Origin of the sequence: Nocardia sp. NPDC059195, from assembly GCF_042754695.1 — a bacterium.
In the GTDB taxonomy this organism is placed as follows: Bacteria; Actinomycetota; Actinomycetes; order Mycobacteriales; family Mycobacteriaceae; genus Nocardia.
This window is the reverse complement of sequence record NZ_JBHZBG010000021.1, coordinates 55,233-110,126: the sequence shown is the minus strand read 5'-3', so window position 1 is coordinate 110,126 and position 54,894 is coordinate 55,233. Positions and strand designations below refer to the sequence as shown.

General features: G+C 66.6%; 58 protein-coding genes and 1 tRNA gene (1 of these 59 cut by a window edge). 29 read left to right on the top strand and 30 right to left on the bottom strand.

Annotation, left to right across the window (positions count from 1 at the left end):
* Positions 1-1,247: the 5' portion of an aminodeoxychorismate synthase component I gene (gene pabB / locus ACFXKN_RS24195; protein WP_379433882.1), read on the bottom strand. Its footprint begins 814 nt before the window's first position; 1,247 of the gene's 2,061 nt are visible here — the first part of the coding sequence; it begins with the start codon at positions 1,245-1,247; the stop codon falls past the left edge of the window.
* Positions 1,248-1,326: 79 nt separating this feature from the next.
* Here pabB and ACFXKN_RS24190 point away from each other — a divergent pair, with 79 nt between their 5' ends.
* The 3 genes from ACFXKN_RS24190 (at position 1,327) to ACFXKN_RS24180 (ending at position 4,217) form a co-directional block, all read left to right on the top strand.
* Positions 1,327-2,382, top strand: a complete 1,056-nt coding sequence (locus ACFXKN_RS24190) for a phosphotransferase family protein (RefSeq protein ID WP_379433881.1) — start codon at positions 1,327-1,329, stop codon at positions 2,380-2,382.
* Positions 2,383-2,453: 71 nt separating this feature from the next.
* A complete protein-coding gene (locus ACFXKN_RS24185) occupies positions 2,454-2,978 on the top strand; it encodes a DinB family protein (RefSeq protein WP_379433880.1) in 525 nt (174 codons plus the stop codon).
* Between the two features lie 108 nt (positions 2,979-3,086).
* Positions 3,087-4,217: an NDMA-dependent alcohol dehydrogenase gene (locus ACFXKN_RS24180; protein WP_378952233.1), complete on the top strand. Its 1,131-nt coding sequence runs from the start codon at positions 3,087-3,089 to the stop codon at positions 4,215-4,217.
* Here the strand turns inward: ACFXKN_RS24180 and ACFXKN_RS24175 are convergent, their stop codons facing one another.
* Together ACFXKN_RS24175 and aztA are read right to left on the bottom strand one after the other, a co-directional pair.
* Positions 4,218-4,574 (bottom strand): iron chaperone, encoded by a 357-nt coding sequence (locus ACFXKN_RS24175; RefSeq protein ID WP_378952230.1) that lies wholly within the window; start codon positions 4,572-4,574, stop codon positions 4,218-4,220. It abuts the gene before it with no gap.
* A gap of 9 nt (positions 4,575-4,583) precedes the next feature.
* Positions 4,584-5,261 carry a zinc ABC transporter ATP-binding protein AztA gene (aztA, locus tag ACFXKN_RS24170; RefSeq protein ID WP_378952227.1) on the bottom strand — a complete coding sequence of 226 codons (678 nt, stop codon included), beginning with the start codon at positions 5,259-5,261 and terminating at the stop codon, positions 4,584-4,586.
* A 48-nt stretch (positions 5,262-5,309) separates the two neighbouring features.
* Here aztA and aztB point away from each other — a divergent pair, with 48 nt between their 5' ends.
* From aztB to aztD, 3 genes are all read left to right on the top strand, one after another.
* Complete coding sequence (gene aztB / locus ACFXKN_RS24165; RefSeq protein ID WP_378952224.1) at positions 5,310-7,571, top strand: zinc ABC transporter permease AztB; 2,262 nt, start codon at positions 5,310-5,312, stop codon at positions 7,569-7,571.
* A gap of 197 nt (positions 7,572-7,768) precedes the next feature.
* Positions 7,769-8,689 (top strand): zinc ABC transporter substrate-binding protein AztC, encoded by a 921-nt coding sequence (gene aztC, locus ACFXKN_RS24160; protein ID WP_378952221.1) that lies wholly within the window; start codon positions 7,769-7,771, stop codon positions 8,687-8,689.
* A 26-nt stretch (positions 8,690-8,715) separates the two neighbouring features.
* Positions 8,716-9,876: a zinc metallochaperone AztD gene (gene aztD, locus ACFXKN_RS24155; RefSeq protein WP_378952218.1), complete on the top strand. Its 1,161-nt coding sequence runs from the start codon at positions 8,716-8,718 to the stop codon at positions 9,874-9,876.
* A 146-nt stretch (positions 9,877-10,022) separates the two neighbouring features.
* Here aztD and ACFXKN_RS24150 read toward each other — a convergent pair whose 3' ends face one another.
* The gene (locus ACFXKN_RS24150; protein WP_378952215.1) at positions 10,023-11,222 is read right to left on the bottom strand and encodes a serine hydrolase domain-containing protein; all 1,200 of its coding nucleotides are present in this window, start codon (positions 11,220-11,222) and stop codon (positions 10,023-10,025) included.
* Positions 11,223-11,261: 39 nt separating this feature from the next.
* On the opposite strand from ACFXKN_RS24150, the gene ACFXKN_RS24145 reads away from it, so the two are divergent.
* Both ACFXKN_RS24145 and ACFXKN_RS24140 read left to right on the top strand, forming a co-directional pair.
* Positions 11,262-12,077, top strand: coding sequence for a serine hydrolase domain-containing protein (locus ACFXKN_RS24145; protein WP_378952212.1), 816 nt, complete (start codon positions 11,262-11,264; stop codon positions 12,075-12,077).
* Between the two features lie 103 nt (positions 12,078-12,180).
* Entirely contained in the window at positions 12,181-12,717 is a 537-nt protein-coding gene (locus ACFXKN_RS24140; RefSeq protein ID WP_378952209.1) for a DUF3145 domain-containing protein, read from the top strand.
* Positions 12,718-12,721: 4 nt separating this feature from the next.
* Here the strand turns inward: ACFXKN_RS24140 and ACFXKN_RS24135 are convergent, their stop codons facing one another.
* The 4 genes from ACFXKN_RS24135 to ACFXKN_RS24120 form a co-directional block, all read right to left on the bottom strand.
* Complete coding sequence (locus ACFXKN_RS24135; protein ID WP_379433879.1) at positions 12,722-13,507, bottom strand: ABC transporter permease; 786 nt, start codon at positions 13,505-13,507, stop codon at positions 12,722-12,724.
* Positions 13,504-14,229, bottom strand: a complete 726-nt coding sequence (locus ACFXKN_RS24130; protein WP_378952203.1) for an ABC transporter ATP-binding protein — start codon at positions 14,227-14,229, stop codon at positions 13,504-13,506. The genes ACFXKN_RS24135 and ACFXKN_RS24130 overlap by 4 nt, the downstream gene beginning before the upstream one ends.
* A gap of 13 nt (positions 14,230-14,242) precedes the next feature.
* A complete protein-coding gene (locus ACFXKN_RS24125) occupies positions 14,243-14,707 on the bottom strand; it encodes a hypothetical protein (RefSeq protein WP_379433878.1) in 465 nt (154 codons plus the stop codon).
* 183 nt (positions 14,708-14,890) lie between these two features.
* A complete protein-coding gene (locus ACFXKN_RS24120; protein WP_378952195.1) occupies positions 14,891-15,553 on the bottom strand; it encodes a transcriptional regulator in 663 nt (220 codons plus the stop codon).
* 122 nt (positions 15,554-15,675) lie between these two features.
* Between ACFXKN_RS24120 and ACFXKN_RS24115 the strand changes: the two genes are divergently transcribed.
* Genes ACFXKN_RS24115 through ACFXKN_RS24105 form a run of 3 tightly spaced genes read left to right on the top strand, consistent with a single transcriptional unit; the run spans position 15,676 to position 17,296 of the window.
* Positions 15,676-16,470: a methyltransferase domain-containing protein gene (locus ACFXKN_RS24115; protein WP_378952192.1), complete on the top strand. Its 795-nt coding sequence runs from the start codon at positions 15,676-15,678 to the stop codon at positions 16,468-16,470.
* The gene (locus ACFXKN_RS24110) at positions 16,467-16,817 is read left to right on the top strand and encodes a cupin domain-containing protein (RefSeq protein ID WP_378952189.1); all 351 of its coding nucleotides are present in this window, start codon (positions 16,467-16,469) and stop codon (positions 16,815-16,817) included. The genes ACFXKN_RS24115 and ACFXKN_RS24110 overlap by 4 nt, the downstream gene beginning before the upstream one ends.
* 56 nt (positions 16,818-16,873) lie before the next feature.
* Positions 16,874-17,296 carry a TetR/AcrR family transcriptional regulator C-terminal domain-containing protein gene (locus ACFXKN_RS24105; RefSeq protein ID WP_379433877.1) on the top strand — a complete coding sequence of 141 codons (423 nt, stop codon included), beginning with the start codon at positions 16,874-16,876 and terminating at the stop codon, positions 17,294-17,296.
* An 85-nt stretch (positions 17,297-17,381) separates the two neighbouring features.
* Here ACFXKN_RS24105 and ACFXKN_RS24100 read toward each other — a convergent pair whose 3' ends face one another.
* Positions 17,382-18,272, bottom strand: a complete 891-nt coding sequence (locus tag ACFXKN_RS24100; protein ID WP_379433876.1) for a ribonuclease Z — start codon at positions 18,270-18,272, stop codon at positions 17,382-17,384.
* Positions 18,273-18,424: 152 nt separating this feature from the next.
* On the opposite strand from ACFXKN_RS24100, the gene ACFXKN_RS24095 reads away from it, so the two are divergent.
* A complete protein-coding gene (locus ACFXKN_RS24095; protein WP_379433875.1) occupies positions 18,425-19,186 on the top strand; it encodes a class I SAM-dependent methyltransferase in 762 nt (253 codons plus the stop codon).
* 38 nt (positions 19,187-19,224) lie between these two features.
* Here ACFXKN_RS24095 and ACFXKN_RS24090 read toward each other — a convergent pair whose 3' ends face one another.
* From ACFXKN_RS24090 to ACFXKN_RS24070, 5 genes are all read right to left on the bottom strand, one after another.
* Positions 19,225-20,271, bottom strand: coding sequence for a protein kinase family protein (locus ACFXKN_RS24090; protein ID WP_379433874.1), 1,047 nt, complete (start codon positions 20,269-20,271; stop codon positions 19,225-19,227).
* Positions 20,272-20,345: 74 nt separating this feature from the next.
* Positions 20,346-21,959 carry an ATP-binding cassette domain-containing protein gene (locus ACFXKN_RS24085; RefSeq protein WP_378952936.1) on the bottom strand — a complete coding sequence of 538 codons (1,614 nt, stop codon included), beginning with the start codon at positions 21,957-21,959 and terminating at the stop codon, positions 20,346-20,348.
* A 268-nt stretch (positions 21,960-22,227) separates the two neighbouring features.
* A complete protein-coding gene (locus ACFXKN_RS24080) occupies positions 22,228-22,518 on the bottom strand; it encodes a hypothetical protein (protein WP_379433873.1) in 291 nt (96 codons plus the stop codon).
* Between the two features lie 193 nt (positions 22,519-22,711).
* The gene (locus tag ACFXKN_RS24075; RefSeq protein ID WP_379433872.1) at positions 22,712-23,035 is read right to left on the bottom strand and encodes a hypothetical protein; all 324 of its coding nucleotides are present in this window, start codon (positions 23,033-23,035) and stop codon (positions 22,712-22,714) included.
* The gene (locus ACFXKN_RS24070) at positions 23,032-23,382 is read right to left on the bottom strand and encodes a YncE family protein (protein ID WP_378952168.1); all 351 of its coding nucleotides are present in this window, start codon (positions 23,380-23,382) and stop codon (positions 23,032-23,034) included. Before ACFXKN_RS24070 ends, ACFXKN_RS24075 begins: the two co-directional genes overlap by 4 nt.
* A gap of 220 nt (positions 23,383-23,602) precedes the next feature.
* On the opposite strand from ACFXKN_RS24070, the gene ACFXKN_RS24065 reads away from it, so the two are divergent.
* A complete protein-coding gene (locus tag ACFXKN_RS24065) occupies positions 23,603-24,169 on the top strand; it encodes an RNA polymerase sigma factor (protein WP_378952165.1) in 567 nt (188 codons plus the stop codon).
* A complete protein-coding gene (locus tag ACFXKN_RS24060; protein WP_378952162.1) occupies positions 24,159-24,431 on the top strand; it encodes a hypothetical protein in 273 nt (90 codons plus the stop codon). Before ACFXKN_RS24065 ends, ACFXKN_RS24060 begins: the two co-directional genes overlap by 11 nt.
* Positions 24,432-24,476: 45 nt before the next feature.
* Here ACFXKN_RS24060 and ACFXKN_RS24055 read toward each other — a convergent pair whose 3' ends face one another.
* Positions 24,477-25,121 carry a GNAT family N-acetyltransferase gene (locus ACFXKN_RS24055; RefSeq protein WP_378952159.1) on the bottom strand — a complete coding sequence of 215 codons (645 nt, stop codon included), beginning with the start codon at positions 25,119-25,121 and terminating at the stop codon, positions 24,477-24,479.
* A gap of 278 nt (positions 25,122-25,399) precedes the next feature.
* Between ACFXKN_RS24055 and ACFXKN_RS24050 the strand changes: the two genes are divergently transcribed.
* The gene (locus tag ACFXKN_RS24050) at positions 25,400-26,089 is read left to right on the top strand and encodes an esterase/lipase family protein (RefSeq protein WP_378952156.1); all 690 of its coding nucleotides are present in this window, start codon (positions 25,400-25,402) and stop codon (positions 26,087-26,089) included.
* Between the two features lie 76 nt (positions 26,090-26,165).
* Here ACFXKN_RS24050 and ACFXKN_RS24045 read toward each other — a convergent pair whose 3' ends face one another.
* A complete protein-coding gene (locus ACFXKN_RS24045) occupies positions 26,166-26,540 on the bottom strand; it encodes a winged helix-turn-helix transcriptional regulator (RefSeq protein WP_378952153.1) in 375 nt (124 codons plus the stop codon).
* A gap of 135 nt (positions 26,541-26,675) precedes the next feature.
* On the opposite strand from ACFXKN_RS24045, the gene ACFXKN_RS24040 reads away from it, so the two are divergent.
* Positions 26,676-27,347, top strand: a complete 672-nt coding sequence (locus tag ACFXKN_RS24040; protein ID WP_378952150.1) for an FMN-dependent NADH-azoreductase — start codon at positions 26,676-26,678, stop codon at positions 27,345-27,347.
* A gap of 49 nt (positions 27,348-27,396) precedes the next feature.
* Here the strand turns inward: ACFXKN_RS24040 and ACFXKN_RS24035 are convergent, their stop codons facing one another.
* Both ACFXKN_RS24035 and ACFXKN_RS24030 read right to left on the bottom strand, forming a co-directional pair.
* Positions 27,397-28,599, bottom strand: coding sequence for a lipid-transfer protein (locus tag ACFXKN_RS24035; protein ID WP_378952147.1), 1,203 nt, complete (start codon positions 28,597-28,599; stop codon positions 27,397-27,399).
* Positions 28,592-29,038, bottom strand: coding sequence for a Zn-ribbon domain-containing OB-fold protein (locus ACFXKN_RS24030; protein ID WP_378952144.1), 447 nt, complete (start codon positions 29,036-29,038; stop codon positions 28,592-28,594). Before ACFXKN_RS24030 ends, ACFXKN_RS24035 begins: the two co-directional genes overlap by 8 nt.
* Before the next feature lie 119 nt (positions 29,039-29,157).
* Here ACFXKN_RS24030 and ACFXKN_RS24025 point away from each other — a divergent pair, with 119 nt between their 5' ends.
* Positions 29,158-29,898 carry a GTP-binding protein gene (locus tag ACFXKN_RS24025; RefSeq protein WP_378952141.1) on the top strand — a complete coding sequence of 247 codons (741 nt, stop codon included), beginning with the start codon at positions 29,158-29,160 and terminating at the stop codon, positions 29,896-29,898.
* A 178-nt stretch (positions 29,899-30,076) separates the two neighbouring features.
* The gene (locus tag ACFXKN_RS24020; RefSeq protein WP_378952138.1) at positions 30,077-30,592 is read left to right on the top strand and encodes a hypothetical protein; all 516 of its coding nucleotides are present in this window, start codon (positions 30,077-30,079) and stop codon (positions 30,590-30,592) included.
* Positions 30,593-30,845: 253 nt separating this feature from the next.
* On the opposite strand, the gene tnpB is transcribed toward ACFXKN_RS24020, so the two are convergent.
* From tnpB to ACFXKN_RS23995, 5 genes are all read right to left on the bottom strand, one after another.
* Complete coding sequence (gene tnpB, locus ACFXKN_RS24015) at positions 30,846-32,306, bottom strand: IS607 family element RNA-guided endonuclease TnpB (RefSeq protein WP_379433871.1); 1,461 nt, start codon at positions 32,304-32,306, stop codon at positions 30,846-30,848.
* A 37-nt stretch (positions 32,307-32,343) separates the two neighbouring features.
* A tRNA-Val gene (locus ACFXKN_RS24010) sits at positions 32,344-32,415 on the bottom strand.
* Between the two features lie 32 nt (positions 32,416-32,447).
* Positions 32,448-32,912: a peroxiredoxin gene (locus ACFXKN_RS24005; protein WP_056821170.1), complete on the bottom strand. Its 465-nt coding sequence runs from the start codon at positions 32,910-32,912 to the stop codon at positions 32,448-32,450.
* Between the two features lie 73 nt (positions 32,913-32,985).
* Complete coding sequence (locus ACFXKN_RS24000) at positions 32,986-33,408, bottom strand: DUF3052 domain-containing protein (protein WP_266299004.1); 423 nt, start codon at positions 33,406-33,408, stop codon at positions 32,986-32,988.
* 127 nt (positions 33,409-33,535) lie between these two features.
* The gene (locus ACFXKN_RS23995; protein ID WP_378952130.1) at positions 33,536-34,084 is read right to left on the bottom strand and encodes a hypothetical protein; all 549 of its coding nucleotides are present in this window, start codon (positions 34,082-34,084) and stop codon (positions 33,536-33,538) included.
* Positions 34,085-34,300: 216 nt separating this feature from the next.
* On the opposite strand from ACFXKN_RS23995, the gene aceE reads away from it, so the two are divergent.
* The 6 genes from aceE (at position 34,301) to ACFXKN_RS23965 (ending at position 42,771) form a co-directional block, all read left to right on the top strand.
* Positions 34,301-37,183 (top strand): pyruvate dehydrogenase (acetyl-transferring), homodimeric type, encoded by a 2,883-nt coding sequence (gene aceE / locus ACFXKN_RS23990; RefSeq protein ID WP_379433870.1) that lies wholly within the window; start codon positions 34,301-34,303, stop codon positions 37,181-37,183.
* 44 nt (positions 37,184-37,227) lie between these two features.
* Entirely contained in the window at positions 37,228-38,529 is a 1,302-nt protein-coding gene (locus ACFXKN_RS23985) for a PucR family transcriptional regulator (protein WP_378952933.1), read from the top strand.
* Positions 38,530-38,656: 127 nt separating this feature from the next.
* Positions 38,657-39,571, top strand: coding sequence for an ACP S-malonyltransferase (locus ACFXKN_RS23980; protein ID WP_378952123.1), 915 nt, complete (start codon positions 38,657-38,659; stop codon positions 39,569-39,571).
* 79 nt (positions 39,572-39,650) lie between these two features.
* Complete coding sequence (gene acpM / locus ACFXKN_RS23975; protein WP_062992023.1) at positions 39,651-39,956, top strand: meromycolate extension acyl carrier protein AcpM; 306 nt, start codon at positions 39,651-39,653, stop codon at positions 39,954-39,956.
* 9 nt (positions 39,957-39,965) lie between these two features.
* A complete protein-coding gene (locus ACFXKN_RS23970; protein ID WP_378952119.1) occupies positions 39,966-41,222 on the top strand; it encodes a KasA/KasB family beta-ketoacyl-ACP synthase in 1,257 nt (418 codons plus the stop codon).
* A gap of 118 nt (positions 41,223-41,340) precedes the next feature.
* A complete protein-coding gene (locus ACFXKN_RS23965) occupies positions 41,341-42,771 on the top strand; it encodes an acyl-CoA carboxylase subunit beta (RefSeq protein WP_379433869.1) in 1,431 nt (476 codons plus the stop codon).
* A 79-nt stretch (positions 42,772-42,850) separates the two neighbouring features.
* On the opposite strand, the gene ACFXKN_RS23960 is transcribed toward ACFXKN_RS23965, so the two are convergent.
* The gene (locus ACFXKN_RS23960) at positions 42,851-43,846 is read right to left on the bottom strand and encodes a porin PorA family protein (protein WP_379433868.1); all 996 of its coding nucleotides are present in this window, start codon (positions 43,844-43,846) and stop codon (positions 42,851-42,853) included.
* Between ACFXKN_RS23960 and ACFXKN_RS23955 the strand changes: the two genes are divergently transcribed.
* Entirely contained in the window at positions 43,839-44,591 is a 753-nt protein-coding gene (locus ACFXKN_RS23955; protein WP_379433867.1) for a winged helix-turn-helix transcriptional regulator, read from the top strand. The genes ACFXKN_RS23960 and ACFXKN_RS23955 overlap by 8 nt on opposite strands.
* A gap of 14 nt (positions 44,592-44,605) precedes the next feature.
* Here the strand turns inward: ACFXKN_RS23955 and ACFXKN_RS23950 are convergent, their stop codons facing one another.
* Entirely contained in the window at positions 44,606-45,301 is a 696-nt protein-coding gene (locus tag ACFXKN_RS23950; protein WP_379433866.1) for a nitroreductase, read from the bottom strand.
* Positions 45,302-45,420: 119 nt separating this feature from the next.
* The gene (locus ACFXKN_RS23945) at positions 45,421-47,256 is read right to left on the bottom strand and encodes a VWA domain-containing protein (RefSeq protein WP_379433865.1); all 1,836 of its coding nucleotides are present in this window, start codon (positions 47,254-47,256) and stop codon (positions 45,421-45,423) included.
* 194 nt (positions 47,257-47,450) lie between these two features.
* Between ACFXKN_RS23945 and ACFXKN_RS23940 the strand changes: the two genes are divergently transcribed.
* A complete protein-coding gene (locus tag ACFXKN_RS23940) occupies positions 47,451-49,238 on the top strand; it encodes an Eco57I restriction-modification methylase domain-containing protein (RefSeq protein WP_379433864.1) in 1,788 nt (595 codons plus the stop codon).
* Here ACFXKN_RS23940 and ACFXKN_RS23935 read toward each other — a convergent pair.
* From ACFXKN_RS23935 to ACFXKN_RS23925, 3 genes are all read right to left on the bottom strand, one after another.
* The gene (locus ACFXKN_RS23935; RefSeq protein WP_378952101.1) at positions 49,206-49,817 is read right to left on the bottom strand and encodes a TetR/AcrR family transcriptional regulator; all 612 of its coding nucleotides are present in this window, start codon (positions 49,815-49,817) and stop codon (positions 49,206-49,208) included. The two genes, ACFXKN_RS23940 and ACFXKN_RS23935, sit on opposite strands and share 33 nt — an antisense overlap.
* Before the next feature lie 7 nt (positions 49,818-49,824).
* Positions 49,825-50,013 (bottom strand): hypothetical protein, encoded by a 189-nt coding sequence (locus ACFXKN_RS23930; protein WP_378952098.1) that lies wholly within the window; start codon positions 50,011-50,013, stop codon positions 49,825-49,827.
* A gap of 116 nt (positions 50,014-50,129) precedes the next feature.
* The gene (locus tag ACFXKN_RS23925) at positions 50,130-50,645 is read right to left on the bottom strand and encodes a gamma carbonic anhydrase family protein (RefSeq protein WP_378952095.1); all 516 of its coding nucleotides are present in this window, start codon (positions 50,643-50,645) and stop codon (positions 50,130-50,132) included.
* A gap of 641 nt (positions 50,646-51,286) precedes the next feature.
* Between ACFXKN_RS23925 and ACFXKN_RS23920 the strand changes: the two genes are divergently transcribed.
* Entirely contained in the window at positions 51,287-51,490 is a 204-nt protein-coding gene (locus tag ACFXKN_RS23920) for a hypothetical protein (RefSeq protein WP_379433863.1), read from the top strand.
* A 28-nt stretch (positions 51,491-51,518) separates the two neighbouring features.
* On the top strand, positions 51,519-52,631 hold the full coding sequence (gene ald, locus ACFXKN_RS23915; protein WP_379433862.1) for an alanine dehydrogenase: 1,113 nt from the start codon (positions 51,519-51,521) through the stop codon (positions 52,629-52,631).
* A gap of 154 nt (positions 52,632-52,785) precedes the next feature.
* Here the strand turns inward: ald and sigJ are convergent, their stop codons facing one another.
* On the bottom strand, positions 52,786-53,712 hold the full coding sequence (gene sigJ / locus ACFXKN_RS23910) for an RNA polymerase sigma factor SigJ (RefSeq protein WP_378952086.1): 927 nt from the start codon (positions 53,710-53,712) through the stop codon (positions 52,786-52,788).
* A gap of 117 nt (positions 53,713-53,829) precedes the next feature.
* Here sigJ and ACFXKN_RS23905 point away from each other — a divergent pair, with 117 nt between their 5' ends.
* A complete protein-coding gene (locus ACFXKN_RS23905; RefSeq protein WP_378952083.1) occupies positions 53,830-54,753 on the top strand; it encodes a cobalamin biosynthesis protein in 924 nt (307 codons plus the stop codon).
* Positions 54,754-54,894: the final 141 nt, after the last annotated feature.

The window sequence follows — 54,894 nt, the reverse complement described above, 5'->3', positions numbered from 1 at the left end:
CCCAGATGCGCCTGCACCGCGTCGGGATCGGCGGGCACGGGCAGATCGGGGGGATTGGCCCAGGTCGGAAGATCGTCGAGGGCATCGGAAGTCTCGCGCAGCCACTGCTCGGCGTCGTGCTCGGTAGCGGGTTCGCTCAGTGCGAGCAGGTGGGTTCGTCCTGCCTCGTGGTCGACGACGATCAGGCGGTCGGCGAAAATCCACTGGGCATCGGGAGTGGGGGAGCGGTGAGCGTCGCGCCCACCGCAGTCGGCCTTCACCTCGTAGCCGAGATAGCCGACGTAGCCGCCCGCGAAATCGAAAGGCAGCGGCGGGGTTTCGCAGTGCCGGGCGCGGAGTTCGCGGTCGAGATAGTCCAGGACCGTGCCCGCGACGGTCCGGGTGCCCTCGACGTCCGTCACGGTGACGGAGCCGTCGCCGACCCGGTAACCCACGATTTCGGCATGCGGCCCGCGCGCGTCACCGAGGAAGGAGAACCGGTCGAGGCCTGGTTCGACATGCTCGCTGTCAAGCCAGAACGCGCACGGAGCGTCGGCACAGCGGCGCAGGAAGATCGCCTCGGTGTCGATCGCTCGCTCGATCACCTTGTGCTGCAGGCGAAATGCGCGTTCGGGCGAAGTAGGCACGACGACCGCGGGTCCGCGCACGACTGCCGGTGCGGCAACTCGCACGCGCGCTTTGGTGAGGTCGGCGAAGTTGCGCAGCAGCGCGGCACCGAATTCGCTCGATACCGACTCGGGATGGAACTGCACACCCCACTGCGGCCGCTCGCGATGACGCACCCCCATGATCACCCCGTCGCTGGTCGACGCGGTCACCTCGAGCGTCGCGGGCAGCGGGTCCTTTGCCGCGAGCGAGTGGTAGCGAACGACGGTGAAGCCCTGCGGCAGACCGGCGAACAGGTCCCGATCGTCGTGGGTCACCTGATCGAGAAAGCCGTGCCTGGCCTGCGGCGCGCGCTCCACCGTCCCGCCCGCGCCGAGCACGATCCCCTGATGGCCAAGGCACACACCGAGCAGCGGCAGTTCGGTCTGCGCGATCAGCGCCGTCGACACCCCCATGTCGCGGGCGCGGTCCGGACGGCCGGGGCCGGGCGAGATCACCACATTGTCGAAGTGGTCCAGGTACAGGGAGCCCTCGGCCTCGTCGTTGCGCACGACGGTCGGCTCGCTCCCGTTGACCTCGCTGATCAGCTGATAGAGGTTGTAGGTGAACGAGTCGTAGTTGTCGATCAAGAGCGTGCGCATCGTGGCAGAGACATTACGCCGCGCGTGCGCGTACGCATTCCCGCGCAGTCCCCACCGGTGCCGGGGCAGAATATGTGCCATGGCTGTTTCTCAACCTGTCGATGTTGACCCGGCGATCGCCGATTTCGCGGCGATCGGGCGGTGGATGGACGAACAGGGCTTGCCCGGCGCGGAATTCAGCGCGGTCGCCGCGCTCGGTGGTGGCACGCAGAACGTGATGCTGCGATTCACCCGGGGCGGGCGCGAGTATGTGCTGCGGCGCGGGCCCAAGCATCTGCGCGCCAAGAGCAATGAGGTGATCGGCCGGGAGTCACGGCTGCTCGGCGCGATCGCCGCGACCGAGGTGCGTTCGCCGCGGGTGATCGCCGCCTGCGACGACGAGTCGGTGATCGGCGCGGTGTTCTACCTGATGGAACCCATCCGCGGCTTCAACCCACAGACCGAACTGCCCGCGCTGCACGCCGGTGATCCCGAGATCCGGCGCCAGATGGGCCTGTCCGCGGTCGAGGCCATCGCCCGGCTCGGCGCCCTCGACTACCAGGCACTCGGCCTCGACGACTACGGCCGCCCGGCGGGTTTCCTCGAACGTCAGGTACCGCGCTGGCTGCGCGAGCTCGACTCCTACAACGCCAACGAGGGCTACCCCGGCCCGCAGATCCCCGGTGTCGAGCGGATCGGTGACTGGCTCGAACGTCACCGGCCGACGGACTGGATGCCCGGCATCATGCACGGCGATTGCCACCTGGCGAACATGATGTTCGACTACGACGGCCCCGAGGTGGCGGCGATGGTCGACTGGGAGATGTCGACCATCGGCGACCCACTGCTCGACCTCGGCTGGCAGCTGGCCACCCGGCCCGAGCCCGGCACCGTCGGCGCGGGCCTGATGGGCACGCTCGGCACCGTCGGTGGCCTGCCCAGCGCGGCGGAGATGGTCGAGCACTACGGCAAGTTCTCCGACCGCGACCTGAGCGCGGTCACCTGGTACACCGTGCTGGCCTGCTTCAAGCTGGGCATCGTCCTCGAAGGCACCTATGCGCGGGCGTTCGCGGGCAAGGCCCCCAAACCGGTCGGCGACTTCCTGCACGCGGTGACACTGGAACTGTTCGAACAAGCGAACCAGCTCGCCGAGTGATGCCCGGATCTCGGCGATAGTTGGCTTGATATTGATGGAGCACAATAAGCGGACACCGTAGGCTGACTCCCATGATCGTCCCTGACATCAAGAACTGGACCTGGGTCCTCGAACGTGCCTGCTCCGAGTGTGGATTCGATGCCGAGAACATCGCGTACTCGGCCATCCCGGAGAGTGTCCTCGACAGCGCCACCCGGCTCGGCTCGGCACTCGAACGCGACGACGCGCGGGTGCGTCCGGACGAGCTGACCTGGTCCGTTCTCGAGTACGGCGCGCACGTGCGCGATGTGTGCCGGATCTTCGACACCAGGCTCGCGCTGATGCTGGCCGGTGACGGTGTCGAGGCGCCGCGGTTCGAGAACTGGGATCAGGACGCGACCGCGGTGGCCGACCGGTACGGCGAACAGGACCCCGCTGTCGTCGCGCGGGAATTGACCGTGGCCGCTGATCGGGTGGCCGCCGCGTTCGCCGCGGTGCCCTCGGATCGGCTCGACCTGCGGGGTGCGCGCAGCGACGGATCGCTGTTCACGGTCACCTCGCTGGGTCGGTACTTCCTGCACGACCTCGTGCATCACGTCCACGACGTGCGCGGATAGAAAACAATCGAGATTTTTCTAGAACGTGTTTCAGAAATCGGTGATTTGTCGCTAGGGTGAGTGCAGTCACAATGAGGCACGAGCGAGCTTGGCGAGAGGTCTACCGGCATGAAGACGAAGGGCGCGATCCTGTGGGGCACCGATCAGGAATGGTCGGTCGAGGAGATCGAGGTCGGCGACCCCGTCGCCGGTGAAGTACAGATCCGGATGGAAACGGCGGGCATGTGCCACTCCGACCATCACATCGTCACCGGGGCGACGCCGATGCCGTCCTACCCTGTGATGGGCGGGCACGAGGGCGCGGGTGTCATCACCAAGCTCGGCCCGAACTGTCCGGCCGACCTGGCCGTGGGCGACCACGTCATCCTGTCGTTCATCCCCGCCTGCGGGCGCTGCCCCTCCTGCGTCGCAGGCAACATGGCGCTGTGCGACCTGGGTGCGGGGCTGCTGATGGGACAGGCGATTTCGGACGGCACCTACCGCGTGCAGGCACGTGGCGAGAACGTCATCCCGATGTGTCTGCTCGGTACGTTCACTCCGTACATGACGGTGCATCACACCTCGGTGGTGAAGATCGATCCCACCATCCCGTTCGAGGTGGCTTGCCTCGTGGGCTGCGGCGTGCCGACCGGGTTCGGTTCCGCGACCCATGTGGCGCAGGTGCAGCCGGGCGAGACCGCGGTCATCGCCGGTATCGGCGGCGTCGGCATGAGCGCGCTGCAGGGTGCGGTGCTGGCGGGTGCGGCGAAGGTCGTCGCCATCGACCCGAACCCGTGGAAGCTCGAGCAGGCGCAGAAGTTCGGCGCCACGCACACCTACGAGAGCATGGCCGCCGCGATCGTGCCGCTGATGGAGGCCACCGAGGGCCGGATGGCCGAGAAGGTCATCCTCACCATGGGTGAGATGCACGGCGACTACGTCGAAGAGGGCTTGATCCTCACCGCGAAGGCGGGCACGCTGGTCGTCACCTCCATGGGTCGCCTCGACGAGAGCGACGTGAAGATGAACAGCTTCCTGCTGTCCATGCTGCAGAAGACGGTGAAGGGCTGCATCTTCGGCGGCGGCAATGCCCGTCAGGACGCACCGCGCCTGCTGCAGCTCTACAAGTCGGGTCAGCTCAACCTGGACGACATGGTCACCCGCAGCTACTCGCTGGAGGAGATCAACCAGGGCTACAAGGACATGCTGGACGGCAAGAACATTCGCGGCATCATCCGCTTCACCGAAGCCGACTGGTAGTCAGCTCTTGCGTGCCCGCTCGGCGAGGCGGACCGCGACCTGGGCGATCAGGTCGTACGGAATCGGTTCGCCGAGTGGGAATTTCAAGGTGCCACGACCCGAGTTGTAGGGCTCGATGGCCTGATGGAGCGCCGCGTCCCCGTCGGGGATGGGGTACACGCTCACGTGGGACTTCCAGCCCGCGAAGAAGATGAACACCCGGCCGTCGATGGTGGCGGCCGGGATGGCGTAGCTGATCTTCTCGCCCGTGTCGGGCACCGCGCGGTGGATGGTTTCGCGGATCTGCTGCAGGACAGCGCGTTCGGCCGGCGGCTGGGCCGCCAGATAGGTGTCGACGGAGTCGGGTTTCTCGGTCATGTTTCGACTTTAAGCTCTGACCAGCACTTTCTTCGGGTGCCCCGCGGCCTTCAGTCGACCGTCGCGCAGGAGCAGACAGTGGTCGGCCCTGCTCGCCTCGTCCAGGTCATGGGTGGCCTGCACGACGGTCACACCGGCCGCGCTGATCTGCGCCAGAGCGCGGGAGATCTCGGCCTGCGAGGTCTCGTCCAGACCCGCCGCCGGTTCGTCGAGCAGTAGTAGATCGGACTGCTGCGCCAAAGCCTGCGCGAGCAGAGTGCGCTGGCGTTGACCGCCCGACAGGGTGTCGAGCCGCCGAGTCGCCAAGTCGGTGAGCTCCATTCTTTCCAGGCAGGTGCGTGCGATCTCGCGATCCGCACCGGTCAGTCGCCGCCACGGTCCGCGGTGCGCCCAGCGTCCCATCGCCACCGCTTCCCGCACGGTGATCGGCAGGGTCGGCGGAATCGCTGTGTGCTGCACTACGAAGGCCGGGCGTCCGGTGGTGGTCCGGTGCACTGTGCCTTTTTGCGCCGCCACGGTTCCGGCGAGGACGCCGAGCAAGGTCGATTTTCCCGAGCCGTTGGGTCCGACGATCGCGGTCACCCGCCCGCGCGGGATCGTGGCGGTCACTTCGCGGAACACGGGTCGTCGGGCGTAACCGGCACTCAGGTGCTCGATCCGGATTGCTGCGTCATCTGTGTTCTGCATCTCACCTCAATTGAAACGATAATCATTTTCAGTATATCGTCTCGCGCTATGGATTGGCTGTTCGCCCCGTTCGAGGTGGCTTTCGTGCAACGCGCGCTGTGGGGTGGGCTGCTCGTGTCGTGCGTGTGCGCCCTCGCCGGGACCTGGGTGGTGGTGCGTGGCATGGCATTTCTCGGCGACGCGATGGCGCACGGGATGCTGCCCGGCGTCGCGGTCGCGGCGTTGCTCGGGGGGAACCTGATGATCGGTGCCGCGATCTCTTGCGCCGCCATGGCCGCGGGGGTGTCGGTGCTGAGCCGCGGCAAGCGTTTCGCGCCGGATACCGCGATCGGGCTGCTGTTCGTCGGGATGCTCGCGGCCGGGGTGATCATCGTGTCGCGGTCGCAATCCTTCGCGGTGGATCTGACCGGGTTCCTGTTCGGCGATGTGCTGGCCGTGCGTGCCGTCGACCTGTGGTATCTCGTTGCGGCCCTTGGTATCGCGCTGGTGGTGGCGGTGCTCGGCCATCGTGCGTTCGTGGCGCTGACCTTCGATCCGCGCAAGGCGCACACCCTCGGGCTGCATCCGAAGGTCGCGCACGCGGCGCTGGTGGGGCTGGTGACAGTGGCGATCGTCGCGTCCTTTCATGTGGTGGGGACGCTGCTGGTCTTCGGATTGCTGATCGCGCCGCCCGCCGCCGCGGTGTTCTGGTCGAACCGGGTACCGGTGGTCATGGCGATCGCCGCGCTGATCGGCGGGCTGTCCACCGTTGGGGGACTGGTCATTTCGTGGCACGGGGAGACCGCCGCCGGGGCGACTATCGCGGCGGTCGCTGTCGGCTCGTTCTTCCTGTCCGCGCTCGTCTCCGCGCTGCGGGAACGGGTCGGTCGGGTGGGAGTGCTCGCGCTTGCCGCCGTGCCACTGGTCGGCTGCGGGGCGGGGGAGGTGCCGGTTGTCGAAGAAGCGGTGCCGCACGGGTTCGTCGCCGGTGCGGAGGAGATGAGCGAGGCTCAGACGCGGCTGGTCGTCGCCGATGCGGCCGGAGCTGTTCGGGTGATCGATCTACTGACCGAGACGGTCACTGCGATCGACACCGCCACTCCGGAAAGTGGTCGAACACAGCCACATCCGAGTTTGCCGGGTGGCGCAAGCGGCGATGAGCCGGGTCAGGATTCTTCGCAGTCGCCGAGCGGTGGCGACCAGCGGGCAGCGACTCGTGGAGCGGTTGGTGACGGGCGCTTCGCGTATCTGAGCTCGGGTGCGTCGGTTCGGATCGTGGACAGCGGGGCGTGGACGATCGACCACGGCGACCACCGGCATTACTACCGGGCACCTATCCGGGACGTTGGTGCGGTCGCCGCGCCCGAAGGTGGTGCGGCTGCCGGGCCTGGCGCCGGAAGTGTGTCTACGGGGCCTGGTGGTTCCGGCGGGCCGGAAGGTGCCGGCGGCGCGGATGGTTCCGGGGACCCGGGTGCCGGGCCGAGCGGCGGTTCCGGGGACCCGGGTGTCGGGCCGAGCGGCGGTTCCGGGGACCCGGGTGTCGGGCCGAGCGGCGGTTCCGGGGTTGCTGGTGCGTACAGCGACGCCGCCGTCGCGTCCGTTGTGCTGGATTCCGGGTCGACGCTCTTGTTCGACCGTCCGGCGCTGGACGGCGGTGTCGCCCAGGAACAACGTCGGGTCGAGGGCATCGCGGTGCCGTATGCCGAGCGGATTGTTGTCGCCGACGGCTCGGGTCGCGTCGAGGTGCGCGGGCGTGACGGCGCGGCGGGACAAGTGCAGCCCGCCACGTGTCCGCAGCCGCGGGGGCAGGCCGTCACCAGGCGCGGAGTCGTCTTCGGGTGTGCCGACGGCGCGGTTGTGGTGGCGCAGCGGGATGGCGGGTTCGTCACTGAGAAGATCGCGTACCCGGTGCCGACCGGTACTCGTGCGACGGCATTCACGCATCGGCCCGGCAGCACCACGCTGACTGCCCTCGCGGGTCGTGATGGTGTGTGGACTCTCGATATCAGGAGGAAGACCTGGACGCGGACCGCGATCGTCGATCCGGTCGCGGTGAACACCGCCGGTGAAGGATCGCCGCTGCTGGTGCTCACCCGTGACGGTGTCCTGCGCGGGATCGACCCCGTATCCGGCACGGAGACAGCGCAACTCGCCGTATTGAGCGGGCCTGTCGAAGGGCGCCCGGTGATCCGCGTCGATCCGGATCGCGCCTATGTCAATGACATTCGTGGGCGCAAGGTCCACGAGATCGCCTACAACGACAACCTCCGTGTCGCGCGCACCTTCGAGTTCGACATCGCGCCCGCGCTGATGGTGGAGACAGGCTTGTGAAGCACATTTCCCTCGACGTCGGGCCGTCGACTCGGCGGCAGCGTTCTGACGCAAGCGGCCCAGCCGGGGTTGAACGGGTTCTCGCGGTGGTTGCGAGTTCTTTGTCGTCGACAAACCATGTTGTCCGAATCCTGCTGGCGGCCCGCACTTTCCGTGTCCGCCGCGCACCGGGAGCCGAATCGAGACTCGGCGTGGCGATGAGCCGGACGGCTCGACTGTTCGTCGCGGCTGCCATGCTCGTGCCGTTGATCGCCGCGTGTACAAGCGGGACCGAGCGGTCCGGGATCGTGGTGACCACGAACATTCTCGGCGACCTGACCAGGGCGGTCGTGGGTGACACGGTGCCGGTGACGGTATTGATGCAGGCGGGGGCCGATCCGCATTCGTTCGCTATTTCCGCTCGTCAGGCGGCCGAGATCGAGCGAGCCGCACTGGTGGTGCACAACGGGCTCGGGCTCGAGGAAGGCGTGGCGCGGCATGTGGGGGCCGCGGCGGAAGCCGGCGTTCCCACCCTGGCGGTCGCCGAGCGGGTGGATCCGATCGCCTACACCTCCGATGAGTCGGCGGGGCAACCTGATCCGCACTTCTGGACCGATCCGCGTCGCGTGCGCATGGCCGTCGAGGCGATCAGCGGCGAGGTGCTCGCCGAGATCGACGGCGTCGATGCCGGTGCGGTGCGGGCGAATACGCAGCGCTACCTCGGCGAACTCGACGAGCTGGACCGGTGGATGACCGAGCGGTTCGCCGCTGTCCCGGCCGAGCGCAGGCAGTTGGTCACCGATCATCACGTCTTCGGCTATCTCGCACAGCGATTCGGGTTCCGGGTGATCGGCGCGGTGATTCCCAGCGGCACCACCCTCGCCTCGCCGAGCGCTGCCGATCTCGACGACCTCGCGACCGCGATCAGGACCGCCGGGGTGAGCGCGATATTCGCCGATTCCGCACAGCCCGATCGGCTTTCGCGCGTTCTCGCCGAACACACCGGCCTGCGGGTGCAGGTGATCGCCCTGCACACCGAGTCGCTCACCCCGCCGGGCGGCGGTGCGGGCACCTATCTGGAGATGGCTCGTGTCAATACCGAGGCCATCGCCCGTGGCTTATCCGGGCCGACAACGTAATTCACGCACAAGAGATGGAGCATTACATGAACAGGTCACGGACCACCACGATGGTGGCCATGTCCGGCGTTCTCGCCTCGGTGGTGGCGCTGAGCAGTTGTGGCACAGACGATTCCGGACACGGTCATGAGCACACACCGGGTGCCGAACCGATCGCCCTCACCTACGACGGCGGGATCTACGTCCTCGACGGCGCGTCGCTGACCCAGCGTGCCGATGTGAAGATCGACGGATACAACCGGCTCAATCCGGTCGGCGACGACGACCATCTGATGGTGTCGACCAAGGACGGGTTCCGGGTATTCGACGCCTACGATGCCGCGTTCACCGGAACTCAGTTCCCCGCCGTCAAGCCGGGCCACGTTGTCCGGCACGCGGGCAAGACGGTGCTGTTCGCCGACGGGTCCGGCGAGGTAACCATTCTCGATACCGCGCAGGTCGACGCCGGTAAGTCGACGGAGGTATTCAAGGCGGCCGCGCCGCACCACGGCGTCGCGATCGAGTTGAGCAACGGGAATCTGGTGCTCACCCTCGGCACCGAGGACAAGCGGATCGGTGTCGTCGCACTGGACAAGGGGCGCAAGGAGCTCACCCGCAACGAGGACTGCCCCGGTGTGCACGGCGAAGCGGCTGCCAAGGGCGAAGCGATCGTGATCGGCTGCCAGACCGGCGCTGTCGTGTACCGCGACGGCAAGATCACCAAGGTCACCAGCCCGACCCCCTACGGCCGGATCGGAAACATGGCCGGTAGCGAGGCGTCGCCGATCGTGCTCGGCGACTACAAACAGGACAAGGATGCCGAACTCGAACGCCCCCAGCAGATCTCGCTGGTGAACACCGCCGACGGCACCCTGCGCCTGGTCGACATCGGCACCAGCTACACCTTCCGTTCGCTCGGTCGCGGCCCGCGAGGTGAGGCACTGGTGCTCGGCACCGACGGCAAGATCCATGTGATCGACCCCGTCGCTGGCAAGGAAGTTCGCACCATCCCGGTGATCGGCACCTGGCAGGAGCCGCTCGACTGGCAGGACGCTCGCCCGGCGCTGTTCGTGCGCGACGGTATCGCTTACGTGAGCGACCCGGCATCCAAGCAGGTACACCGCGTCGACCTGGCCGACGGAAAGGTCACAGCCACGGCCACCCTCGCCGCATCGCCGAACGAGATCACCGGCGTCACCGCGCACTGAGACCAGTGCGCGTCCGGCTCGGTGTGAGCTGGACGTGATCGCGGCATCGAGCCGCGGACCGGTCTATTCGTACAATCGGGCCCGTCTCAGTCGAAATACTGACTGGGCGCGGCCCGATTGCGCGAATAGGCCGGTCGATCGGCTCTCTACCGGTCGGCGCACCGCACAACGACCTCGCGCAGGTTGCGGCTGCGCACATCGTCGAGAATCGCCATGCCGAGGCGGTTCATGCTGTAACCGAAGCCCAATCCGGTTGTCGGGTCGGCGAATCCGAACGACCCGCCCAAACCGGTGGTGCCATAGGCGCGTTTGTCCGAGCCGAAGCGGAAAGTGCCGCGCGACTTGCGGAAACCGAGGTGGTAGCGGCTCTTGGTGTGCAAGACCAGGTCATCGGCGGGCACATCGTCGGCGGTGTCGGCGGCGGCGAGCAAGTCGAGAACATCGTCGCTGATCGGCAGCGCGCCGGTGCGGCCCGCCGCGGCGCCGTAGACCTTCGCCAGCGCGCGGGCATTGCCGACACCGTTCATGCCGGGCCATTCGATTTCGAGGAACTCCCGCCGCGCGGCACGTGCGGGCGCGCCAGGGCGCGGGTTGGTCAGTGCCGCATACGAATACCCGCGCTTGGCGTAGACCTCACCGCCGATGCGCAACGGCAGATCGCGACGCTCGTAGCGCCAGATGTCCAAGCCTTTGGTCGCCGACAGCTGGGCGACCCGTTCCATCGGCTCGGTCTCGGGCAGCCCGATGAACAGATCGGCGCCGACCAGGCCCGCGATCTCCTCGGCGAAGAACCGCCCGAGGCTACGACCCGCCGGATCCACCCGCCGCAGCAATTCGCTCTGATACAGCCCCAGCGTCAGCGCGTGATAGCCGTGCCGGGTGCCGGGCTCCCACGCCGGTTTCTGCGCGGCGAGCAGCTCGCCGAGGGCGTCGCGATCGCTCAGTTCCCGCAGTTTCACGATCCGGTCGAGCCCGGACAGCCCGGCCTGATGATCGATCAGCTGACGCACGGTGATCCGCTCCTTGCCGTGCGCGCCGAACTCCGGCCAGTACGTCGCCACCGGCGCCTCGTAGTCGAGCAGCCCCCGCGACACCGCCGTCGCGAGGGTGAAGGCCGACATTCCCTTCGACGAGGAGAACACCGGCACGATCGTGTCGCGCTCCCACGCCACCTCGCGTGTGCGGTCGCGATGGCCTGCCCACAGGTCGACCAGTGGCTGGTCGCCGGAGTAGACGGCAACGGCGGCGCCGATCTCGCCGTGGTCGGTGAAGTTACGGCGGAAGGCGTCGGCGACGGGACCGAAACCGGCCGCCACGTCGCCGTGGATCGATGGTGCGAGACTCATGGTGTTCTCGATCGTAGCCGCGTCTCGTACGCTGCCGATATGCGATCGTTGCAGCAGGTTCAGCACTGGCCGGTCAAGAACGCCGCCGCCGCCGTGGTCACCGCCGACGGTGCGTCGACCATCGGCGATACCGAGCGGGTGTTCCGGCTCGCCTCGGTCACCAAACCGCTCGTCGCCTATGCCACGCTCGTGGCGCTCGAGGAAGGCGCGGTCGAACTCGACCAGCCGGCGGGTCCGCCCGGTTCGACCGTGCGGCATCTGCTCGCCCACACCTCCGGCGTCGCGTTCGCCACTGTCGAAGTTCTCGCCGCACCCGGCACCCGCCGCATCTACTCGAGCGCGGGCTTCGAACTGCTCGCCGATTTCCTCGCCGACCGGACCGGGATCGAATTTCCGCAGTATCTGAGCGAGGCGGTTTTCGAGCCGCTCGGCATGCGCACAGCGGTCCTCGATGGCTCCGCGGGCCATGCGTGCAGCGCCTCCCTCGCCGACCTCACGCTATTCGCCGCCGAGTTGCTGACACCTCAATTGATATCTCGGCAAACCTTGGACGACGCGACCTCGGTGCAATTCCCCGACCGCAACGGAGTCCTCCCCGGATACGGCTCCCAGCGCCCCAACGACTGGGGATTGGGATTCGAAATCCGCGACGGGAAAACCCCGCACTGGACGGGAACAGCCAATTCCGGCCGCACCTACGGGCACTTCGGCCAGTCCGGCACGTTCCTCTGGGTAGACCCGGAAATCGAGGTGGCGACAATCGCGTTGAGCGACGAGAATTTCGGTGACTGGGCCAGAACAGCGTGGCCGAAATTCAGCGATTCCGTTATCGCAGAGACACATAACACGCAGTAAAGTAACACGCGCAACACCGCACACTTCAGTACACTCGTGCCACGCCAGACCACGACGGGCCGTTGGGGAAGACGTTCCTAGTCGAGGCTGGAGGTGTTGGTAAGTGCGCGCATCGAGTCAGTTCGCTGACGCGACGGCGGGTGTGGTTTACATCCACTCATCGCCCGCCGCGTTGTGCCCTCACGTGGAATGGGCGCTGTCCACCGCGCTCTCGTCGCCCGCGAAATTACGCTGGAACACCCAACCCACCGACGGGCAACTCCGCGCCAGCAGCGACTGGATCGGCCCGGTCGGCACCGCGGCCCGGATAGCCCAATCATTGCGCACCTGGCCGGTCCTGCGCTTCGAAGTCACCGAGGACCCGAGCGAAGGCGTCGACGGCGAACGCTACAGCTTCGTCCCCACCCTCGGTCTCTGGCACGGATCCACCGGCGCCAACGGCGACGTGATGCTGGGCGAAATGCGATTACGCGCCTTACTCCAAGCCGCCGAAGAACTCGACGTCCACGGAACCTTCGACCTCGCCACCGAACTCGACCGAGCACTGGGCGCGCCGTGGGACGAGGACCTCGAGGCATACCGGCAGGGGACCGACAGCGTCGGCGCGGAAGTCACCTGGCTGCGGCGAGATGTGGGCTGAGTGCCTACCACCGGCGACGATTCCGCTGCCCCGCCCCTAGAGCGATTACGAAGATCGCCACGGTGACCGCGAGGAAGTAGACGAGGGAACCGTTGCGGCCGAAGCGCGGCAGGAAGGCCAACTCCTGGCCGGTGGCGGCGACCGCGTTGAGAAACGGTGCGTAGCCCTGCAGGGTGTACCCGTTGGGGAGCAGGCTGATCGAGTTCTCGCCCACATACACCCAGAACAGCAGTGCGGCGATCGCCGCGGGCGGGGTGCGGATCACTGATCCGATCGCGATCCCGATGCCGCAGGCGGCGAAGGCGTAGATCGGGACGGTCCACAGGAAACGCAGACCGGCCGGGTCGTCGATCCGCACCTGTCCGTAGACCTGGGGGAAGAACCTCGGCAGCACGGTCATGACCAGGGTGAGCAGCGCGAGGGTCGAGACCGCGGCGATGGCGCCGTAGAAGACCCATCGCGCCAGGGCGGCGATCCACGTCCGGGGGAACAGAAAGGCGTTGAGGTCGCGGATGTTTCCGCGCAGTTGGGTGGCGTGGGCGAAGGCCGCCGTCACCATCATGATGCCGGTCGCGAGCGTGATCACCCAGTAGACGGCGTTGGTGGTGCTGACCGAGGTCACCTGCAACTGCCCGGGGATGGCGGCGAATCGTTCTGCGACAGTGGCGATTCCGAAGGTGATCAGCAGTGGCAGGGCGATCGTCAGCGGAACGGCGACCGTCCACAGGAAGCTGCGTCCGCTGGTCCGGGTCCACTCGGCCGCGATACCGCGGGTGAGCTGGGTGGTCATCGCTGCGTTTCCTTCGCGAGTGCTGCCCCGGTGATGCTCAGATACGCGTCCTCGAGTCGGCCGCCGCCGTGATCGTCTACGAGCTGGGCCAGTGGTGCGTCCGCGAGGACCCGGCCTGCACCGAGAACGACGACACGATCGGCATTACGTTCGGCTTCGTCGAGCAGGTGGGAGGTGACCAGCACGCAAGTTCCGGCGTCGGCGAGCTCGCGCAGCAGCCCGCGCATCCAGTGGATCCCCGCGATATCGAGACCATTGAGTGGTTCGTCGAGCAGGATGGTCCGCGGCGACGACAGCAGGGCGGCAGCGATGCCGACCCGCTGGAGCATGCCGAGTGAATACTGCTCCAGCCTGCGGTCGGCGACCTCGGTCAGATCGGTGGTGTGCAGTACCTCGCCGACTCGGCTCGCGGGCAGACCACGGGCACGGGCGATCCAGCGCAGATGTCTGCGGGCGGTATGGCGGGGGTCGAAGGCCCGGTGATCGAGATGCATGCCGAGCCCCGCTGGGGTGGCACGACCGGATCGCACGGCGGTCCCGTCGACTTCGATGGTGCCGGTGGCGGGGCCGATGATTCCGCATATGCAGCGCAGCAGTGTGGATTTGCCGGTGCCGTTGAGCCCGAGCAGGTAGGTCACCGCCGCGTCGGGCACGGTCAACTCGGCGACCTCGAGCACCGTGACGTTCGCGTAGCGCACGGTGAGACCGCGAATTTCGATCATCGGTCCAGCACCGTCAGAAGTCGCAGGGGATCGGCAGGCCCACGGTCTTCACGCCGGCGCACAGCGAGTTGTTGGCCAATTTCCAGGTGCCGTCGATGCGTTTCCATGTCACCTTCATGGTGATGCTCGGGCGTCCGGCGGAGCTCGAGTGCAGGATCGCGGTGTGCTCGTTGCCGCTGTGGGTTTCGGGTCCGGTCACCTCGTTCCAGCCCAGCGGCGCGCGGAACAGGCCCAGGTTGTAGACGGTGCGCGGCACGACGACGGCGTTGGCGCCGCCTTCCAGGTTCACGGCCTTGGCCTCGTCGGATGCCGCTGTCTCAACCAGGAATCGGACCTGCTCGTTGAGTTCGGCCAGGCTGGGAACCTCGCTGGTGATCCGGAAGCCGCCGGGGTCGGCCGCCGTGGTCGGGGCGGTCACCAGGACCGTTGCGGCGATGGCGGCGAGCGCGCCTCCACTCCTGCGGATCGTGCTGCTCATCATTTATTCACTCCCTCGGGTGACCGGAGTTACACTCCAGATTCCTGGCAAAATCCCAGTTGATGGCAGTAAGTTAGCCTAGCCTTACGGCATCGGTCAAGATTCATTTAAATAAGGTCTGCCGCGGATCAGTGGGATCCGGGTCGAGCATCGGGAAGGGTGGTGAAAGTGGCAGCGCAGGGCTCAGCGCGCGAGCGGCGCCGTCTGTGTCGACCTGGTGCTCAGCCGCAGGGTGACACCGCAATCCCCAGTGGTGTCGGGTCGGACCTCGACCGCGAATTGCGAAGCCAGCGCGGGCGAATGCCGCTCGAGAATCCGCTCGATCATCCCCTGCTGGAGGCCGATCACGATCTCGGGCGCATCGCGCGCGATGCGCCGCAGCGGGCAGTTGCACATCTGGATCTCGTGGGTGCCGAAACTCGACACCGCCGAGGACACCTGGAAGCCGAGCCGGGTCAGCGTCGTGGTCACGACCGTGACCGGATCGGGCAGGTCGGTGGTCGGCTCACCGAGATCGGTCAGGGTGTCCGCCCACATCCGTCCTGCCGCAGTGGCTTTCGCGCGCCGGGCCTCGGTGGTGTCGCCCAGCTGTGCCAGCAGGGCGGCCAGCACCGGTGCGGTGGGATCCGTGCCGACCGCCACATAGCCCTTGCGTGGACGACCCACCGTCTCCGACGGCAGCCACGTGCCCTCCACCTGGCCCGCGTCGATCAATGCGTTCAGATGAAAGCGCGCCGTGGTGATGTGGATGCCGAGCGCCTGGCTGACGACCGGCGCGTCCAAGGGTTCGAGGGAATCACGCACCAGCGCGAACACCCTGTCCCGCTGCCGGGGTGTGCTGACCATCGGCGCTCCTCTCGCGCCATGACCGGCGCCGATCCGGTCCGGCGACGACCACCTGACGACATCACTTCTCGCTTGATTGTAGGACCGCCGCATCCCGCGGCCGAACCGACAGGAAGACGCCTGTGAACACACCACTGCCCTTCGACCACCGCGACTCCGCGCACATTCCCGGACACTGGCTGCTCGCCCGCCTCGGCAAGCGCGTGCTGCGCCCGGGCGGAATCGAGCTGACCGAACGCATGCTCGACGCCGCGCACCTGCCCGGTGCGGATGTGGTCGAACTGGCCCCCGGTCTCGGCAAGACGGCCACCGCCATCCTGGGCCGTGTCCCCGCCAGCTATCGCGGCGTCGAAGCGGACGCCGCCGCCGCTGCCCGCAGCGCCGAGGTGATCGGGACCGCCGGGACCGTCACCACCGGGGATGCCGCGGACACCGGTCTGGAGTCGAGCTCGGCCGACGCGGTCGTCGGCGAGGCGATGCTCACGATGCAAACCGACCCGCACAAGTCCGCGATCATCGCCGAGGCGTTCCGCGTGCTCCGGCCGGGCGGGCGCTACGCCATTCACGAACTGGCGCTGACCCCGGACGATCTCGACGACGGCATCAAGACCGAGATCCGCAAGGCGCTCGCCCGCTCCATCAAGGTCAACGCACGGCCACTCACCCGCGCGGAATGGACCGACCTGCTCACCGCGGGCGGATTCGAGATCGAGACAGTCACTTTCGCGCCGATGGCGCTGCTGCGACCACGCCGGGTGCTCGCTGACGAAGGCCTGCTCGGCACCGCGCGGATCGTCCGCAATGTGCTGCGCGACCGGTCGGCCCGGCAACGCGTGCTCGCCATGCGCGCCACCTTCAACACCCACCGGCGCGCACTCATCGCCATCGCCATCATCGCCAGGAAGCCGAGCGCATGACCACCGAGACCAGCACCCCCATCGCCACCGGCACCACCGCGTGGCAGCCCAAAGACGGCGACCTGCCCAACGCGCAGCGCATCCTGCACGGGCCGGGAATAACCCTGGTACGCATCAGCTTCCGGCAGGGCCAGGTGCTCGATGAGCACCGCGCGCCCGGTCCGATCCTGATCAGCTGTGTGTCCGGGGTGATCGATCTGGATGTCACTTCCGGTGCGACGACGCAGGCGCATCGCCTCGAACCGGGGACCACGATCTACATCACCGGCGGTGATCCACACCGGCTCGTCGCCCGCGAGGACGCGGTTGTGCACGTCACGCTGCAGCGCAACGTGTCGACCGAGTAGTTCGATACTCGGCGCGATCTCAGTCCACGATCCGGTCCATCCGAAGGAACTCGGTGATGCGCAAGAGCTTCGGTGGACGGGCGACGTCCGCGGGATCGTGTGCTGGATGCCGCGATTCGGGTCGCCGACCGTGGGGGAGTCGAAGCCATCACGATGCGGTCCTGGGAGTTCTTCGGGAGGCGGGGTTTTCGCTGCCGATGGCCGCGCATGCTGTCTCGCTGATCGACAGCTACGTCGGCGGGTTCGTCCTGCAAGAAGCGAACCTGCCCGTGTCCGTGCCTGCGGACGTCGAGGATGTCGCGGGCGCGATCCTCGCGAACCTTCCGGCAGGCGAGTTGCCGTATCTCACCGAGATGATCGTCGACCACGCCCTGCGACCCGGTTACGACTACTCGGGCGAGTTCGGTTTCGGTCTGGATCTGATCCTGGATGCACTCGAAGCGCGCCGAGGTCAGCCGACCCCGGCAAGACGGTCGTGACCTCGCTCGACGGCCTCGAGCCCGGCGCCACGATCACCGCACGCGGTGGCCGCGTCAACACAGCCGCAGCGGCATGCGGCCCTCTTCAGCTGTCCGTGCGTCGCGCAGGCAGGGCGACGCGGTCGAGATCGTGGGCGAGGACGGCGCCGGGAAAGGCTGCCTGTTCGGTGAACAGGTGATCCTCGCGCTCGGTGTATCGCTCTGAAAAATGGGTCAGAACAAGGGTTTTCACGCCGCAGGCGCGCGCCACCTCGCCCGCCTGGCGGGCGGTGAGGTGGCCGCGTTCGTGCGCCTGATCTGTCTCGGAGTCGAGGAAGGTGGATTCGATGATCAGCATGTCGACGTCGGCCGCGAGCTCGAAGACGTTGTCGCACAGGCGAGTATCCATGACGAAAGCCACCTTCTGGCCCGGTCGCGGTGCTGAGCATTCCTCGAGCAGTGGCCCCGACAGCTCACGGATCGCGGCGCCGGAGATGCCGTGCTCGCGGAGCTTCTCGGGCAGAAACGTTCGGCTGTCCGGTTCGGCGAGGCGGTAGCCGTAGGTGGGGATGCTGTGGGCCAGGGGAAGCGCGGTGAGGGTGAAACCGTTGCCCTGCAGCGTTTCGCCGGGGCCACTCACCGGGTGCTCGACCAGGCCGGGCGAGCCGTAATAGCTCGTCGCGTACCTCAGTCGTTCCCAGTACTCGGCACCCTCTGCGGGGTAGACGGCGTGCACGTCATGGGGCACCCCGTCGCGACCCAGCCGCTGCACGATGCCGGGCACGCCCAGCGAGTGGTCGCCGTGGAAATGGGTGATACACAGCCAATTCAGTTCGGTCGCGGATGCGCCGGCATGTGCCATCTGGCGCTGGGTGCCCTCGCCGGGATCGAACAGCACGCCCTGCCCGTCCCAGCGCAGGAGGTAGCCGTTGTGGTTGCGGCGGCGGGTGGGCACAGCTCCGGCTGTGCCGAGGACGACGAGTTCTCGTGTCGACATCGACCCATCCTGGCGGGTCGCCGCGTCGGTGTCACGTGGATAGGAACGCGGCCGCGATGGCGGGGTGCGCGAATGCGGGGGATGGTGAGATGGACCGAGTGCGTGCCGCCCCCCGAGGCTCGCACCGAAGACACAGCTTCCGGAGGACGACAATGGATCTGTTCGACTACGACGCCGAACTACGTCTGCACAACGTGCACCTTTTCGAAGCCGCGCGATTCGGTGCTGCTGACCGCGTGCTCGACATCGGTTGTGGCACAGGGCAGACCACTCGGGAGGCGGCCCGTGCGGCCGTCGACGGGAGTGCGGTCGGGGTCGATATCTCGGCGGTGATGCTCGAACAAGCGCGTCGGATCAGCGACGACGAAGGGCCGTCGAATATCGGTTTCGAACTGGCAGACGCACAGGTAAAGCCTTTCTCGCCAGCGTATTTCGACCTGTGCATCAGCAGGTTCGGTGTGATGTTCTTCGCCGATCCGGTCGCGGCGTTCACCAACATCGCGCACGCACTGCGTCCAGGGGGTCGTCTCGCGTGGCTGGTCTGGCAAGGCCATGACCGCAACGAGTGGGCATCGGTGTTCAGCGACGTCCTCGCCGCCGCGATAGCCACGCCCGGTCGCGGGCCGTTCTCGCTCGCCGACCCGACGGCCACCGAATCCATGCTGGTGACAGCGGGTTTCACCGACATCGGCTTCACCGAGATCGACGAGCCCGTGTACTACGGCCCCGACAGTGCGGCCGCCTACGACAACCTGCTGCGCCTGACGGGGTTCACCGCCTTCCTCGCCGACCTCGAGCCCGTCAAAGCCGAGCGAGCCCGTGCGCGGCTGCGCGAGACCCTGGCCGACCATCAGACCGACAGCGGCGTGTACTTCGACTCCCGCGCTTGGCTCATCACCGCTCGTCATCGGTGAGTCGCGCGCAGGCCCGGTTCGCGCGAATGCCCGGTTGATCAGGCTGAGCTGTTGATTCGGAGGATGCGGTCGAGCTCCTCCCGTGGGTACGGGGTTTGCCTGCTCTTCTGTTGGAGTCGATGGAAGAAGTCCGCCATGACCACGGAGAGCGGGGCATCACGAGCGATGATCGATGCGGGTATCTCGGGGATTCCGGTGGGGCGCTCGTCTCGGGCGTACGCGGCTATTCGTTCGGTGCGGTCGTCGCCTCCATACAGGGCGGTGACCAGCCATCGGGTCCGATAGGAGACCGTGTAGCAGTGGTCGTAGGTGCGGTGCCGGTCGTAGAAGTCGATCTCCTGTCGCGACAGGTCGAATCGGGTGGAGATCGCCAGGCCGAAATCGGCGAAATAGAGACGCTGTCCATCGGTGAGGATGTTCTCGAAGTGGGCGTCGAAGTGCAGCAGGCCGCGGCTGTTCATGAACGCGATCCCAGCGTGCAGTTCGCGTTCGACCATGGTGCAGGCGCGGTCGGTGGCATCGGCGCCGGCGTCGATCTGCGCGCCCAGCCATTGATGCAAGTTCTGCGGAATGTATTCCAGGAACAGCGCGATGCTCGCGGAGGACTGCCGGTGAGCGTCGATCCGGCGGCGCACAGCCGATTCACCACCCCAGTACGCCACGACTCGCTCGACATCGGCCAGTTCGTCGGGCAGGGGCGTCGAGTCCGGCAGTATCCGCCAGTGGTGCATCACGGGGAACCCGTCGAACTCCTCCGCCAGCACCCAGCCCGTTGTCATGGCGTGGACGGCGAGTTCTCGCCAGGCGCCGAAGCTGGGCCCGCCGATGCCGTAGTGGCAGATCATCGGCAGCCCGAACAGATTCGCCGTGGACCGGACGTGCTCCGGCCGCCGCTCCCAATCGGTCAGCGGCACCCGCTTGACGAAGACCGGAACCCCGCAGACCTCGAGCAAAGCCGATTTCCCACCGATCCCGGACCCCAGCGGCACTGCGGCATCGACGAGTTCGCTCAGTTCGGCATCACTGTGCAGCGCAAGGGAAGCAGAGACGGCACCGTGAGCCGCCATCCGCGCCCCGCGCGACATCTCAGAACTCTGCTTGCGCAACTGTCGTCCTCCCGAAGGGTGCTGGTATCTCATTGTCGCCGTCGGTGGCGGCTTCAGGTGAGTGGAAGGTGGGGCCAATGGGATAGGTCGGTGAGCATTCGGCGGTCGTGGGTGGCGACGACGATGGCGGCGGGGGTGGTCGAGAAGGCGGTGGTGAGTTCGTCGACCAGGGGTATGGACAGGTGGTTGGTCGGTTCGTCGCAGAGTAGGAGTTGGGGGCGGGCGGCTAGCTGGATGGCCAGGTGGAGGCGGCGTTGCTGGCCCTGCGACAGGCGGGCGACGGGGGTGTGGCGGGATCGTTGTTCGAGCAAGCCGGTGGCGGTGAGCGGAATCGGGTCGATGGTGTTGTGTAGTTGTAAGTTTCGGGTGTGCTGGTCGTAGAGGTCCTGGGCGGTCAGGTCGGGGTCCCAGGCGGGGACTTCTTGGCCGATCAGCGCGATGCGGGCAGACCCGTGGTGGCGGACGGTGCCGGTGGACGGCTCGAGCGCGCCCGCGAGTGCGGCGAGCAGGGTGGACTTGCCCGCGCCGTTGTGGCCGGTGATCAGGAGACGTTCGCCTGCTTCGAGAGACAGCGTCACGGGGGAGCCGAGGCGACCGGTCACCGTGATGTCGTCCGCGCTGAGGATGGGTGTGCCGGGGCGCACGCGCAACTCGGGAAAGCGCAGTCGCAGAGGAGGTTCGGGGACGGTGACGACATGAGCCTCGAGATCGGACTGTCGTCGCTTCAGGGCCTGTACGAGACCGGGTGACCGCGACTGGCGTTGATGCTTACCGTGTCCTTTGTCCGGTCGCCAGCCGGTGCTGAGACGGTCACGGGCACCGGCTACCGCTTCTTGCAGGCGCGCACGCTCGGTCCGTTGCTCCTCGTATTCGTGCTCCCATCGGTCGCGCGCGCGAGCCCGGCCCTCCTGCCAACCCGCGTAACCGCCTGCGAAGAGCTGAGCGCGACCGTCCTGGCTGGGATCGAGGTCGAGGAACTCCTCGGCGACATCACGCAGGAGCGCACGGTCGTGGCTGACGACCACCAGTCCGCCGGAATGGGCCCGCAGGCGAGCGGTCAGGAATTCGAGTCCGTCCCGGTCGAGGTGATTCGTCGGTTCGTCGAGCAGCAAGTTGTCCTGGGTGGACCCGAGCAGGCACGCCAACCGGACTCGGTAGCGTTGCCCGACGGACAGCGTCGCCAACGGGCGATCCCGGTCGGTGCAGGCGTGCAGCGCCGACAGCGCGATGTCGACGCGGCGTTCGGCATCCCAGGCGTCGAGCCGGGTGGCGGCGTCCAGGGCCGCCGCGTAGGCGTCGTCGGCCCCCGGTTGTCCGTCGGTGAGCGATCCGGTGGTGGTATCGAGGTCGCGCAGTGCGCGCAACGCCGGTTCGATCGTCTCGGCGACCAGGTCGCCCACGGTCTCACCCGCGCGAAAAGCTATGGCCTGCTGGGCAACACCCGCGGTGCCGACCCGGGTGACCGAGCCGCCATCCGGGATGAGCAGCCCAGCCAGCACATGCAACAACGTGGTTTTGCCACGCCCGTTCTCCCCGACGATGGCGAGCCGTGAACGGGCCGACACCGTGAGTGAGACGTCGCTGAGCACCGCTCGCGATCCGAGGGTGACCTGGATCGACGTCGCCCTGATGTGGGCGTGCGCGCCGGCCGGAAGATGGGTGGACATGCCGGATCGGCCGATATGAGAGATAGACACAGATTCTCCGCAGCTCGAGGAAGGAGCCGGGACAGCACAAATGACCGCCCGGCATGAATACCCGGGACAGCGGCGTCAGAAAATAGCGGGAATGCGGGTCGCCGCCGTCAGCGGAGCGACCAGGGCTTCATCATCGCGGTGCCTGTGTGCATGATTCGAACGATACCGAGATGCGCGTCGGTTGCCAACGAGATTTCGGGCACGGTGCGGTGGTGGCGAGCCGCGTGCGACATCGTGCCTACTCGAGGAGGAAGATCAAGTCCCGTCCTGATTTGTTCGGTTCGGGCATGTAGTCGATGTGCGCCCGCTGGGCCGACCGTGTCAACGTCACGCACTCCGCGATGATGCCCGCGGTGTCGTCTTCGTGCCGAAGCCCTACTTGGATACCCGTCTCGTTGTTGTAGCGGTCCATCCTCTCGGCCGCGGTCGCGTAACGCCGCTTGTCCGGGTCGATCGACTCGGCGTCGGGATGCTTGTGATCGCGCTCGTGTGCTTCGCCGACACAACGCGCGAAGGTCTCGGTCCCCACGACGTCATCATTGCCAGGAAGATGCAGTGCCTGCGCGCATCTCGTCGGGTTTCGCCCCCGCCACCCGGAAAGTACTTCGTTGATTCCTCCTCCGATATCGTGTCGGCACTTTTGCGTGTGATGGCGTTGAGACAGTCGACCGGAAAGGCTGTGCAACACAACTTTTCGTTCGGGCCCGAATCCCCGGTGAACGTCATCGGCAAATCGCGGAACGATGCACGAATTTCAGCGGCACCAACGGCGGTCCGTACTCGGCATCGAGTTCGGCGTAGGCAATGGAACTCTTGATCGCGCCCTCACCGATCACTTGCCAGTGATCGGCAATTGTCGACATCATGCCGCCTGCACGTATCACGCCATCGGCGCACGCTTGCGCACACGCAGATTGGCTGAGACCTGCGACTACGTTGTCGATCTCGCGATCGTCCGACGTGCTGCCGATGCGAGTGTTCGCGTCGCTGAAGTTGCGGCCGAGTTCCAGGATGGTCTCCGGAGAAGCAATAAATCGGTCGCTCATTCCGGGCTGACCACCGTGACCGTGTCGGCGCCGCTGTTGGCGACATACGCAGTGCCCGAGGCGGGGTCGACCGCGATCGCGATCGGCTTCGCGCCGACATCGAACTGTTTTGTCACCTTGCCTGTGGCAAGGTCGACAACAGATATGCGATTGCCACCTCTCTCGGCCACGTACAGTGTCCGGCTGTCGACGGCGAGAGCGCCGACGAGGTGGTCGACGTCGATGTCGGCGGTCCGGGCATTCGGCGTGGCGTCGACACAGTGCACCCTGGTGTTGTCGTTGGACGATAGGTCGGAATATGTCGAGTAGCACGCGGCCGGTTCCTCGATGCGGACCGCGAGATCCATCGGTGACGTGTCGACAAATCTGGTTGGGTCGGGCGAACGTAGCGTGGGCAGATTTCGGGCGCGGGTGAATCCATCCGCATCGCAGGTGCCTCTTATGTGTGTCGCGACGGACGTCGGGACGGGACACGGAGGTTTGTTGTGGTCATCGGTATCGGTGTTGTCGTCGGCTTGGTGCTGCTCTGCACGTGCATGGTCGTGGTCAAGCGCAAACGAGCTGGGCGTGAGTGAGTCGCGCTGGCCCGATCAGCAGTTGATCGTCGCCGCGCAGGGTGGGGACGTGGATTCGATCGCGGCGTTGGTGGCGGGTTCGCATCCGCATATTCAGCGGTTCGCTCATTCCCTGTGTGCCACACCGGAAGACGCCGAAGATGCGGCGCAGGAGGCGCTGATCATCCTGTATCGCAAGATCGGGATGCTGCGGGCCTCCGGTGCGCTGGCGTCGTGGATGTTCCGGATCGTTCGCAACGAGTGCCTGCGTCGCGCGCGGACGAGTCTGTCGGTCCGAATCCCCGTGCAGGACAATATTTCTGCTGCTTCGGCCGAAGATGAGGTGCTGCAACGACTGGAAGCGAGCAGGGTGGCGGCCGCGGTCGCCGCGTTGCCCGCGGACCAGCGCAGCGTGTTGATCATGCGCGACATTCAGGGCTACAGCGGGCGGATGGTCGCCGATGCGCTCGGGCTCAGCACGGCGGCGATGAAATCGCGGCTGCACCGGGCGCGGGCGGCAGTTCAACACGCTCTACAGGCCGCACCTGGTGACGCTGCTGGAGGAAACGATGAGCGATGATTTCGCGAGTAAGTCCATGTTCGAGCACCTGGTGCGCGGCGGGGTGGGGTTCGCCGCGCTGGTCGGGTCGGTGGCGCTCATCCCGGTCGTCGGCCCGATCGGTCTGTTGTTGCTGCCCGTCGGTGTGGTCGCACTGCGCGGGTGTCCGACGTGCTGGGCGATCGGGCTGATGCAGACCTTGTCGAGGGGCCGACTCCAGCGCTCCTGCGAAGACGGCCAGTGCACAGTGACCGTCGGCGACACCCATCGAGTCGCTTCCTAGGTGCCTTCGAGCGGCCGATAATCCAGCCGGCCGCTCGAAGGCAGATCACGCGGAGCCGAGCAGGGGCAGACAGGGGATGAGTCCGTCGATCCTGACGGTTGTTCGCTGTCGGCTCTCCCATTTCGTGCGCGGGAGACGCACTCGGCGCATGACGGTGACCTTCTCCCGCACAGTGAGGCGCTGGATCCCGTCGGGTTCGTAGCCGAGCTTCTCGGAGACTCGGAACGAGGACGGGTTGTCAGCGAAGGCACCCGAGACCGCGTCGGTGGCCTGCAATCCTGCGAATGCGAGATGCAGGACCGCTGCACGCATTTCGGTGCCGATGCCTCGGCCTTGGTGTCGAAGGCCGATCCAGGAGCCGGTGTCGACCTCACGCAGGGTCGCGTAGTCGCGGGCGGCGATCGTCTGCTGGCCGACGATTCGGCCGTGCTCGAATACCGCGAGGTTCAGTGCCCAGTTGTCGGGCGCCCAGGTGCCGAGTTGGAGCCAGTGGTGCTGTACCACCGAGCGTGCTCGTTCGGGGGGAGCGAGATCTGTCCACGGGACGGAGAAGGGCATGCGTTCGGGGTCGTGGACGCCTTCTGCCGCGAGATCGGCCAGCGCGGCGAGCTCGTCACCGGAGGGCAGACGGAGTTCCAGACGGGGCGTGGTGAGCCGCAGTCCGTACAGGGGCCAGTGGTCGATGAGCATGAGTCATTCTGCGGCGCGGCCCGCACTCCGCTCACCCCATTTTTCACGGTGAGGTGGCGCGGGTGGTCGCGTGCGGCGGCGACGCTGTGGCCGATCAGGACCGCAAGCACTGTGCGGGTGGCGAGCGATACCCCCGCGCCTCACCACGGCCCATTCGTTGAGGTTTGTTAATCGAAAGGTGAATAACGAATACTTCAAATTTGAGGTGATCGGGATTCGCGCGTTGTTACGGTCGCTCTGCTCGTCCGGCGAGGACGGGCCGAACAAGGAGACCGGGCATGAACATCAGCTCGATGATGCGCCGAATCGGCATCACCGCAATCACTTTCGTCGCAATAGCGGCGGCCACCCTTACCTTCGCGCCGCATCGAGCGGCCGCCGCGCCGGAGCGAAATCCGATCCTGTTGGTGCACGGATGGCAAGGGGCGGACTGGAACTGGGACCTCATGGTTTCCCGTTTCGAAGATGCCGGCTACAGCGCCGCCCACTTGCGCACCTTCAGTTACGACACCGCTCAATCGAACAAGGTGATCGCCCAGGAAGTGAAAGCCGAGGCCGATGCGCTGCGGGTCGCCACCGGCGCCACCAAGATCGACATCATCAGCCACTCGATGGGCGGCGTCAACAGTCGCTGGTATCTGAAGTTCCTCGACGGCGCCCGTTATGTCGACGACTGGGTCTCCATCGGCGGACCTAACCACGGTACGGAAATCGCCTATGGCTGCTGGGACTATTCCTGCGAGGACATGCGACCCGGTTCGAGCTTGTTGGCGCAATTGAACAGCGGCGACGAAACCCCCGGCAGCGTGAAATACGGAACCTGGTGGTCGCCCTGTGACGAGATCATCAACCCGGATGACAGCGTCATCCTCAACGGTGCGGCCAACACCAAGACCGGCTGTATCGGCCACCTTTCCCTACTCGCCGCGAGCACGGTCTTCGCCCAGGTCCGAGACTTCGTCGCCTAGCGGCGTCGGCGAATGAGTACGGTCTCGATCCGCAGCGGTTGCCGCGGATCGAGACCGCTCGAACGTTCGCGCGTTGTTACGCAGTTCCCGACGGCGCCGCTAGGCCGACAACATCCGGCTGACGCAGCTGCTCCCGGTATTGCTCACCCCAGGTCTCCATCAGCGCGATGATCGGGACGAGACCGCGACCGAAGTCGGTCAGCTCGTACTCGACTCGGGGCGGAACCTCCGGATACACGGCGCGGGTGAGCACGCCGTCGCGCTCGAGTTCACGCAGCTGCGCTGTGAGCATTCGCTGGGTCACGTGCGGCATGGCGCGGCGCATCTCGTTGAACCGCGCCGTTCCCTCGCTCAGATGGAAGACGATCATGCCCTTCCACTTGCCGCCGATCACATCGAGGGTGACCTCGACCGGGCAGTCGAAATCGAGATCCTGCTTACGTGTCGCCATGCCACATCCTCGTCTCACCGGCAAAGGTATAAAAAAGGGTACCGAGTAACAGAAATGTGCGTTCTTCCGCGAATATTCCCTGTCGGGCAGGCTCGGTACCGCAAGGCAACCCAGCCCAGACAGGAGTACCTCCACATGGCCCAGCTACTTCAGCTCGATGCCAGCCCGCGCCGGTCGCGCTCACACACCCGCACGCTGGTCCGGGATTTCGTCGACCGTTGGAGCGAGGGTCGGCCCGGTGACACGGTGATCCGCCGCGACCTCGGCCACGAACCGCCGCCACACCTCACCGAGGACTGGATCGCCGCCGCCTTCACCACACCGGGGCAGCGCACCCCGCAGATGCGCGAGGTCCTGGCCTACAGCGACAATCTGGTGGACGAGCTGTTCGCCTCCGATGTGCTGGTGCTCGGCGTCCCCATGTACAACTTCGGGGTGCCGGCGATGCTGAAGGCCTACATCGACCAAATCGTCCGGGTCGGCCGCACCTTCGCCTTCGACCCCGAGGCCGCGGCACCGTACACACCACTCACCTCCGGCAAGCGTGCCTTCGTCATCGTCGGCACCGGCGACGCCGGCTACGAGGTCGGCGGTCCGCTGGCGAGCGCGAATCACGTCGAGCCGTACCTGCGCACGGCTCTGGGTTTCATCGGCATCGATGAGGTCGAGTTCGTCTACACAGGCAACGACGAATTCGGCGGCGAGCGGCTGCGGCGGTCACTCGAGGTCGCCCGGAATCGGGTGGCTGACCTGACGGCCGAGCGCGAAGCCACCGAAGTGCCGGAACCGTTGGTCAGTGTGCGGTGACTCCGAAACCCCGGACAGAGCCCGGGGTTTCGGTCAGCCGACCCTGGGTTCAGCGAGTGGCGATGATGGCCGATCCATGACCGAACAGGCCCTGATTCACCGCGATGCCCGCGCGGGCGTTGTCCACCTGGCGGCCGTCGGCCTGGCCGCGCAACTGCCAGGTGAGCTCGCAGATCTGCGAGATCGCCTGTGCGGGAATGGCTTCACCGAAGCAGGCAAGGCCGCCGCTGGGGTTCACCGGTACCCGTCCGCCCAATGTCGTTGCGCCACTGCGCAGCAGAGCCTCCGCCTCGCCCGTCTCACAGAGCCCGATGTCCTCGTACCAGTCCAGTTCCAGGGCGGTGGACAGGTCATAGACTTCGGCGAAGGACAGGTCGGCGGGACCGAGACCGGCCTCTTCGTAGGCGGCGTGCGCGATGGCCGACCGGAAGGTACGTGACGGGGGCTCGACGGCCACAGCGGAGTCCGTCGAGAAGTCCGGCAGATCGAGCACGGTTTTCGGGAACGTCGGCGTCACCGTCGACAGCGCCGAGATGCGAACCGGATCCGCGATGCCGTGGCGACGCGCGTAGTCCATCGACGTCAGCACCAGCGCCGCCCCGCCGTCGCTGGTCGCGCAGATGTCGAGCAGCCGCAACGGGTCCGACACGACCGCCGAGGCGGAGATCTCCTCGACCGAGACTTCCTTGCGGTAGCGGGCATTCGGGTTGTTCAGGCCGTGCCTGGAGTTCTTCACCTTGACCGCGGCGAAGTCGTCGAGGGTGGCGCCGTGCAATGCCATGCGGCGGCGGGCATAGAGCGCGAAATAGATGGGGTTGGTGGCACCGAGCAGATGGAAGCGCAACCAGTCCGGGTCGTCGCGGCGCTCGCCACCGACCGGCTGGAAGAAGCCCTTCGGGGTGGTATCCGCGCCGACCACCAGCGCCACCTCGCACAGCCCGGCCAGGATCTGGGCGCGCGCGTTGGCGATGGCCTGTGCGCCGGAGGCGCAGGCGGCGTAGCTGCTCGAGATCTGCGCACCCGACCAGCCGAGCGCCTGCGCGAAAGTCGCGCCGGAGACGAACCCGGGGTAGCCGTTGCGGATGGTGTCCGCGCCGGCGATGTAGCCGACATCGCGGTGGTCCAACCCGGCATCGGCCAGCGCCGCACGCGCGGCTACCAGGCCGTATTCGACGAAATTGCGCCCCCACTTGCCCCACGGGTGCATGCCGGCACCGAGGACGGCGATATCGCGATCATTGGTATCAGTCATTGACCGGCCTCCACATCCACACCGTGTGCTCTGCGTCCTCGTCTTCGTACAGCGTGCCGATGGTCAATTCGACCGGCATGCCAACGGCCAGGTCGTACACCGTGAGACCGCGCACGACCTGTCCGAGAATCACCATCTGCTCGACCTCGAGCTCCACCGCCGCGACGACATAGGGCACGAAGGGATCGGCCGAGACATAGGGCGCGGGCGGCTTGTATCGAGCGTCCGCGTACGACCAGATCCGGCCACGCGTGGAGAACAGGTACTCGACGAGCTCGGAGCCGTCATGGGTACCTGTGCATTGCGGATTGCGACAGGCGAGCGTGTTCTTCGGGAAGTACGGCGTGCCGCAATCGTTGCAGCGAGTTCCCTTGAGGCGTACCTGGCCGTCGTCCGCAGTGAACCAGTCAGCCACGGCGGGGCGTTGTTCTTTCTGCACGAGGCCGACGGTATAGGAACACGTTCTACTTTGGGGCGGAATTCCGTTCCGGCGCTGCTCGGGCGCAGGTACGGTGAGCGGATCGAGTAGGTCCTCGACGTCGACCTGGAGTACCCGCGATGGACACCAAAGCTATTGACCCGCAGTCGATCCGCAATGTCACGATCATCGGCGAACCCGAGGCGACGGCGCGAGTGGTCCACCGCCTGCGCCGATGTGTCGGCGACACGGAGAACACGGTCCGCTGGTCGACGGACGGTATCGAGCACACGATTCGCGTCGCCGAGCTATCGAGCGACGCACGCATCGCCGACCTGGAACGATCCATCCGGGTAGCCGACGGAGTAGTCGTGGTCGTGAACGCCGCCACGCACAGCACCCCGCGGCTCGAAACCATGCTGCGAGTCGCCGACGACCACCAGGTCGCCCGCCTGTGCCTGGTCAACGGGCTCGATCACCCCAGCGCCGACTTCGACCGCTGTGTTCGCACGATCGCCGAGACGCGCGGGGCAGCGCCGTTGGTATTACAGATCCCCGTAGGCACCGGCGCCGGCTTCGACGACGTCATCGACCTGGCCCCGATGGTGCTGCTCGAATCCATCGGAAGCCATGGGGAACCCGCCGAACGGTGGTACCGCGAACTCGTCGAGACCCTGACCGACCAAGACCCCGCGGATTCCCTCACCCTCCGAGACCTGCACAACCGCATCCGTCGCCACACTCGCAACGGTGACATCGTGCCCATCCTGTGCGGCACACCCCTCGCGAGCGACGACATCACGCCACTCCTGGACGCCATCGTCCGATACCTGCCATCCCCCTTGTACGTCTGCCAGCCAGAACACGCCCTCGACTACTGACTGCTGTGTTCGGGACATGAGCTGACGGACGTGACTCGGCCGGCGCGGCGGAGGTGTGGCTGACCGCCGCATCTGTCAAGACCCGTGACGCCCGAGCCGGCGAGAAGCGGCGGGTCGACCAAGCTATCCGTCACCAGATATTCATGCTGGTCAGCGCACAGTCGGGCAGGATGACCACGTGGCGCTGACGCAACAGTTCGCTCGGATTTCCGTCGAGCACCTGGCTCTCTGCCGGTCTTCGGCCGAAGAGGTCGACCGATTGTGCTCTTTCGACGGTGCACCTGCATCGGACTACCGAGACTTGGACTGGGCGGGGTCTCCATTGCTGCGCGTGCTTGAACTGGCAGGAGTCGACGCCGACTACCTGGATACGGTGCGGAACGCGCTCGCCGGGCGCGAAGAGCTCAATCCCAACTACCGCCGGCACCCGGACACGATACTGGCGCACCCGATCACCGTGACAGAGCTCTCCGAAGTTGCCCAGATATCGAAGACCCTGCTGGAGGTGGACTTTCAGAGAGCATTGGCAGCGCTTCCCGCCGACGCCGACCAGGCGCGTCAGGCGTTCGACGACCAGACATCAAGCCTGCTGTGCCATCCGGCTGAGTACCTGGCCCCGCACCTCTACACCCTACGAAGCTTCTACATCGAGGCTGCCCAACGTCGTATGGCAGTCGTGACTTGGTGGGATTGAACCCTGCGAAACTGGGATGCGGACCCACCAAAGTCCGCCCCGAACGGGCACCGACTCGGGGCGGGCCGGTCGCTCGTCAGCGTGATGCCCTGCCTCCGGATCGGCGGACATCACCGAACGCACACCTGCCTCGCCTGCTCCACGACCTTCTACTGGCCGCCGATTCATACCGATTGCGAGCACTAGCTCACCTGGTGGTGACGGATTCTGCCGAATCGCGACGGCGCGCAGAGGGGATCGAACCGTTGTCTCATCAGACAGCCGCCGCATTGCTACGTGGCGTTGACCTCGGGGGCCTACCCGTGGCAGTACCCATTGCCGACATGACGCCGGACTTACGCGGGTTTCCATCAGGCTTGTTTAGCGTCCCGACGCAACTCGCCGCGGACGTCCTGTCCTGCCGATGGACCAGCGAGGCCAGGTTTCTGGCCGCGTTGATATCGCGGTCCAGCTCAGCATGGCAATCTCCACATCGAAAGACGCGGTCGGACAGGCGCAGTTTGGTTTTCACTGCGCCGCATCCGCTGCATGTCTTCGAGCTGGGGTAGAACCGGTCGGCGACCATCAGCGAGGTTCCTCGCCAGCCCGCCTTGTAGGTGAGTTGGCGGCGTAGCTCTCCCCACACCGCACGCTGAATGCTGCGGCTAAGCCTTCGGTTTCGAATCATTCCTGCCACGTGTAGATCCTCGATGACTATGGATTCGCAGGCAGCGGTCAGCCGGGTAGTCAGCTGGTGAAGCTTGTCTTTCCGGGCATTCGTCAGCTGTTTGTGCACCCGCGCCATCTCTGCTCGGGTCTTCTCCCAACGTCGAGACGGTGTGCGGCTGATCCGCCTATCGGGACCGCACCGACGTGAGGCGCGACGTTGTAGCCGCCGAAGCTTTTTCGTGGCGCGCTCGACATCCGGTGGTGCGGCGACGAATCCGTTCTCATCGGTGATTCCCGGGATCGGCACCGACAGGATCGCCAAGTGCTTGATCCCGAGGTCGACACCTACAACGGGAATCCGTCGGCCGCGAGGCGCGGGCGGGAGTCCGGACAGCTCGACCGAGAACGAAACCTGCCAACGCTCGTTCCGGAAGCTGACGGTGGCAGAACGGATTCGTGCCACCCCCGCTCGGATGCGCCGTTCCAACGCCCGGGTCGACTCCCAAGTCCTGACCACACCGATCCTGGGGAGTTTGACATGTCGTCGGTCGGCGGCCACCAGACCGAACGCCCCGGTCGAGAATCGGCAAGACTGCCGACTCCGCTTGGATTTGAACTTGGGAAATCGACGAACCCGGTTCATGCCGGAATCCCGCCCGCCTGCCCAACGGCTCAACGCAGTGGCCAAGTTGGCCAGCCCGCTCGCGTAAGCCTCCTTCGAGTTCTCCGACCACCACGGAGCCGCTGCCGGTTTGGCTTCGTTCCATCGTTTGCGGAGTGCGTAGGCCGACCAGTTCACGTGCGGAGTCAGATCTGGCTCCGCGACACCGTACGAGCGCTCGGCGTCACGTTGCGCGAGGACGGCCCGAACCATCGCCAGACCCCAGTTGTAGGCGAACCGCTGTGCACCGCAATGTGACTGGAGCATGTCCTGCTGGGTGGGTGTGGGATCCAGCGCAAAAACATATGCGTGCACCACAGAGTCGGTCGACGCCGAGTGACTCGGAGTCTCAGGATTTGCATCGAGCGAGAGCATGATCCCCCGTCTTGCAGCTGCGGCGGTCACACCGAGAGACCCGATGGTGGACCTGTTCAAAAACCTGTGGGCGCAGTAGGGATCGAACCTACGACCGCTGGTGTGTAAAACCAGTGCTCTACCGCTGAGCTATACGCCCTGGCACCGCCGGGGAGTACCGGCGGTGTCGGGTTATGAATCTAGCGCGGCGAGGGCTTTCTCCCAAGCCGCCTGGTCACGGGCTTGTCCGGGGCCGTTCATCTCCGCGAAAGTGATGTAGCCGGACTTGTCGACGACGAAGGTTCCGCGGTTGGGGTAGCCGGATTTCTCGTTGAAGACGTCGTAGGACTGGGTGACGGCGCCGTGCGGCCAGAAGTCTGACAGCAGGGGGAACAGGTAGCCCTGTTCCGCGGCCCAGATCTTGTGGGTGGGTGGCGGGCCGACGGAGATCGCGATGATCTCGGCGTCGTCGTTCTGGAACTTGGGCAGCTCGTCGCGGACCTTGCACAGCTCGCCCTGGCAGATGCCGGTGAAGGCGAGCGGATAGAACACCAGCAGCACGTTCTTCTTGCCGCGATAATCCGACAGGGTGACGGGCTGGTTGTTCTGGTCCTTGAGCGTGAAATCCGGCGCGAGAGTGCCAACCTCTAGCGGCATACTATGAATCCTCCGTCGTGTCGGGTCCCAGCCGGGCTCGCGAGCCCAACTGAGACCCTAGCGAACGGCGGATTCAGCGCTGTTTCGATGGTGCCTTCGGCTGAACGAGCCGTGAGGCCGTCCAACTGCCGAGGCTGATGGTCGATGTCTGGGTCAGGCCGGCCGTGGGTGCGGCTTCGGCGATCTCGCTCGGATCGACATGGCCTGATTGGCCGGTTTTGGGGGTGAGGACCCAGATGAAGCCTTCATCGGCCAGCGGGCTGATGGCATCCATCAGCTCGTCGGCCAGATCGCCGTCACCTTCTCGCCACCAGAGCAGGACGGCGTCGACGACCTCATCGGAGTCTTCGTCGACCATTTCGCCGCCGCTGACCTCCTCGATCTCGGCGCGCAATGCGTCGTCGGTGTCCTCGTCCCAGCCCAATTCCTGAACAACCAAGCCGTGAGAAATGCCAAGCTTCTGAGCGTAGTTCTGCGCGTCCGCCGCGGCGACCACGGTGGTGTCCTCCCTAAACTTCCGACAGTAAGATAGGTGCAAGCGAACATGGTTATCGGCCGCAGCGCAAGCTGATCGGATGAATTGGGACCGTATGCCGCGTGTCGGCAGGGCAAAATCGACCGTCTCAACAGGCGTCGTGGACTGCGGTGCGTGCCTGGTTGATGGCCTTGCTGGCTTCGTTGAGCTTGCCGACAGGTGAGTTGTAGGTCATCTTTCTGGTCTGCGCGGATAGCTCGCGCGCCGCGACGACATAGGCGGTGAACTTGTCGGCCAGTTCGGTCGGCAAGGCGCCCGCCGCGGCGACGACGCCCGCCTCGACTTTGGTCGCCGCGTTGTCGAGGGTGGTAGCCGCGGACTCGCGCTTGGCGGCGTAGTCGGGGGCGTTCGTGTCGTGCGCGGAGACGAAGTCGTTGTAGGCGGTGACACCGGCGCCGGTGGTGGTGGCGAACTGCCCGCAGTTGTCGGTGATCGCCCGCTCTCGCGCGGCCGCGGCGCGCGAGGACGCGGCCGCCGAGGACGACGCGGCGGCCGCCGTCTTGTAGGCGGCCACTTCGGCCGCGTCGGTCGTCGGCGTGCCGGGGATCTGCTCGGCGCACCCCGCTACCACCGAACCCGCGGTCACGGCGACAAAGGCGCAGATCAGCCCCAGCCGGCGCGCGTGCAGCACCCTCATCGTTCGGCGTTCCCTCTCACTCACGTGCGCGACTCGTATTTCCCCGCAGAACCTACCCAATGGTATTCGCGTCGAGGTGATGACCTGGGCAGTCCTTTCGGTAAGGATGGGGGGTGCACCCGAACCTTTCGTCACGGGTGGTCCGCACACCAAGCGGGCAGGCCCGGGGATAGCGACGCCGACCAAGCAGTTCAGCCCCCATCACGAGGAGCAGATTTGACCGACCTGATCCACTCTGCAGCTTCTAACGATCCAGTAGCCAGCTCCACTGCGGGTGGTGAATCCACCACCAAACCCACCGGTGAACGGGTGCGGGTCATCCGTGAGGGAGTCGCGTCGTATCTACCCGATATCGACCCTGAAGAGACCAGCGAGTGGCTGGAATCCTTCGACGACATGCTCGACCGGGAGGGTCCGGGCCGTGCCCGGTATCTGATGTTGCGCTTGCTCGAGCGCGCAGGCGAACGCCGTGTCTCGATTCCGGCGCTCACCTCGACCGATTACGTCAACACGATTCCCACCGAGAACGAGCCGTGGTTCCCCGGTGACGAGGAAGTCGAGCGCCGCTTCCGCGCCTGGATCCGGTGGAACGCCGCGATCATGGTGCATCGCGCGCAGCGCCCCGAAATCGGTGTCGGCGGCCATATTTCGACGTACGCGTCCTCGGCGGCGTTGTACGAGGTGGGTTTCAACCACTTCTTCCGTGGCAAGGACCATCCCGGCGGCGGCGACCACATCTACATCCAGGGCCACGCCTCGCCCGGCATCTACGCGCGCGGTTTCCTCGAGGGCCGCCTCAGCACGGACCGGCTCGACGGATTCCGTCAGGAATACAGCCACGGCGGCCTCGGCAAGGGACTGCCGTCCTACCCGCACCCGCGGCTGATGCCGGACTTCTGGGAATTCCCGACGGTGTCGATGGGCCTGGGCCCGATGAACGCGATCTATCAGGCCAGGTTCAACCACTACCTCACCGATCGCGGCATCAAGGACACCTCCGACCAGCACGTCTGGGCCTTCCTCGGCGACGGCGAGATGGACGAACCCGAGTCGCGCGGCCTGATCCAGGTGGCCGCCAACGAGGCACTCGACAACCTCACGTTCGTGATCAACTGCAACCTGCAGCGGCTCGACGGCCCGGTGCGCGGCAACGGCAAGATCATCCAGGAACTGGAGTCGTTCTTCCGCGGCGCGGGCTGGAACGTGATCAAGGTGGTCTGGGGTCGCGAGTGGGACGCGCTGCTCGGCGCCGACCGCGACGGCGCGCTGGTGAACCTGATGAACTCCACCCCTGACGGTGACTACCAGACCTACAAGGCCAACGACGGCGCGTACGTGCGCGACCACTTCTTCGGCCGCGATCCGCGCACAAAAGCGCTGGTGCAGAACATGTCCGACAGCGAGATCTGGAATCTCAAGCGCGGCGGCCACGACTATCGCAAGGTCTACGCGGCGTATTCGGCGGCGATGGCGCACAAGGGTCAGCCGACGGTGATCCTGGCCAAGACGATCAAGGGCTACACCCTCGGCAAGCACTTCGAGGGCCGCAACGCCACCCATCAGATGAAGAAGCTGGCGCTGCAGGACCTCAAGGACTTCCGCGATCTGCAGCGCATCCCGATCAGTGATGCCGAGCTGGAGAAGGACCCGTACCTGCCGCCGTACTACCACCCCGGCATGGACGATCCGTCGATCCAGTACATGCTGGCCCGGCGCAAGTCGCTCGGCGGTTTCGTGCCCGAGCGTCGCTCGTCCGCCGAGCCGCTGAAGCTACCGGGCGATGAGGCCTACCGTTCGGTGCGCAAGGGTTCGGGCAAGCAGAAGGTCGCCACCACCATGGCGCTGGTGCGTCTGGTCAAGGAGCTGTTGCGCGACAAGGAGATCGGCAAGCGCATCGTGCCGATCATCCCCGACGAGGCCCGCACCTTCGGCATGGATTCGTGGTTCCCCACGCTGAAGATCTACAACCGCAACGGCCAGCTCTACACCTCGGTCGACGCGGAACTGATGCTCGCCTACAAGGAGAGCACCGTCGGCCAGATCCTGCACGAGGGCATCAATGAGGCGGGTTCCACCGCGTCGTTCACCGCGGTGGCCACCTCCTACGCCACCCACGGCGAGCCGATGATCCCGCTCTACATCTTCTATTCGATGTTCGGGTTCCAGCGCACCGGCGACAGCTTCTGGGCCGCGGCCGACCAGCTGGCACGCGGATTCGTGCTCGGCGCCACCGCGGGCCGCACCACCCTCACCGGTGAAGGTCTGCAGCACAACGACGGGCAGTCGCTGCTGCTGGCGTCCACCAATCCGGCCGTGGTGACCTACGATCCGGCGTTCTCGTTCGAGATCGCGCACATCATCCGCGATGGTCTGCACCGGATGTACGGCGGCGGCGAGGCACCGGCCAGTCAGCTGCCCGGCACCGATGTGCCCGCGGTCGGCACGTTCGGCGGGGAGAACATCTTCTACTACATCACCCTGTACAACGAGCCCTACCAGCAGCCGGCCGAGCCCGACGACCTCGACGTGGCGGGTCTGCTCAAGGGTCTGTACCTGTATCAGCGCGGTGCTGAGGGCGATGTTCGCGCCCAGATCCTCGTTTCCGGCGTGACCGTGCCCGACGGGCTGCGCGCGCAGGAGATGCTGGCGCAGGAGTGGGGAGTGGCCGCGGATGTGTGGTCGGTGACCTCGTTCGGCGAGCTGCGCCGGGAGGCGCTCGACAAGGAGATCATGGCGCTCAAGCACCCTGATTCCGATCCGGGTTCGCCTTATGTCACCCAGGCGCTCTCGGCCGCGCGTGGACCGGTGGTCGCCGCGACGGACTGGATGCGCGCGGTGCCCGATCAGATCCGGCAGTGGGTGCCCGGCGACTACATCACCCTCGGGACCGACGGGTTCGGCTTCTCCGATACCCGGACGGCCGCTCGCCGGGTGTTCAACGTCGACGCGCAGTCGATGGTGGTCGCGGTGCTGGAGGGCCTCGTCCGGGACGGCACGTTCGACAAGGCGAAGGCGGTGGAAGCGGCCGCGAAATACGGCATCGACAGCGTGGCCGCCGCGCCGAAGCCGAGTGCGGACGCGGCAGAGGAACTCGCGTAGCGGACTATTGGACTGTGGAGCGCAAACCGCCGCGGCCCCGTCGGATCACCGAGGGCACCAGCGAACACGAGGTCTATCTGCCGACGGGGGCGCTGTCCCCGAACCGGCAGACCCGTGATCCGCTGCCCGACACGCTGCTCAAGCGGGTCAAGCAGTTCTCGGGCCGGCTGTCCACCGAGGCGGTGGGGTCGATGCAGGATCGGCTGCCGTTCTTCGCCGATCTGGACGCCGCGCAGCGCGCGGGCGTGCAGATGCTGGTGCAGACGGCGGTCGTGAACTTCCTGGAGTGGTTGCAGGATCCCGACTCCGATATCCGCTTCAGCCTGGACGCGTTCCAGGTGATTCCGCAGGATCTGGCGCGGCGGCTCACGCTGCGCCAGACCGTGGACATGGTGCGGGTGGCCATGGACTTCTTCGAACAGTGGCTGCCCGCGCTGGCGCGCAACGATCGTCAGCTGGTGGCGCTTACCGAGGCGGTGCTGCGATACGGGCGTGAGCTCGGCTTCGCGGCCGCCTCGGTGTACGCCAGCGCCGCCGAGTCGCGTGGCGCGTGGGATACCCGCCTGGAGGCCCTGGTGGTCGACGCGGTGGTCCGGGGCGACACGGGCCCGGACATGCTCTCCCGGGCCGCCACGTTGAACTGGGACGCCACAGCGCCCGCCACGGTGCTGGTCGGCACGCCCCCGGCGGACCAGGGTGTGTCCACGGTCGGCGCGGTACACACCATCGCGACCAAACACGGCAGGGCCGCGCTGGCGGTGGTGCAGGGCGCGCGGCTGGTGATGGTGGTCAGCGGGCACCTGGGGGAGTCGGGCATCGGTTCGCCGTTCCTCACCGATCTACTGGCCGAGGTGTTCTCCGGCGGTCCGGTGGTGATCGGGCCGACGATGCGCACCCTCGGCGCCGCGCACGCGTCGGCGATCGAGGCGTTGGCGGGGATGGAAGCCGTTGTCGGCTGGCGCGGGGCGCCAAGGCCCGTTCACGCCACGGAGTTGTTGCCGGAACGCGCGTTGCTGGGCGATAGAGCTGCGATAGAGGCGTTGAACGAGTATCTTGTGCTCCCGTTGGCTGCTGCCGGATCTTCGTTATCCGACACACTCGACGCGTACCTGGATTGTGGCGGAGCAGTAGAAACTTGCGCTCGGCAGCTGTACGTCCATCCAAATACCGTTCGGTACCGACTCAAACGAATCGGCGAAGTCACCGGCCGTGATCCGATGAATCCGCGGGACGCATATGTGCTCCGAATTGCAGCAACAGTGGGCCGTTTGACACGAACGCATAACGAATCGTCTCCTCCCGTCACAGAAGCCCCGCCCATCCCAATGGCTCACGACCCCCTGTAACGGGATTGGTGAATCGGTCGATCCCGACACCCCACCTCGGATTTTGTGGAACCCCTACAAAAGCGATCGGAAAGCTTCATTCGCGCCGACATCTCGTGCGGCGGGGGTCACAGTGTTGTCTTAGGGAGTGATCGCGTTGCTTACCCCTGGACAGGGGTCCCAGACACCCGGCATGCTCACGCCGTGGCTCGCACTGCCCGGTGCGACTGATCGCCTCGAGCTGTGGTCGAAGGCCGCGGGCCTCGATCTGGTCCGTCTCGGTACCACCGCGACGGCCGAGGAGATCGTCGACACCGCGGTGACGCAGCCGCTCGTGGTCGCCGCCGCACTGCTCGCGTTTGCCGAAATCGCCCCTGGGTCGATTCCGGCCGATACAGTCGTCGCCGGACACTCGGTCGGCGAATTCGCCGCAGCCGCTGTCGCCGGTGTCATCACCGCCGACGAGGCAGTCGCCCTCGCCGCTATCCGCGGCCGGGAGATGGCCAAGGCCTGTGCGCTGGAGCCGACCGGCATGTCCGCGGTGCTCGGTGGCGACGAAGCCACCGTGCTCGCACGGCTCGCCGAACTCGATCTCGTCCCGGCCAACCGCAACGCGGTCGGCCAGATCGTCGCAGCGGGCCGCCTGGAAGCTCTGGCGGAGCTCGCCGCGAACCCGCCGGAGAAGGCACGGGTCCGCGCGTTGCCCGTCGCCGGTGCGTTCCACACCGTCTTCATGGCCCCGGCACAGGAAGCTGTCGCCGATGCCATCGCCCAGATCTCGCCGAGCGACCCGATCCGGACCCTGCTGTCGAACTTCGATGGCAAGCCGGTCACCTCGGGCGCCGACGCGATCGAGAAACTCGCGGCTCAGGTCACTCGCCCCGTGCGCTGGGACCTGTGCAACGAGACCATTCGCGCCGCGGCCGTCTCGGCCGTGGTCGAGCTGCCGCCCGCGGGCACGCTGGTCGGCATCGCCAAGCGGGAACTGAAGGGCACGCCCAATCTGGCCCTCAAGACCCCCGAAGACCTCCCCGCGTTGGCCGAACTGACCACCTCGGGCTAGCTTTCCCCCGGCGGCCATGCACAGCGAAGTGCGGGCCGTTCACGACCCTACAAATAGAAACAAGAAGGGAGCCACCAAAGTGGCCGCTCTGACCCAGGAACAGATCGTCGAAGAACTCGGCAAGATCATCGAAGAGGTTACGGGTATCGAACCCTCCGAGGTGACCCTCGAGAAGTCCTTCGTCGACGACCTGGACATCGACTCGCTGTCCATGGTCGAGATCGCTGTGCAGATGGAAGACAAGTACGGCGTCAAGATCCCGGATGAGGATCTGGCCAGCCTGAAGACTGTTGGTGACTCCGTCGCTTACGTCCAGAAGCTCGAGGCCGAGAACTCCGACGTTGCCGCCGAGCTCAAGGCCAAGTTCGACAGCGCCGGCGAGTAGGGCCGAACTTTGACCACTCCTGCTCCCAGTACTTTGAACGGGAACTTCCCCAACGTCGTCGTCACGTCGATGGCGGCGACCACGTCGATCGCTGGTGATGTCGATGCGACGTGGAAGGGACTCCTCAACGGTGAGAGCGGAATCGACGTTCTCGAGGATCCCTTCATCGAGGAATACGACCTGCCGGTGCGAATCGGCGGTCACCTGAAGGTCAGCCCCGACACCCTGTTGAGCCGGGTCGAGATCCGCCGCATGGCGTATGTCGAGCGCCTGGCGACCGTCCTCGGTCGTGAGGTGTGGAAGAACGCGGGCAGCCCTGAGGTCGACAACGACCGTCTCGGCGTCGCGATCGGCACCGGACTCGGCGGCGGCGACGCCCTGATCGACTCGGTCGACAAGCTGAAGAACGGTGGCTATCGCAAGATCTCGCCGCTGGCTGTTCAGATGGTCATGCCGAACGGTCCGTCGGCGGTCGTCGGTCTCGAGCTGAAGGCCAGGGCGGGAGTGGTCACTCCGGTCTCGGCGTGCTCGTCGGGTTCGGAGGCCATCGCCAACGCGTGGCGGATGATCGTGATGGGTGACGCCGACATCGTCGTCACCGGTGGTGTCGAGGGCTTCATCTCCGATGTGCCGATCGCGGCGTTTTCGATGATGCGAGCCACGAGCACCCGCAACGATGATCCGAAGGGCGCGTCTCGGCCGTTCGACAAGGACCGCGATGGTTTTGTCTTCGGCGAAGCGGGCGCACTCATGGTCATCGAGACCGAGGAGCACGCCAAGGCACGCGGTGCGACCATCCACGCCCGCCTGCTGGGCGCGGGCATCACCTCCGACGGGTACCACCTGGTGGCACCTGATCCGGAGGGGACCGGTGCAGGACGCGCCATGCAGCGCGCGATGCGAACCGCCGGAATTACCCCGCGTGACATCGCGCACGTGAATGCCCATGCGACCGCGACCCCGATCGGCGACCTCGCCGAGAAGAACGCGATCCATTACGCCGGGGTGCAGCACGCTTCGGTGTACGCGCCCAAGTCGGCACTGGGCCACTCGATCGGTGCCGTCGGCGCCCTCGAGTCGATCCTCACGGTGCTCTCGATCCGCGACGGCATTGTTCCGCCGACGCTGAACCTGGACAACCAGGATCCGGCGATCGATCTCGATGTGGTGCACGGGGAAGCCCGTCGCCAGGAAATCGAGTACGCGATCAACAATTCCTTCGGTTTCGGTGGGCACAACGTCGCGCTCGCCTTCGGTCGGGCATAAGCCGCCGACTGCATTCCGATCCCCGGTGGGGGTCGTGCCAACTGAATGGTTCGACTCCCACCGGCGGTTCGCCACAGCAGCCGCCGCAGCGGCATCTCTTTTCGAAGGAGTGAGCGCGATGACCATCATTGCTCCCGCGTTTCAAGACACCACCACAGATCCGCGCGACCCACTGGGTCGGCTCCAACGTTTCTTCGACCCCGGCACCGTCCTGCCGCTGCATCCGCGTGACCGCTCCGGCGTGCTCGCCGCGATCGGCGAGGTCGACGGTGTCCGCACCGTGGCCTACTGCTCCGACGCCACCGTCATGGGTGGCGCGATGGGCGTCGAGGGCTGCAAGCACATCGTCGACGCGATCGATACCGCGATCGAATCCGGCATTCCCGTCGTCGGGCTGTGGCACTCCGGTGGCGCACGCCTGGCCGAAGGTGTCGAGGCGCTGCACGCGGTCGGCCTGGTCTTCGAGGCCATGGTTCGCGCGTCCGGCCTCGTCCCCCAGATTTCGGTGGTGCTCGGTTTCGCCGCCGGTGGCGCCGCCTACGGTCCCGCGCTGACCGATGTGGTCATCATGGCGCCCGAGGGCCGCGTGTTCGTCACCGGACCCGACGTGGTGCGCTCGGTGACCGGTGAGAACGTCGACATGGCGACCCTGGGCGGTCCCACCACACACTTCAAGAAGTCCGGTGTCTGCCACATCGCCGCCGACGACGAGGCCGATGCCATGCACCGCGCGCGTCGGCTGGTCTCGATGTTCGCCGAGCAGGGCGAGTTCGACCTGGTCGCGGCCGAGCACGGCGATGTGGACCTCAAGGCGATGCTGCCGGAGTCGGCCAAGCGCGCCTACGACGTGAAGCCGATCGTGCACGAGTTGCTCGACAATGTCGACGGTGAGTCCTCCTTCGAGGAACTCCAGGGTGGTTACGCCCGCAGCATGGTCACCGGTCTCGGCCGTCTCGGCGGCCGCACCGTCGGCGTCCTGGCCAACAACCCGCTGCGCCTCGGCGGCTGCCTGAACTCCGAAAGTGCCGAGAAGGCTTCACGTTTCGTGCGCCTGTGCGACGCGTTCGGCATCCCGCTGATCGTGGTCACCGACGTCCCCGGCTATCTGCCCGGCGTCGGCCAGGAACTCGAGGGCGTGGTCCGTCGCGGCGCGAAGCTGTTGCACGCCTTCGCCGAAGCACGCGTCCCCCGCGTCACCCTGGTGACCCGCAAGATCTACGGCGGCGCCTACATCGCCATGAACGCCCGCGCCCTCGGCGCCACCGCCGTCTACGCCTGGCCCGGCTCCGAAGTGGCCGTCATGGGCGCCAAGGCCGCCGTCGGCATCCTCCATAAGAAGGCACTCGCCGCCGCCCCCGAATCCGAGCGTGACGCTCTCCACGAGCGCCTTACCGCCGAACACGAGCAGCTCGCAGGCGGCGTCGAACGCGCCGTAGCCATCGGCGTAGTGGACGAGGTCATCGACCCAGCCAAAACCCGCAGCATCATCGCCACGGCCCTGGCCTCGGCACCGGCCCGCAAGAGCCACCACAAGAACATCCCGCTGTGATCTGAACTCGCACAGCGACTTTCGGCCCCGGGATTTTTCCCGGGGCCGAAAGTCATTTTGTCACGGTGCCATCTGGTGGTCAGGCTTCGGGATTGCGGCGGGTGGTGGCGAAGGCGATGAGGCCGAGACCGAGGATGACCAGGGCCAGGGGGACCCAGAGGTTCATGATCGACAGGAGGGTCGCGTTCTTGGCGAGTTTGTCCGCGGAGGCGGCGATCGCGGGGTCGGTGGTGTGCATCGAGGTGATCGAGAGCGGGATGGTGGGGATGTCTTTGCCGTTGGCCGAGACGGTCGCGTAGATGCCCTGGGTCTGGTCGACGCGCAGCGGAGCGCCGAATTCGTCGTCGACGGCGGCGCGGAAGTCGTAGGTGGAGCCGAAGCTGAGGTCGACGAGGTCGGGCAGGGTCGGCAGGGCGGCGGCCAGGGTGGCGCGGGACTGTTCCGGCACGACGCCTGCCTGCAGCATTCCGGCGATGAGCGTCTTGGGCAGCTGCTTGGGGAACGTGGCGAACTTGCTCAGAATGGCCGGATCGGCGACCGGGCCGACTGCCTCGATGCGGTAGTTGAACACGTGGCGGCCGTTGAGTTCGCCCTCGTCGACGAAGGTGGCAGGCTGGGCGGTGCGCGTCACCGGGTCGAACATGATGGTTCCGTCCTTGGACGGATTCATCGGCCAGGTGAAGGCCAGCCCGGTGTGTGCTACGAAATCGGCCTTCTGCTCGGCGGGGACCAGAGCGTCACGCTGACTGTCGCTCAGCGTCACCGCGCCGTAGTCGACACGGTTCACCGCATAGGTGTACAGCTTGTTCTGGACGCTGCCGTCGGGACTCGTGATCGCCGAGGCCCTCGTCACGATCGCGGTGTCGCCGTCGACGGCGTTGACGACCACTCCGGCATCGGCGGTGATCGGCACCTGCGGGGTCAGCAGGTTTGCCAGGTCGCCGGTGGCGAGCGCCTTACCGTTCAACGCCTGTGCTGTTCCCTCGTATTTCTGGAATGAGTTCAGGTCCTCGGGCAGCTTCATCGACGAGGGCACGATCACGAACCGAAGCGCCACCGCTCCCGCGATGAGCACAATCCCCAACAGTGCGAATACCAGCGCTGACTTCCTGAAATGCGATATACGAACAGACACCGACGAGCTCCTTAGATCCACTTGTCCTGCACCCTCCGAACACACCGGCGGCTTCGGAATTGAAACATGTTCTCGGTATGTTTTTGGTGAGATCGAGAACACTCGAGCGCTGGCATGCTGGGTGATTGCTGATCGCTATCGGATGTGCCGCGAGCTTCCCCCCGGTCAACTGCATCGTTGGTTCGGGCGGGCTGAGGTGGTCGCCGCGCATAATGGCAGGGTGCGCTATGAAGAACTCGCAGACGTCCCGTGCTCGATCACACGGCCGCTGGTGATCTTCGGTGACCGCTGGACCTTGCTGATTTTGAAGTACAGCTTCGCCGGAGTGCGCCGGTTCAACGCGTTCCAGAGCGCGCTGGGAATTTCGCGAAGCCGACTACGCGACCGCCTGGATCGGCTGATCGAACACGAAATCCTGGTGAAACGCCCCGCCGGGGACGGTGCCTACGAGGAATACCGCCTCACCGAAAAAGGCCATGCCCTCTACCCGATCCTGATGGCGATTCGGGATTGGGGCGACACCTACATGGCACCGGATGGACCGCCGGTGCAATACCGGCACCGCGGCTGTCCGGGTGAAGCGCACGCGCATCTGACGTGCGACACGTGCGCCGCGGAGGTCACCGCTCGTGATGTCGAGCCGGAAGCCGGTCCTGGAATGACCGCGGGCGCACGTCCCGCCTGACGCGGCGGCCCGGCTCAGGACGTGTGCCAGGTGATCTGGTCTTCGAGGGGGGCGCGGGCGGTGCGGAAGGTGTTGATGGGGTGGGCCGGGTCGGGGTGGCCGAAGGAGATGCCGAAGACGACCTTGCGGGTGTCGGGGATGGCGAAGTAGTCGCGGATGAACGGGGCGTAGGAGGCCAGAGCCGCCTGGGGGGCGGCGCCGAGGCCGAGGGCTTGGGCGCCGAGGAGGAAGTTCTCGAGCCAGAGGCCGCAGTCGATGGCGCCGTAGATGCCGAGGTCGGCCTCGGAGGTGACGATGGCGACGTGCGGGGCGCCGAAGAATTCGAAGTTGCACACCATCTGGCGCATGGTCTTCTCGTGGTCGCCCTTGGCGATGCCGACGCTGTCGTAGAGCTGGAATCCGCAGGCGCGGCGACGGTCGCGGTAGACACCCTCGTAGGCGGCGGGGAATTCGAAATCGGGTGTGCTGCCAGAGGTTTGGATGTGGTCGAGCAGTTCCTTGCGGAACCGGTCGGTGCCTTCGCCCGTGGTGACCACGACCTGCCACGGCTGGGTGTTGCACCACGAAGGGGTGCGTTGCGCGAGGGTCAGTACCTGTTCGATGGTCGGGCGGTCGACCTGTTCGGGGAGGAACTGGCGGCAGGTCCAGCGTTCGTCGGCCAGCCGCTGGAGGGTGGCGAAATCGCTGCTGTCATGGTCGGTCTGCGCCATCGCGCGGCTCCCTCTGGTGCGGAGAACTGGTCTCGTTTCGAGACTAACTTAGCAGTTGGGCCACCGGTGCGGAACCCGCCGACACCCCGTACTCGGGTGTCGGCGCGATCGTGGGGAACCTAGCTGCGTCTGCGGGAGACAACGAAGATCGCCGTGCCGATACCGGCGAGCAACGCCAGGCCGGCGCCGATCAGGACGTAGACGGTCCACGGCTCGGACGTCGTCGGCGAATCACTGACGGCCACAGGTTTTTCCGGTGCGGCCTCCGGGCCGGCACCGATATAGGTCGGCCCCGGTTCGGCAGTGCCCGACACGGTGAGATCGAGCTGCACCGGAGCCGGTGGCATGGTGTCCGTGCCGCCTGGAGTGCCGAGTTTGACCGCGATGTAATACCAGCCGGCCACCGACGCGCGCTTCACCTGCCCATCGGACTCGTCCCGGTTGGCGTACCGAACCGGCACCGAGGCGAGGGTGAGTTCGGCGCTCGACGTCCCGGTGTAGACCGTGGTGTCGGAGTCGATCTCCCGGCCGAGCGGCGAGTACATCGAGGTCGCCACATTCGTGGCGGTTCCGTACTTCACCCCGTCGGTCTCCGCGAAGCGCACTCGGTAGGCCAAACCCTGACCCCAGTCGAGTCGCACCCGGTAGAAGACGTACTCGCCGGGCTGCAGGGTATCGCTGTAATTGCCGCTGCCCTGCAGCGTCGAGGCGACCGTGAACGAGCCGCCGCCGGTGATCGGCTGCGGGGTGCCTGCCGGGTCGGTGAACGTGATCGCAGTGGTGTCGGCGGCGGGGCCGGGATCGGTGACGCCGGGCTCGATGCCGACGAGGACCTCTATCGGCAGGCGCGCGGGCGAGCCCTTGGACACCAGGTCCCAGTTGAGCTCGAAGTAATAGCGGCCCCCGCCTTTGCATTTGGCGGAGTTGGCGCCGGTGGGTTCTTCGGCCGCACCGTCGAACGCCTTGGCGACGGTGAGCGCGACACCGTCGCTGGCCGAGCCGCCGAGTTCGCGTTCGCGGATATTGCAGTCGATGCCGTCGCGCCCGAAGATGCGCAGTTCCAGCGCGTTCATGTCCTCGGACTGCGAGATGTCCTTCTGCCGGGGGAACGAGACGATCCCGGTGAAGTAGGCGGTGGCGCCCGCGGGCACGTCGACCGCGTAGAAGCGCTTCTCCTGCTGGCCGATGGTGTCGAGGTACTGACCCGGCTTCGCGACCGGGGCGGTGCGGTATTCGCCGGTGCCGGTGATGGGCGTGCCGGTGGCCTGGTAGTTGCGCAGGGCGGCCGAACTCACCCGCGGCAGAATGCGTTCCAGCGCGGCACCGTCGGCGGCGTCGCTGTAGGTGCCGCCGGTGGCCTGTGCCATGCAGGTGAGCTGGGCCCGCGCCTTGTCGTCGACGGCGAACCCGATCGAATGCACGATCAGGTCGAGGCCCTGCTGCTTCAACTCCCGGGCGACCTCGCACGGGTCCGGCGGCGAACAGGTGTCGTCACCGTCGGAGACGAGCACGATCGAACGTGGCCCGGAATCGGGCAGCGCGTCGGCGGCCTGGCGCAGCGCGGTGCCCATCGGGGTCCAGCCGCGCGCGTGGATGCCGTCGACCGCGGCGGTGAGTGCGGGCTTGTCGATGGTCGTCGGCTGTTGCAGCACCTGGACATCGCGGCAGCCTGCTGCCTTGTCCGCCTCGGAATTGCTGGTGCCGGTGCCGTAAGTGGTGAGTCCGACCGAGGATTCGGCGGGCGCCGAGGCGACGAAGCTACGGACCGCCCGCTTGGCGGAATCCATCATGGTGCCGCCCTGATCGGGGCGCTCCATCGAGCCGGAGGCGTCGAGGATCAGCATGGTCGGCGCGTATTGTCCGGGGTCGGCCTGCGCAGGCGCCGGGAGCGACGTGGGCAGCACGGTGAGGGCTACGGCGGTGAGTGCGGCGGTCAGCGTGCTGAGTCTCGGCATCGTCCTCGGCTTCGGTGCAGCGGGGTGAAACCGGACAGACGTTACCCATCGCCCGGTGGCCCCTCTACCCCTGTTGAAGTGGTGCAACCCACTGTTTGAAATGCTCGATCGCGTTTGCGCAGGTAAGGCAGTTGCGTCGGGTCTCGGCTCGCGCCTGCGGTGCATCGGGGCAGTTCCGGGGCACAATCGATCGCATGGCTTCGCAGGCCCGCGACGCGCAGGAGCGCAAACGGCACGGCAGGCACTACACGCCACCGGACCTCGCGCGGTTCCTGGCGCGACGGGCGCTGCGGTACGTGCCACGCGCCGCAACGCTGCGTGTGCTCGACCCGGCCTGCGGAGATGGCGAGCTGCTGCTGGCGGTGCATCGGGAAATCGCTTCGGGGGCACCGGATGTCGCGGTTCACCTCACCGGATATGACCTGGATCGACAGGCTGTCGACGAGACCGGGGGGCGGGCCGCCGCGCTCGGTGTCGACATAGATTGCCGTGCGGGCGATTTCCTGTCGGCCGCCGCTCATCTGGCGGACGGCTCATTCGACTTGATCATCAGCAATCCGCCGTATGTCCGGACCCAGCAGCTGGGCGGCCCGACTGCCCAACTGCTGAGCAAACAGTTCGGCCTCCGGGGACGGATCGACCTCACCCATCCCTTCGTTGCCATCGCGCCGCGGCTGTTGGATGCCGGGGGAGTGCTCGGGTTGCTCTGTGCCAACCGGTTTCTCACCACTCGGGCCGGGGCGAACCTGCGTCGGATCCTCACCGGTGAACTGACGCCGGTGGAGCTCTACGACCTCGGTGACACCAAACTCTTCACCGCCGCGGTGCTGCCCGCGATCACCGTAGCTGTGCGCGGCACCGGCCCACCCGACTGCCGATACGTCTCGGTCTATGAGGAGGTGGGAGTCGAACCCGACTGCACCACCGAGCTTTTCGACGCGCTGGCGGGCGAGGACGCCTGTCTTCTCGGCGCCGGGGGGCGGGTGTTCGCGGTGGAGGTCGGCGTGTTGGCGACGGGCGAAGCGCGCGGGACCGCGACCACCGCTCCGCTCCCGGCAGGCCCGCCGCGGCCGGCGAGTGTGCTGGTCGACGCGTCCGTCGACTCGGGAACGGTCGACGGTGGCCGGTCCGGTCGTCACGGTGACACCGCTTGGCGCATGTCGCGCCCCTCGGTCGATCACTGGCTCGGCCGGATCGCCGATCGCACCTGGCGCTCGTTCGGGGAGGCCACGCGCATCAGGGTGGGGATCAAGACGACGGCGGATCGGGTGTTCATCTCGGACCGGTGGGACCAGATGGATCCGACACCCGAGCCGGAACTGTTGCGGGAGTTGATCACTCACCACGATCTGCAGCCGTGGCGGGTCGCGATGGCGCGTGGCACGAGGGTGCTCTATCCCTACGATCTGCTCGAGCCCAGACGCACCCCGATCGATCTTGCCGAATTCCCTTGTGCAGCAGAGTATTTGCGGTCCCACGAGGAGGTGCTGTCGGGCAGGCGTTACGTCCTCGACGGTGGCCGGAAGTGGTTCGAGATCTGGGTGCCACAACGCCCACACCTCTGGGGTGCGCCGAAATTGGTGTTCCCCGACATCAGCGCACGTCCACGATTCGCCCTCGATCGGTCGGGCGCGGTCGTCAACGGTGACTGCTACTGGATCTCGCTCACCGACCTCGGCGTGGGCCGAGCGGCCACCGATCTGGCGTATCTGCTGATGGGCGTGGCGAATTCGGCGCTGGGTCTGCGGTTCTACGACGCTGTCTGCGGTAACCGGCTGTACTCGGGCCGCCGCCGCTGGATCACCCAGTACGTAGCGCGACTGCCGCTGCCCGATCCTGCCGGCGCGGCGGCGGGTGAGATCGTGCGAAGCGTGCGCGCGCTGCTGGAAGATGGTGTGCCGGTGGCTGATTCGGGGATCGATGAGGTGGTGGCGGCGGCGTTCGGGGTGTCAGTGGATGTCGCGGATGCCGACCATCGGTAGCAGTGTGCGCCGCGCGAACTCTCGTCCGGCCTCTGGATCGTCGAGCGGAATGAGCCCGTCGGGGGTCAGCGCCAGCGACAGGGCGAGTCGCGCCATGATCTCGGCGACCAGATCGGGGTCGAATTCGGGTACCCGCAGCTCGCGCAGCTTCTCGGCCAGATAGGCGCGCCCTACGGCGAGGATCGGTCCGGCCTCGGTGGTGAGCCGGGGCAGGATGATCTCCGGTTCGGTGCTGAGCAACCGGCGCAGCAGTTCGTTGCCCGCGATGGTGGTGACGAAGGCGACGAAGATCTCGACGAGCTGCTCGTCGGGTTCGGTGACCGCGCGGACCCGCTCGTCGATATCGGTCACATAGCGTTGCGCCTCGCGCACGCCGACGGCTTCGACCAGTTCGTTCTTGGATTCGTAGCGTCGGTAGAGGGTGGCTGGGCTGATCCCGGCCCGCCGGGCGATCTCGCCCATGCTCGTGCGTTTGATCCCGAAGTCCAGAAACGCCGACAGCGCACTGTCGAGCAGCTTCTCCCCGTCCGTGACGGGCTTCTCGAGTATCCGCGCGAGGATCGACGAAACGGTAGGCATTACCCCATTATCCCTGTGGGGGCAGATCGAATGCGGCCATCTCCTGCTCGATCGCATTGGCCGCGAAATGAACTCCACGGGATCGGAGCTCGTGAACGCGGGATTGGAGTGCTTCGATGCCGCCGGGTTGGGCGGCGATATCGGCCACGCTGACCCGTCCCGCCGCTCGGTGCACACCGGAATGCACGTATGCCACCGTGATACCTCCTACCTCGCGTATCCGGTGCCGATCGCCACTCTCATGATCGCCACGCAATACGCAGGGTAGATGCTATCAGGTCTACCTACTGGACGCTTGATCAATGTGACGGGTCACAACACCTCGGCATCGCGATGGTTGGTCAGATTGTGCAGATACACCGCCGCGTTGAGCTTGATCCCATCCTGTTGGGCGGGGGTGAGCTCGCGACGCACCTTGCCCGGCACGCCCGCCACGAGCGAGCCGGGCGGAATCTGCGCGCCCTCGGGAATCAGGGCATTGGCCGCGATCAGGCTGCCCGCACCGATCACCGCGCCGTTGAGCACCGTCGCGCCCATGCCGACGAGTACATCGTCGCCGATGGTGCAGCCGTGCAGAATCGCATTGTGTCCCACCGAGACTCCGGCGCCGACGGTGAGCGCGAAACCGGGGTCGGCGTGCAGCACGCAGCCGTCCTGGATATTGGTGCGCGCGCCGATGCTGATCTGCTCGAGGTCGCCGCGCAGCACCGCCGAGTACCAGACGCCGACCTCGGCGCCGAGGCGCACCCGGCCGATCACGGTCGCGTTCGGCGCGATCCAGGCAGTGTCGTCGATCTCGGGCGTGAACCCGCTCACCTTGATGATCATGAACGTCATTATTGCGCCGTACCGCGGAACTGCGCGCGGTGGGCCGCCGGAGACGTCGCGGGCATGCGGTGGACGTGGCGGAGCGGGCGCCGGGGTCGGTGCGGGGTGAAATGTTTTCGGTGTGCGCGGCGATTACGAATAGTTCTGCTATCTAACATCTTTCGTTGACCCGCGCCCGCTGCTGTCGGGCGCGGGTCTGTGGGCTGAGGAGAAGAAATGTTGCGGAAGTTACTGCGGGGAAATCTATTCCGTGTGGTGCTCGGTGTGCTGATGGCCTTGGTGGTGTTCGCTGTCGGCGCGTGTTCGTCGGACGGCGGCAACTCCGGTGACTCCGGATCGAGTTCGGTGTCGAAGACTTCGGTGACCGCGACGACATCGGTGGCGCCGACGAGTTCGCCTGCGGCATCGACTGATCCGGGTGGTTCGGGTGGTGGATCAGCGCCGGAGTCGTCGTACTATCACTCGCCGACGCAGGCGGCGCCGGGCTCGCCCGCGCAGAGTGAGATCCCGCCCGGCTACAACTGTGTGCCCGGCCCGGACTGTGGAACAGACAGCTGTGGTCACAACGAATGCGGAATCCCGCCCGGGCACACCTGCGTGCCCGGCCCGGAGTGCGGAACAGACAGCTGTGGTCACAACGAATGCGGCGAAACAGCCCCGCCGGTCACGACAACCGTGGCCCCGACGACTACTACGTCACCCCCGGTGACGACAACGGAGCCGACAACAACTCCGCCGACGACCACCACCGTTGCGGCGACCGCCCCGGAAACCACGTCGAGCACGGCGGTTCCGGCCCCGGCGTAGCTGCCTCGGCCGCGACACGCGATCGAGGCGGCGGCTGAGCTCCGGCGCAGGTCCTAGGCTTGCCGGATGACGCGAACGGGCGTAATCGTCGGGGTACCGACGGAGGTCAAGCCACAGGAGTACCGGGTGGCGCTCACGCCGGCGGGCGCCGCCGAACTGGTCGCGCACGGGCACGAAGTGCTCGTGCAGGCCGGTGCCGGTGTCGGGTCGGGATTCGCCGACGACGCCTATCGCGCCACCGGTACGCGGATCGCGGCCGACGCCGATCAGGTCTGGGCTCGGTCGGATCTGGTGGTGAAGGTGAAAGAGCCGATCGCGCAGGAATATTCGCTGATGCGCCGCGATCAGGTGCTGTTCACCTTTCTGCATCTGGCGGCGTCGAAGGAATGCACCGACGCCGTCCTGTCCTCGGGGATCGTCGCCATCGCCTACGAGACGGTGCGCGGGGCCGACGGCTCGCTGCCGCTGCTCGCACCGATGAGTGAGGTGGCGGGCAAGCTGAGTGCCCAGGTCGGGGCCTATCACCTGATGGCGCCGATGGGTGGCGGCGGCATGCTGCTCGGAGGCGTGCCCGGGGTGCGCCCGGCCGACGTGGTGGTGCTCGGCGGTGGCGTGGCGGGGACGAACGCGGCGAGTATCGCGGTCGGGATGGGCGCCAGGGTGAGCGTGCTCGATACGAATCTGGCGCGGTTACGTGAACTCGACGCGCGCTTCGCCGGCCGGGTCGGCACCCTCGCCTCGCACGTGCTCGAGATCGAAAAGGCTGTGGTCGCGGCAGATCTGGTGATCGGGTCGGTTCTGGTACCGGGGGCCAAGGCGCCGAAATTGGTATCCGACGAGCTCGTCGCGCGGATGCGGCCCGGCTCGGTACTCGTCGACATCGCTGTCGATCAGGGCGGTTGCTTCACCTCGACCCGGCCGACCACGCACGCGAATCCGACCTTCCCCGTGGCTGATTCGCTGTTCTACTGCGTAGCGAACATGCCCGGCGCGGTGCCGCACACCTCGACCGTGGCACTCACCAACGCCACTCTGCCGTTCGCGCTGGTGATCGCGGACAAGGGCTGGCGCGGAGCATGCGCCGCCGATCCCGGTCTGGCCGCCGGGCTCACGGCAGTCGACGGCAAACTGCTGTCCGCCGAAGTCGCGGCCGCGCACGGTTATTCGCTCGGCGCATAACGGAGACCGCCCGTTGGGCAAGTGGTCACCAGGCTATGGCGCAATCGCGCGTCGCCGTAGAGCGCCTGGCCGACACCGATCGCGCTGGCGACCGGCAATATCGCCCGAGCGGAAATCCGCGCCAGTTCTTGATGATCTAGGTCCCTGTCCGACGTTATTTGCCGCCGCCCAGGTACCAGTCCGGGGCGCCCTCGGTAGGCAGATCGCGGAGCTTGTCGGGATTGCGGACGATGTTGATCGCCACGACATGACCGGCGTCGATGACGAACGAGAAGACGCCGACGTTGGCGCCGTCGAAGACGACCAGCCCGGGCATGCCGTTGACCAGCACCGCCCGGCCCCAGCCGTTCGCGGTGTTGTACCAGCCGAGCAGCATCTTGGCGATGAGCTCCGCACCGCGCACCGGCTGACGGATGGCGGGCACCTTGCCGCCGCCGTCGGCGGTGAGGACCACGTTCTGGTCGAGCACGCCGAGCAGCGAACTCAGATCACCGGAGCGCCAGGCCAGCGCGAACGCCGAGACGACCTTCTCCTGCTCGGCCGGGGACGCGGGAAAACGTGGGGTGCCGTTCTCGACATGCTTGCGGGCGCGGGAGGCGAGCTGCCGGACCGCGGCGGGCGTGCGCCCGACTACCTCGGAGACCTCGGGACCGGTCATGCCGAACACATCTTGCAGCACGAACGCGGTGCGTTCGGCGGGCGACAGCGACTCGAGTACGACCAGGAGCGCGGTGGTGACACGTTCGTCCTGGGAGATCCGGTCGGCTGGATCGTCCCAGGAAGTGACTTCCGGTTCCGGCAGCCATTCGCCGACGTACTGTTCGCGGCGGGCGCGTGCGGACCCGAGCTGGTCCAGGGCGAGGCGGCCGATGACGGTGGTGAGCCAGGCGCGCAGGTTGTCGATCTCGTCCGCCTTGCCCGCTTCGAACTGTCGTTGCAGGCGCAGCCACGCGTCCTGCACCACGTCCTCGGCGTCGCTGATGCTTCCGAGCGTGCTGTAGGCGAGTCGTCGCAGGTAGGGGCGATGTTCCTCGAAGCGGCGGGCCAGTTCGGCCTGATCGAGAGGCTGCGGTGAGGTCATGGTGGGCGCCCGTTCGGTTGATCTTGCTCGGTCCCGGCGAGTCTAGAAGCGCCGTCACCGTGATGACGAACCAGCGGTCGCCGGTGTGACATCGCCGCCGCCCGCTACCCTCGGCCGGTGCGAAAAGGGACATCGACGGCGGTCGGGCTGGTGCTGGGATTCGTGCTCGATCGGGTGTTCGCCGATCCACGGCGGTGGCATCCGGTGGCCGGATTCGGGTCGGCGGCAGCGGCATGGGAGAAGGTGACCTATGTCGATGATCGGCGGGCCGGGGTGGTGCACGAGGTTGTCGCGGTCGGATCTGTGCTGGGGATCGGCGTGATCGGCGCCCGGGGTGGCCTGTTGGCTACCGCGCTGGCGACCTGGACCGCGCTAGGTGGGCGAAGTTTGGCGCGGGCGGGGCAGGCGATGGCGGATCGGCTCGATGCCGGCGATATCGCGGGGGCGCGGGAGCTGCTGCCGTCGCTGTGTGGGCGGGATCCTTCGGTGCTCGATGCTGACGGGTTGGCTCGGGCAGCGCTGGAATCCATTGCCGAGAACACGTCGGATGCGGCGGTGGCGCCGCTGATGTGGGGCGCGGTTGCTGGAGTTCCTGGCCTGCTCGGGTACCGCGCTGTCAACACACTCGATGCGATGATCGGGTATCGGAACGAGCGGTACGAGAACTTCGGCTGGGCCGCCGCTCGCACCGACGACATCGCCAACCTGATCCCCGCCCGCGTCACCGGGCTGCTCACTGCCGCCCTCGCCCCGCTGGTCGGCGGCACTCCGATGGCGTCGTTTCGCGCGTGGCGGCGTGACGCGGCCAAGCATCCGAGCCCCAACGCCGGGGTTGTCGAGGCGTCGATGGCGGGTGCGCTCGGCATCCGGCTCGGCGGGCTCACGCAGTACCGATACGGCACCGAATTGCGTCCCACTCTTGGCGACGGACCGGCACCTACGGTTGCGGACCTGCGTCGCGCGGTGCGGATGTCGGCGGCTGTGCAGGTCGGCGCGGTTGTGCTCGCGGGGGTGATTGCCGCGGTGCGGGGTAGGTGGTAGACGCGGCGAGGAGGGAAGGGACGACCAGGGTTCGGTAGTCCCGGTGGAGGGAAGGGACGACCAGGGTTCGGTAGTCCCGGTGGAGGGAAGGGACGACCAGGGTTCGGTAGTCCCGGTGGAGGGAAGGGACGACCAGGGTTC

Bases quoted from the DNA above. Each gene is read 5' to 3' on its own strand.
- ACFXKN_RS24120 (WP_378952195.1), bottom strand. From the start codon at position 15,553: ATGGTCAGCACACCCCGGCAGCGGGACAGGGTGTTCGCGCTGGTGCGT.
- ACFXKN_RS24045 (WP_378952153.1), bottom strand. From the start codon at position 26,540: ATGGCGACACGTAAGCAGGATCTCGATTTCGACTGCCCGGTCGAGGTC.
- ACFXKN_RS24135 (WP_379433879.1), bottom strand. From the start codon at position 13,507: ATGACCACCCAGCTCACCCGCGGTATCGCGGCCGAGTGGACCCGGACC.
- ACFXKN_RS23965 (WP_379433869.1), top strand. From the start codon at position 41,341: ATGACCATCATTGCTCCCGCGTTTCAAGACACCACCACAGATCCGCGC.
- ACFXKN_RS23950 (WP_379433866.1), bottom strand. From the start codon at position 45,301: ATGGCGCAGACCGACCATGACAGCAGCGATTTCGCCACCCTCCAGCGG.
- ACFXKN_RS23920 (WP_379433863.1), top strand. From the start codon at position 51,287: ATGCGGCGAAACAGCCCCGCCGGTCACGACAACCGTGGCCCCGACGAC.
- ACFXKN_RS23940 (WP_379433864.1), top strand. From the start codon at position 47,451: ATGGCTTCGCAGGCCCGCGACGCGCAGGAGCGCAAACGGCACGGCAGG.
- ACFXKN_RS24145 (WP_378952212.1), top strand. From the start codon at position 11,262: ATGCGATCGTTGCAGCAGGTTCAGCACTGGCCGGTCAAGAACGCCGCC.
- ACFXKN_RS24060 (WP_378952162.1), top strand. From the start codon at position 24,159: ATGAGCGATGATTTCGCGAGTAAGTCCATGTTCGAGCACCTGGTGCGC.
- ACFXKN_RS24035 (WP_378952147.1), bottom strand. From the start codon at position 28,599: ATGACTGATACCAATGATCGCGATATCGCCGTCCTCGGTGCCGGCATG.
- ACFXKN_RS24050 (WP_378952156.1), top strand. From the start codon at position 25,400: ATGAACATCAGCTCGATGATGCGCCGAATCGGCATCACCGCAATCACT.
- ACFXKN_RS24185 (WP_379433880.1), top strand. From the start codon at position 2,454: ATGATCGTCCCTGACATCAAGAACTGGACCTGGGTCCTCGAACGTGCC.
- ACFXKN_RS24070 (WP_378952168.1), bottom strand. From the start codon at position 23,382: ATGGATCTCGCGGTCCGCATCGAGGAACCGGCCGCGTGCTACTCGACA.
- ACFXKN_RS23955 (WP_379433867.1), top strand. From the start codon at position 43,839: ATGAGCACAATCCCCAACAGTGCGAATACCAGCGCTGACTTCCTGAAA.
- ACFXKN_RS23945 (WP_379433865.1), bottom strand. From the start codon at position 47,256: ATGCCGAGACTCAGCACGCTGACCGCCGCACTCACCGCCGTAGCCCTC.
- ACFXKN_RS24150 (WP_378952215.1), bottom strand. From the start codon at position 11,222: ATGAGTCTCGCACCATCGATCCACGGCGACGTGGCGGCCGGTTTCGGT.
- ACFXKN_RS23925 (WP_378952095.1), bottom strand. From the start codon at position 50,645: ATGATCATCAAGGTGAGCGGGTTCACGCCCGAGATCGACGACACTGCC.
- ACFXKN_RS24085 (WP_378952936.1), bottom strand. From the start codon at position 21,959: ATGTCCACCCATCTTCCGGCCGGCGCGCACGCCCACATCAGGGCGACG.
- ACFXKN_RS24105 (WP_379433877.1), top strand. From the start codon at position 16,874: ATGCGCAAGAGCTTCGGTGGACGGGCGACGTCCGCGGGATCGTGTGCT.
- ACFXKN_RS24095 (WP_379433875.1), top strand. From the start codon at position 18,425: ATGGATCTGTTCGACTACGACGCCGAACTACGTCTGCACAACGTGCAC.
- ald (WP_379433862.1), top strand. From the start codon at position 51,519: ATGACGCGAACGGGCGTAATCGTCGGGGTACCGACGGAGGTCAAGCCA.
- aztA (WP_378952227.1), bottom strand. From the start codon at position 5,261: ATGCAGAACACAGATGACGCAGCAATCCGGATCGAGCACCTGAGTGCC.
- ACFXKN_RS23995 (WP_378952130.1), bottom strand. From the start codon at position 34,084: ATGAGGGTGCTGCACGCGCGCCGGCTGGGGCTGATCTGCGCCTTTGTC.
- ACFXKN_RS24125 (WP_379433878.1), bottom strand. From the start codon at position 14,707: ATGAGCAGCACGATCCGCAGGAGTGGAGGCGCGCTCGCCGCCATCGCC.
- ACFXKN_RS24190 (WP_379433881.1), top strand. From the start codon at position 1,327: ATGGCTGTTTCTCAACCTGTCGATGTTGACCCGGCGATCGCCGATTTC.
- ACFXKN_RS24110 (WP_378952189.1), top strand. From the start codon at position 16,467: ATGACCACCGAGACCAGCACCCCCATCGCCACCGGCACCACCGCGTGG.
- ACFXKN_RS24040 (WP_378952150.1), top strand. From the start codon at position 26,676: ATGGCCCAGCTACTTCAGCTCGATGCCAGCCCGCGCCGGTCGCGCTCA.
- aztC (WP_378952221.1), top strand. From the start codon at position 7,769: ATGAGCCGGACGGCTCGACTGTTCGTCGCGGCTGCCATGCTCGTGCCG.
- ACFXKN_RS23935 (WP_378952101.1), bottom strand. From the start codon at position 49,817: ATGCCTACCGTTTCGTCGATCCTCGCGCGGATACTCGAGAAGCCCGTC.
- ACFXKN_RS24180 (WP_378952233.1), top strand. From the start codon at position 3,087: ATGAAGACGAAGGGCGCGATCCTGTGGGGCACCGATCAGGAATGGTCG.
- ACFXKN_RS24130 (WP_378952203.1), bottom strand. From the start codon at position 14,229: ATGATCGAAATTCGCGGTCTCACCGTGCGCTACGCGAACGTCACGGTG.
- ACFXKN_RS24055 (WP_378952159.1), bottom strand. From the start codon at position 25,121: ATGCTCATCGACCACTGGCCCCTGTACGGACTGCGGCTCACCACGCCC.
- ACFXKN_RS24175 (WP_378952230.1), bottom strand. From the start codon at position 4,574: ATGACCGAGAAACCCGACTCCGTCGACACCTATCTGGCGGCCCAGCCG.
- aztD (WP_378952218.1), top strand. From the start codon at position 8,716: ATGAACAGGTCACGGACCACCACGATGGTGGCCATGTCCGGCGTTCTC.
- ACFXKN_RS24090 (WP_379433874.1), bottom strand. From the start codon at position 20,271: ATGTCGCGCGGGGCGCGGATGGCGGCTCACGGTGCCGTCTCTGCTTCC.
- ACFXKN_RS24005 (WP_056821170.1), bottom strand. From the start codon at position 32,912: ATGCCGCTAGAGGTTGGCACTCTCGCGCCGGATTTCACGCTCAAGGAC.
- ACFXKN_RS24075 (WP_379433872.1), bottom strand. From the start codon at position 23,035: ATGAGCGACCGATTTATTGCTTCTCCGGAGACCATCCTGGAACTCGGC.
- aztB (WP_378952224.1), top strand. From the start codon at position 5,310: ATGGATTGGCTGTTCGCCCCGTTCGAGGTGGCTTTCGTGCAACGCGCG.
- ACFXKN_RS24025 (WP_378952141.1), top strand. From the start codon at position 29,158: ATGGACACCAAAGCTATTGACCCGCAGTCGATCCGCAATGTCACGATC.
- sigJ (WP_378952086.1), bottom strand. From the start codon at position 53,712: ATGACCTCACCGCAGCCTCTCGATCAGGCCGAACTGGCCCGCCGCTTC.
- ACFXKN_RS24100 (WP_379433876.1), bottom strand. From the start codon at position 18,272: ATGTCGACACGAGAACTCGTCGTCCTCGGCACAGCCGGAGCTGTGCCC.